Genomic DNA, 56,928 nt, shown 5'->3' with positions numbered 1-56,928 from the left:
GCGCGCGCCACCGAAAAGCCTTCCAATGCCGGTGGTCCGATCAGCGAACCCAGTGCGTGCGGCGAGTTCCACAGTTGCAGATTCTGTCCGGTGCGGGCGGGCGGATTGAAGTAGGCGATCTCGTGCACCTGGAACGGATCGCGCACATCGAACACCCGGATGCCGGACGATTCCCACCCGCAGGCCAGTGCCGTCGGATTCTCGGGACGGTCGGCCGCGCAGTAGTGCGGGTCGTAGGAGAACACCGAACCGCCCATCGAGGAGGCGAGCATGCTGTCCTGATTCTCCGGCAGATCGATCCGCAACTTGATCTTCTCGACCACCTTGGGGTTGTTCTCGTCGGAGATGTCGACCAGTTTCACCCCGCCGGCTCCCGCCTCGTCGACGGTGAACAGATACGGTGTGCCGTCGTAGCTCACCGGCACGCTGTGCTGGGTTGCCCAGCCGTCGGTCCAGAACACCCGGCCGATGTGGTTGACCTGCGGATTCGGATCGCGCCGCTGAACCGCGCTGATATCGAGCACCGTGAATCCGCCCAGCGCCGACAGATACATGCGGTTGCCGTCGGGACTGATGCCGAAGCCGTGCGCCTCGATGCCGGTGAGCCCCTGCCAGATCACGTGCGGATTCGCCGGATCGGTGAGGTCGACCGCGCTGACGAAGCCGGGTGCGATGCCCGAGGCCCAATAGGTCCGGCCGTCGGGGGAGAAGCCGCCCTCGTGGGTGGTGATGGGCAGGGGCATGGCCAGGTTGGTGCCCGGCCCCGGATTGAGCAGCCGCGGATGCGCGCAGTCGGAGATGTCGTAGACCGACAGGTAGCCGGTGCCCTCCAGGAACGGAACTCCGGTGCCCACCAGCAGTTTTCGCGCGGTGTTGACCTTCAGGCTCTCCCAGGTTCCGGCCATCATCGCCGGTTCGGTGAGGGTGGTGCTCAACACCGGATGCGCCGGATCGGAGGCGTCGATCACCTGCACGCCCTGGGCGGGACCGAGCAGATCGCCGGGGAAGAACGAGCCGGTGTAGGAGCAGTGGTCGTAGGTGGTCGAGGTGATGCCGGCGCCGTGGCCGGCATATCCGCCGACGAACGACATATTGCAGCTGTAGCCCTGTGTGCTGCGGCCGGAGGCGCGGTCGGCGGCCGGAACATCGCCCTGCATACCGGTTTCCGGTCGCGAGCCCGGGCCGCAGTCGGCCGGGGGCACCGCGACCTTGCCGATATCGAGGAATTGCTGCACCTGGGTGGCGATATCGGATTGCAGATCCGCCGACGCGCCGCCGACCGGCAGAATCGCGGCCGCGAGTAGGGCCGCGGCCGCGGCGATGAGTGGTTTGGGCGTGCGCCTGCTAGACCTCCGCGCCATTGCGGGACCCCCACCTTCCACAGTGAAACGGGTTAAGCGTCCCGCGCGCGGAGGTAGTCGGTACCGCCGGTTGCGGGCAATGCATCGAAACGGTAACCCACCCACCTTCTCATCGGGTCTGTTTTCGGGGAAAGCCGTCCGGGGCCACCGAGCTGTTGCGCCACAGCAACACGTGAGACAAACTCGGCGAATGGGAATGAAACACGTTGCAGTCATATCGGGTGCGGTGGCTGCCGCGTTGAACGCCGGAGTGGGAATGGCTGCGGCAGCACCGAATCCGGCCGATACGCCCCGGCAGGCCGTCGCCCGCGCGTATATCGATGCGCTGGTCTCACACGATGCGAGCGCGGTGCCGTTCGCGCCGGACGCCACCCGTGTCGAAGCCGGGTTGAAGACGGGCTATTCGGGCCCGCAATTGACACAGGAACTGAATCACGGCGTCCAGTATTCGGTGATTCAGGACATTCGCGATCTGCGGATGACCGAATGCGGTGATGTGGTGACCGCGCGCTATCTGCTCGACTCCGGTGTCGCCGGGGTGCGGTTGATGACCGTCGACATCACCGAAACCTTCGTCATTCCCGACGGCACCATTCACACCATCAACGCCACCATCGACCCGGTGGTGTAACCGCGCCCGGCGCGGGACCGGAAAGCAACCGGAAATCCGGAGAGCGAGGAAAAGGTATGTCCGACAACGATGATCCGCGCGCGGTCGTGCGGCGGCTGTGGGCGGCGCTGGCCCGGCGCGACTGGGACGCAGTGGCCGCATCGCTCACCGAGGACTGCATCTACCTCGACGTGCCGACCGGTCCCACGCTGGCCGCGAAGGGGCCGGCCGATACCGTCAAACGCCTGCGCATCGGACTGGCCGGGCTGTCCGAATACACCAATCACGACGGGCTGCTGGTCGCCGACGGCCCGGACGTGATCTACGAGCACTCCGAAACCTGGGTGTGGCCGACGGGCGAGCGCGCCGAGCTGCCGTTCGTCTCCGTGCACCGGGTCCGCGACGGGCGCGTCTCGCTGTGGAAGGACTACTGGAACTTCGAAACCCTTACCGCGGCAGCGCCGCCCACGTGGCTGGCGGATTTCGCGGCGGCGGATATGTCGTGGATCTACGACGCCACGGCGGAATTGAGTATCCGCCGCGCGAACTGAGCCGCTCGGCGCCGTCCGCTCAGGACGGCCCGAGCAGTGCCCGGCAACGGCCGAGCAGTTCGGTGCGCAACGGCTCCGCCCGCCGGGCCAGCTCGGACTGGGCGCGAACGTATTCGGCACGGCCGCCGGGGGTTTCGATGGCGATCGGCCGGTAGCCGTAGTCGGTGAGGTCGTACGGGCTGGCGCGCATATCGATTTCGCGGGCGGCGCAGGCCAGGGCGAAGCAGTCCAGCAGCAGATCCGAATCGATCAGCGGGACCAGCTTGAATGCCCACTTGTACAGATCCATTCCCGCGTGCAGGCAGCCGGGCTGTTCCCGGCGGATCTGGTCGTCGCGGGTGAGTTGTTCGATATTATGCGGCGCCGCCTCGGGGGTGAAGAAGCGGAAGGCGTCGAAGTGCGTGCAGCGCAACGACATCGAATCGACCACGGCGTCGGTGCCGGCACGGCCGAGCCGCAGCGGGACCTGCCGGTGGCGCACATCGTCGCTGCGGTAGACCATCGCCCATTCGTGTAATCCGAAGCAGGACAGTTGCGCCGGCCGTGCTGCGGTGGCTGCCAGCAGGGCCGCGACGAATTCGACGGTGTCGCGGCGGCGGTCGAGAAAGGCCGGGTCGGCGGTATGGACAGGGCCGGCGGCCGTCTCGACGCGGTGATAGCCGCGGCGCTGCGCGTACTCCTCGGCATCGGCCAGAGCCACGCCGAAACCCGGATGCCAGCGGCGCAACTGGGCCGGTTTGTGCCCGTAATAGGTGAACAGGAAGTCGATCACCGGATGTTTGCGGCCGTCGGCGCGTTGCCGCAGGTACGGGCCGACCATCTCGTCGACCCGGTCCCTGTGCGCCTGTGCCCGGTTCCGCCACTGCGTCGGCGGCAGCACCCGAAGGTCCTGCGCCGCAGCCGGTGTCGCGTCCACGGTCATTCCGCCACCCGGTGGGTGGCATCGCGCACGGTGCCCACGAACTCTTCCACCAGATCCTCGAGGGCGACGATGCCGACGGTATTGCCGCGGGTGTCGATGACCCGGCCCAGATGGCTGTTGGTGCGGCGCAACCGGGCCAGCGCCTCGTAGAGCGTGGTGCCCATGCTCAGCGTCGGCAGCGGCCGGATATCGGTGCGCGGGATCGGGGTCGACGGCCCGGCCGAATCGTCGGCCACCTTGTCCAGCACGTCCTTGACGTGCAGATAGCCCACCAGGGAGCCGTCGCCGGCGCGCACCGGATAGCGGGAGAAGCCGGTCTCGGCGACCGCGGATTCGATATCGCCCAGGGTGGTGCCGTCGCCGCGCAGCGGCACGCAGCGCGTCGTGGCCAGCGGCACCATCACATCGGCGACGATGCGGTCGGTGGTGCCCAGCGCCTGGGTGAGACGGCGATGCTCTTCCTCGTCGATGAGACCTTCCGAGCGGGATTCGCCGATCATCTCCGCCAGCTCCACCGACGACACGGTCGCGTCGAGCTCGTCCTTGGGCTCGATGCGCAGCGCGCGCAGGGTGAGATTGGCCGCCAGGTTGTACAGGCCGATCAGCGGACGGGCCAGGCGCAACCACCACAGCATGATCGGCACCAGCAGCAACGCCACCCGCTCCGGCCCGGCCAGGGCGATGTTCTTCGGAATCATCTCGCCCATCAGCATGTGCAAGATCACCACGAGGCCCAGGGCCAGCGCGAATCCCACCGGATGCAGCAGCTGATCCGGCACGCCGACCAGGTCGAACGGGCGCTCGAGCAGATGCGCGATCGCCGGTTCGCCGATGCGGCCCAGCAGCAGCGAACAGATGGTGATGCCCAGCTGGGCGGCGGCCAGCATCATCGACAGATGCTCGGCCGCGCCGATCACCGTGCCGGCTCCCCGTTTACCTTGGGCGGCAAGGGTTTCCAGCCGGTCACGGCGGGCGGAGATGAGCGCGAACTCCGCGCCGACGAAGAAGGCGTTGGCGCCGAGCAGAACGACGGTGAGCAACAGTCCGAACAGATCACCCATGGCTGAGCTCCCACGTCGTCACCGCATCGGCGTCCACCGGCTGCAGCAGCACCCGGTCGATGCGTCGTCCGTCCATGCGTTCCACCCGGGCCAGCCAGCCGCCGTGGGTGTGCGGCTGCATCGCGTGCCCGTTGGTCGCGCTCGGGGTGGGCAGCAGCACCTCGTCGCCGGCCAGCGGAATCCGGCCCAGGGTGGTCAGGACCAGTCCGCCGAGGGTGTCGTATTCGCCCTCGGGCGCGTCGTAGCCGGTGGCCCGGGACACCTCGTCGATGCGCAGCAGCCCGGAACAGTTCCAGCCCAGGGCGGTGCGGCGCACGTCGAGTTCCTCCTCGTCGTGCTCGTCGCGGACGTCGCCGAGGATCTCCTCGATGATGTCCTCCATGGTCACCAGGCCCGCGGTGCCGCCGTATTCGTCGACGACCAGCGCGAGCTGCATCCCGTCCGCGCGCACCCGTTCCAGCACGGTGTCGCCGTCGAGGCTGGCGGGCACGATCGGCACCGGCCGCGCGATCGAGGACAGCGCGATGGTGCCGCGCTGCGCGACCGGATACAGGAATGTCTGTTTGACGTGCACGATGCCGAGGGTGTTGTCCAGATCGCCGTCGATGACCGGGAAACGGGACAGGCCGGTGCGGCCGGCGGCGGCGATGAGGTCGCTGATGGTGTCGTTCTGATCCAGTGTTTCGATCTTCACCCGCGGCGTCATCAGATCCTCGGCGCTGCGCTCACCGAACAGCAGCGAGCGGTCCACCACGAGGGCGGTGCGCTGATCGAGCGAGCCCCGCATCGCGGAGGTGCGCACCAGCGAACCCAGCTCCTGCGGCGAGCGTGCCGACCGCAGTTCCTCGGCCGGTTCGATGCCCAGCCGGCGCACCGCCCAGTTCGCGGCGCCGTTGAGCAGTTTGATCAGCCAGGAGAAGACCGTGGTGAACACGATCATCGGACCGGCCGTCCAGCGCGCGGTCGTCAGCGGTTTGGCGATCGCGATGTTCTTGGGGACCAGCTCGCCGTAGGTCATCGACAGCGAGGTCGCCAGCACCAGCGCGATGAACAGGGAAACGCCCTGCGCGGTCCCGGGGCCCGCGCCGAGCGCGGTGCAGATCGGCTCGATGAGCCGGGCCAGCACCGGTTCGGCGATATAACCGGTGACCAGGGTGGTGATGGTGATGCCGAGCTGGGAGCCCGACAGCTGGAACGACAGGGTGCGGTGCGCGTGGCGAACCTGGCGCGCGCGACGGTCGCCCTCGCGGGCGTGCGCTTCGACGGTGCTGCGCTCGAGTGCGGTGAGCGAGAATTCGGCAGCGACGAAGATCGCCGTGCCCGCGGTGAGTGCGATGAATCCCAGCAGGCTGACGATGGTGAGCACTACGGACACGATCGGCACCGCCCACCGGGTAACGGAGGATCTGCGGAGACGGAGGCGCCGGGTTGGTCACCCGGCTCGGTAGAGGAGCCCTCCTGTGTGGCGCCCTCGGACGCGGGTGACAACTGGTTCCTTTCGCAAGTGGACGAGCCGAACTAAACGCAATGCCGGTCGGCGGAGGTCCGCCGGTCGGCACAGCCTATGTTACCGGGATCTTCGCGGCGACCGAGCGGCGCGGCGCGCCGCGACCCCTCCCGTGCGGCGGATCGGGCTCGCGGCGAACGCGGAGACGCCCGGTGTGTGCCGGATCCTGCCGGATCGCCCTCCGCGAGCCGCGCCGAGTGTGGTGAGCCTCACCACCCCGAGGGCAGCGGGCGTCCTTCCGCGAAACCGGCGGCCGACTGCACGCCGAGCACCGCCTTCTCGTGCAGTTCGGCGAGCGTGCGGGCCCCGGCGTAGGTGCAGGCGCTGCGCACACCCGAGCAGATGTGGTCGATGAGGTCCTCGACGCCGGGACGTTCCGGGTCCAGTCGCATCCGGGAGGACGAGATGCCCTCTTCGAACAGCGCCTTGCGGGCGCGATCGAATCCACTGTCGGCGGCGGTGCGGGCGGCCACGGCGCGCTTGGAGGCCATGCCGAAGCTCTCCTTGTAGGCGTTGCCGTCGCGGTCCATGCGCAGATCACCGGGCGATTCGTAGGTACCGGCGAACCAGGAGCCGATCATCACGTTCGACGCGCCCGCGGCCAGCGCCAGCGCCACGTCGCGGGGATGGCGGACTCCGCCGTCGGCCCAGATGTGCACGCCGAGATCCTTTGCGGCCGTGGCACATTCGGCGACCGCGGAAAACTGCGGGCGGCCGACACCGGTCATCATGCGGGTGGTGCACATGGCGCCCGGGCCCACGCCGACCTTGACGATGTCGGCCCCGGCCTCGGCCAGATCGCGGGTTCCGGCCGCGGAGACCACATTGCCCGCCACCAGCGGCACGCCCAGTTTCAGGTCCGCCACCGCGCGCAGGGACTCGAGCATCTTCTCCTGGTGACCGTGGGCGGTATCGATGACCAGGACGTCCGCGCCGGCGTCGACCAGAGCCTTCGCCTTGCCCGGGATATCGCCGTTCACACCGACCGCGGCCGCGATGCGCAGCGTGCCGTTCCGGTCCACGGCCGGGGTGTAGATGCCGTCGCGGACCGCGCCGGTGCGCGTCATGACACCGGCCAGGGTGCCGTCGTCGTGGACCAGCACCGCGAGGGTCGCGTGCGCGGCCTCGAGCAGGCCGAAGATCTCACGCGGGGAGGTGGTCGCGGCGGCGCTGACGAAATCGGCGTCGGCGACCGTGCGCAACCGCGCGAATCGGTCGACATCGGCACAGGCGGATTCGGTGACGACGCCGACCGGCTTGTCGTTCTCGACGATGACCACGGCGCGATGGGCGCGCTTGTGGATCAGGGCCAGCGCGTCCGACACCGAATGATCCGGCCCGAGGGTGACCGGGGTGTCGGCGGTGAGCGAACGGCTCTTGACGAAGGAAATGGTGTCGGAGGCCGCGCTGATCGGCAGATCCTGCGGCAGCACCACGATGCCGCCGCGGCGCGCGACCGTTTCGGCCATGCGGCGTCCGGCGACCGCGGTCATGTTCGCGACCACGATGGGGATGGTAGTGCCGGTTCCATCGCTGGTGGACAGGTCCACATCGAACCGCGACGACACATCGGTGCGATTGGGTACGAGGAACAGATCGTCGTAGGTGAGGTCGTACGGCGGCGTGTGTCCTGGGAGAAACTGCACTCCGGCCATTGTAGGGGAATCGATCATGGCAGGGTGGTTGCAAGAGGACCGTCGAGAAAGGATCGCCCATGCCACGGATCGCGACCGCCACGGAGGTCGACCGGACCGAACTGCTCGACTTCGCCCGCCAGCGTCATCGCGGTGTCCTGGTCACCACGCGCGCCGACGGCGCCCCGCAGATGTCGCCGGTGACCTGCGGCGTCGACGAGGCGGGCCGGATCGTGATCTCCACCTACCCCGGACGGGCCAAGACCCGCAACGCGCGCCGCGATCCGCAGGTGTCGATCTGTGTGCTGTCCGACGACTGGGACGGTCCGTACGTCCAGATCGACGGGCGTGCCGAGGTACTCGACATGCCGGAAGCGCTGGACGGACTGGTGGACTACTACCGCTGTATCGCGGGCGAGCATCCCGATTGGGAGGACTACCGCGCGGCGATGGCGCGGCAGAACAAATCGCTGATCCGCATCGAGGTCGAGCGGTGGGGGCCGGTCGCCACCGGTGGATTCCCGCCGTCTCAGGACTAGGCGGCGCCGGGGCGGTCGCGGCGGAGCAGTCGGCGCCACCACCGCGGGTGGCCGTCCCGGCGCCGCGTGGAAGTGGTTGCGAGAGAGTCTTTTCCGCTGGGGGCGGCCGTTCGTTGCCGGGTGTGCCGGTCGGCGCGCCAGCGCGCGACGACCTCGTCGGCTCGGGCGGGTGCGAGGCGGACGTGGGGGCCGTGCGGCATCCGGATCCATTCCACGATGCGGATGTTGAGATCGGACACATAGGCGCGGACCTCGGCCTCGGAATCCATCTCCGCGACCCGCTCGGGTAACCGCTCCAGATCGCGGCGCAGCACCAATGAGGTCGGCAGCAGCGCCTCGCCGCCCACACCTTCGCGGCGCAGGTAGTTGTTCAGCCACCAGTTCTCGTCGTAGGGCTCGCCCACGCCGGGCAGCGGTTTGCCGGTTCCGGCCAGATTGTCGAATTCACCGCGTTCGGTGGCCTCGCGGATCTGCTTGTCGATCCAGGATTCGAAACCCATGCCGGCCGGTTTGCGTTCGGTCAAGTGCGCCTCCTCGCAATGCCGGAGTGCTTACCCGATCGTAACGCGTTGGGACATAACGGACATCGAGGGGTGTGGGTGCGGCGGTACGCTGGCAGCCACCACCGGCGGTGAGGGTGGACAGGACGCCGATCCGGAGGAGACCGATGACGCGGTATCAGCAGACCCTCCACGGCCGGACCTACGCCTTCGACGGGCTGGCCGACCTGCTGGCCAAGGCGACACCGCTGCGCAGCGGTGACGAACTCGCCGGGTGCGCGGCGAGTTCGGACGCGGAGCGCGCCGCGGCGCAGTGGGCGCTGGCCGAGGTGCCGCTGCGCGACTTCCTGAACGACCCGGTGGTGCCCTACGAGACCGACGAGGTCACCCGGCTGATTCTCGACACACATGATCGCGCGACCTTCGCGCCGATCGCGCAGCTGTCGGTCGGCGGCCTGCGGGACTGGCTGCTCGCGGTGGCCGCCGGATCGGAGGCGGATCCACCGGCAGCGGCATTGCGTTCCGTGGCTTCGGGTTTGACGCCGGAGATGGTCGCGGCGGTGAGCAAACTGATGCGCAATCAGGATCTGATCGCGGTCGCGCGGGCCGCCGAGGTGCGCTCCGGTTTCCGCACCACCATCGGACTGCCGGGCCGGCTGGCCACCCGGCTGCAGCCGAATCACCCCACAGACGATCCGCGCGGTATCGCCGCGGCGGTGCTCGACGGATTGCTGCTCGGCTGCGGGGATGCGGTGATCGGCGTGAATCCGGCCACCGACTCGCCGCGGGCCGCCGCCGAGCTGCTGACGCTGCTCGACGAGGTGCGGACCCGATTCGACATTCCGGTCCAGTCCTGCGTGCTCGCCCATGTGACCACCACGCTGGGGTTGATCGAGGCGGGGGCGCCGGTGGATCTCGTCTTTCAGTCCGTCGCCGGGACGGAAGCGGCGAATGCGAGCTTCGGGGTGAATCTGTCGCTGCTGCGCGAGGCCAACGAGGCCGGACGATCGTTGGGGCGCGGAACCGTCGGGAACAACGTGATGTATCTGGAAACCGGGCAGGGCTCGGCGCTGTCGGCGGGCGCGCATTTCGGTACCGGCGGCAGACCCGTCGATCAGCAGACGCTCGAGGCGCGTGCGTACGCCGTCGCACGCGAACTGGAGCCGTTACTGGTCAACACGGTCGTCGGCTTCATCGGCCCGGAATATCTGTACGACGGCAAACAGATCGTCCGGGCGGGGCTGGAGGATCACTTCTGCGGCAAACTGCTCGGCCTGCCGATGGGCGTCGACGTCTGCTACACCAACCACGCCGAGGCCGATCAGGACGATATGGACACCCTGCTGACGCTGCTCGGCGCGGCCGGTGTCGCCTTCGTGATCGCGGTGCCGGGGGCCGACGACGTGATGCTCGGCTACCAGAGCCTCAGTTTCCACGACGCGCTGTACGTGCGCCGCCTGCTGGGCCTGGCGCCCGCGCCGGAGTTCGAGCAGTGGCTCGCGCGACTGGGCATGCTCGATGCCGCGGGCGGTATCGCCGCGGTGGAACCGCTGACCTCGCCGCTGCGGGAATTGGCGGGGCCGCGATGAGCGCCACCGGGACGAATCCGGCCGGAGCCGGACAGGTGCGCGATGCGCGTCGATCAGGTGCGGACAGCGAGTTGTTCTGGCGGGAATTGCGTGGGACGACGCAGGCGCGGATCGGGCTCGGGCGCACCGGTGACGCACTGCCCACCGCGCGCGTACTGGAATTCCGGGCCGCGCATGCGGCGGCGCGCGACGCGGTGCACACCTGCGTGGACGTGGATGCGCTGTGCGAACGGGTCGCCGCGCTGGACGTCGGGACGCCGATCCGGGTACGCAGCCGGGCCCGAGACCGTGCGGAGTATCTGCGCCGGCCCGATCTCGGACGAGAACCCGAGGACTCCTCGGCGGTACGAAAGCCTCTGTCGCCCAGTGCTTTCGATGTGGGATTCGTTCTGGCCGACGGTTTGTCCCCGAGTGCGCTCGCGACACACGGACCGGATCTGCTCGCGGCCCTGGTCGACGAACTCGCCCCGCACTACACGCTGGCCCCGCCGGTGATCGCGACGCAGGCGCGGGTGGCGATCGGTGATCATCTCGGCGCTGCGCTCGGCGTGCGCACCGTGCTGGTGCTGATCGGCGAACGCCCCGGTCTGTCGGTGGCCGACAGTCTCGGCATCTACCTCACCCACCGCCCCCGACCGGGCCGCACCGACGCCGAACGCAACTGCGTGTCGAATATTCACCCGCCCGAGGGTCTGGGGTATCGACAGGCGGCCACCGTCGTCGCGGGTCTGGTAGCGGGTGCGCGTGCACTGGGACGATCCGGCGTGGACCTGAAGGACGGGTCTGCCGCCGATGCGGTGAAAACCACTGTGGTGGAAGCCATTCCGGAGCGCTGACAGCGAAAGCGACGCTGCACGGTCGAAAGTGCGCCATACCGAGAGGTGCGGTAGGAGCGAACCGTGCCCTTCTCGCCGGTTCCGTCCGGTGCGGATGCGGGCGCGGGGGACGAGGGGCGTGGTCGGTGATGATGGCACGGTAGGCCGAATCAACGGTTCGCAGTCGGAAACCGGGACCGACGTCGGTCGCCGGCACGCTGCCGCGTCGACGGGGTTGGGTTGTCCCGGTAGGTGATTCAGTTGGCGCGGCGGTTGCGGGAGTGTGGCGGCCGGGTGTTTCGCCGGGGCCTTGCGCGTGTGTCGGCTTCTTGCGTGTCGACCGTCCGAGGCGGGGCGGCGGCCGGATCCGGGACCGGGCGTCCAGTCGGCGGGCGGGCCCCGGCCAAGACGGCGAGCCGGGGGTCGCCGGGGCGGATGCGCACGTGCTCGAATACCACCGCGGCGTCGCGGAGCACGGTGTCCGCGCTCGTATCGGTGCCGATCGTGACCACGGTGCCGCTCGCGCCCGCGCGGCCCGTGCGGCCGGAGCGGTGCAGATAGTCCTTGGCATCGGCGGCGGGATCGACGTGGACCACCAGCGTGACGTCGTCGACGTGGATGCCGCGTGCGGCCACGTCGGTGGCGACGAGAACCGGTGCCGCACCGGAGGAGAACGCGGCCAAGGTGCGCGTACGCTGCGCTTGGCTCAGCCCGCCGTGCAGCGCGACGGCGCCGACGCCCGCTTCCCGCAGCCGCCCGGCGAGTTTGTCCGCACCGTACTGGGTGCGCACGAACAGCAGAGTGCGCCCGTCGCGCGCTGCGATCTCCGCGACCACTGCGCGCTTGTCGGTCGCTCGCATCTGGAGGAGGTAGTGGGAGAGTTTCGCCGTACCGGAAGGGGAGAGCCCGCTGAAATCATTTCCGGTGGGCGGTCTGCCGATCCCATCGGCGGGAGTGGGTTCGACAGTCGACGTCGTCGGCGAGCTCGCCACTTGCGGCCGGGCTTCCCGGCCGGTCCCGGCAGCCGGGTGCGGTGAATTCTCTTGTCTTTCAGCGTATTTGCGGACCGCGGGAGTTCCGGCCGCAATGGCAGCTGGAGCATCGGCCCTCTCCGCAGCGACCACCGAATCGGTTGCCTGCGAGCCCGGGCGGGCCGCGGCGTGCCCGGGCGAAGGCGCCCGCGTTTCCGCGGTGGTCGTGACGTCGTGATGGACGGGGTCGTTCAGATAGGTGTGCACCAGCGTGTCGACGGCGGCATCCAAGGTCGCGGAGAAGAGCAGGTGCTGAGTGCCGGCGGGCAAGCGGTCGAGGATCGTGCGGATCTGGTCGACGAAGCCCAGTTCGGCCATGTGGTCGGCCTCGTCGATCGCGACCACGCGGATCGCGTCCAGGCCGACCTTGTCCTGGTCGATGAGGTCGGTGAGCCGGCCGGGGGTCGCTACCAGCAGGTCCACGCCGCGGCTCAGGCGATCGGCCTGCCGTTTGATCGGCACACCGCCGACGGCCGTCGCCACCCGCAGGCCCAGCGACAGCGCGGTCTCGTCGAGGGCCGTCTCGATCTGCAGGGCCAACTCGCGGGTCGGGGCGAGGACGAGCGCACGGGGGCGGCGCGGTGCGGACGCGCCGCGCCGCAGCCGGACCAGCATCGGCAGGCCGAAGGCCAGGGTCTTGCCGGAACCGGTGGCCGCGCGTCCCAGCACATCGCGACCGGCGAGCACATCCGGAATGGCCGCCGCCTGAATGGGAAATGCGGTCTCGAGGCGCTCCCGCCGCAACGCCTGCACCAGTTCGACCGGCAGGCCGAGTTCCGCGAATCCGGGCCCCGCGGCCGGACCGCGAGAAGCTTCGCCGCCCGGCGATGAGGTCGAGAGTTCGGAGCGCCCGGCTCGGCGACGGTCCTTCGGCGCCCGGTCTCCGGCATCCGGTGTGCGGTCCGATCGTCCCGTGCGCTCGCCCGCCGGCCGGCCGGACCCGGCCCGCCCGGAAGCTTCCGAGGATCGCGCGCCCCGGGGGCCGCCGCGTCCGAAAGGCTTGTCCCCGCGATTGTTCGCGTGCCGGCCGTGAGCTCCCGGGGAACGCCGCCGCTCAGGCACTCAGCAACCGGTTCAATTCGACCAGCCACGGAATCGCCACCGCGAGGGTCGGCACCACCAGGATCGCGGCGGCCGTCGCGTAGGCCGCGGTCGCGATGCGCAGATCGCCGAGCGGACCGGTCAGGCGCTGGATGCGGATGAGTGTGGTGGGCCCGCCGGCGGCCATGGCTCCCTGCGGGGCGGTGGAATTCGAGCACGTCACCAGCGCGCGGGCCAGCGGGGTGGGTCCGGTGACCTTGACGGCGGAATCGTCGGCGAGCAGTTCGATCAGCAGCTTCACCGAATCCAGCGCGGATTTGCTGCGTACCACCCGCGGGAATGCCTCGTGCGCGGCGGTGAACGCCTCCAGCACCAGGTCGTGGCGCGCCCGCAGATGCGAACGCTCGTGGCTGACGATCGCGGTCAGTTCGGATTTCGACAGGTTCGCGAACGTTCCCTGGCTGAGCACCACGCGCTGGCGCAGACCGGGCAGGCAATAGGCGATGGGCTCGGCGGCGGCGAGGACGCGGATATCCGCGGCACGGGTACCGGCCAGCGGCGAGGCCGCGATCAGATCGCCGTGCCCGATGTCGCCGCCCTGGTCGAGCAGGTCGACCAGCATCCGGTGCCGGGCCCGGCGGCGGCGGGTGTGCACGCCGACCCGGATCGCGGCGTAGATCAGGCGTGCGCCGACCAGCAGGGTCAGCGCGAAGACCACGACGTAGATCAGCCAGAGGCCCAGGCCGAGCGCGTCGATCTCCTTGGTCGGGGAGGTGGTGGGGCGACCGTCGGGTCCCGGGACCAGCAGCAGACTGGCGATGGCCAGCCCGGATCCGAACGCCGACAACACCGCTGCCAGCGCGACCGCCTGCCACAACACCAGCGCCGCGCGGGGAGTCCGGTACGGCCAGGTGGCTCGGCTGAGCAGAGCCGGGACCGGTCCCGCGAGAAGCAAGGCGAGACCGGCGAAGACCGGCGCTGTTGCGTTCATACTCAGCTCACTGCGTTGTGGGGCCAGGGGCCCGAGATCGCGGCGCCGGAGAGCACCACGCAGCTACTGCGGCGGGGCGACTCCGTTGTCGTCGGATGCGGTGTTCTCGTCCTCGGACGGGTTGCGCGCGGTCTCGGTTGCTTCGAGCTTAGCGAGTGCATCGCGGAGTGCGGCAGCCTCATCCTTTCCGACCTGTTCGACGAAGTGCACGAGCGCGGCGCGGCGGGACCCGACTTCGTCGGCCTGCTGTAGCGCGTCGACCATCAGACTGGCCACGAGTTCGTCGCGCGTGTGCACGGGCGCGTACCGATGTGCCCGGTCGTCGCGCTGTTGCACGACCAGATTCTTCTTCGCCAGTCGCTGTAGCACCGTCATCACCGTGGTGTACGCGAGCTCGCGGCGCGCGGCGAGGGCTTCATGGACCTGCCGTACCGTCTGCGGTTCATCGGCCGACCACAACTGGTCCATGACCGCTTTCTCGAGTTCACCAAGACCTGCCATCCCTCCAGCTTACGGAGGCAACGACACAAATGCGTACTACAGTTCGTCGTAACCGGTCGGTAGCTATGTGGGATTTTTCATAAACCGGTCGGGGAACTCGTTGCGGCATCGTCCGGGCGCGGTCCGCCGACGGCGCCGACGACGTGCCGCGCGCCGATGGGCACGATCATCGGGCGCTCCGACACCGGATCGGTGTGCACCTCGGCACGCAGGCCGAAGACCGTCCGCAACAGTTCGGTGTCGATCACCTCGCTCGGCGCGCCCTGGGCGACGATGCGGCCCTCACACATGACGATCAGCCGGTCGCTGTAGCGGATGGCCAGATTCAGATCGTGCAACACCATGACCACGGTCCGGCCCAGATCGTCGTGCAGCCGGTCGACGAGGTCGAGCACTTCCAGCGAGTGGGCCAGATCCAGATAGGTGGTGGGCTCGTCGAGCAGCAGGATATCGGTGCCCTGGGCCAGTGCCATGGAAATCCACGCCCGCTGGCGCTGCCCGCCCGACAGTTCGTCTAGGGTGCGGTCGGCCAGTTCCGACACGCCGGTCTGGGCGAGGGCGTGCGCGACCTCGGTTTCGTCGTCGGCCGACCATTGGCGCAGCCAGGACTGATGCGGGTGGCGGCCGCGCGCGACCAGATCGGCCACGGTCAGGCCCTCCGGCGCGACCGGTGTCTGCGGCAGCATGCCGACGATGCGGGCGACGTCGCGGGTTTTCATGGTGGCGATCGCCTTGCCGTCCAACAGGACTCGGCCCGCGTTCGGCCGCAGCAGCCGGCCCAGTCCGCGCAGCAGTGTGGATTTGCCGCAGCCGTTCGGGCCGATCACCGTGGTGATGAGGCCGGGTTCGATATCGACGCTGAGGCCGTCGACGATGACACGGCCGCCGTAGCCGAGGGTGATGTTCTCCGCGGCGAGGCGGTGGGCGTCGTCGTTGCCGGTGTTCCGGTGCGGGGTTCGGGTGCTCACAATGTCGCCTTCCGGTTCACGCGTATCAGCAGCAACAGCAGGAACGGTCCGCCGAACGCGGCGGTGACCAGGCCGACCGGCAAGTCGACCGGTACGACGGTTCGGGCCGCGACATCGGCGGCGATCACGATCAGCGCCCCGGTCAGCGCCGAGCCGATGACCGGCTCCCCGGGGGTGCGCAGCAGCCGGCGGGCGATCTGCGGCGCGGCCAGCCCGACGAAGGCCAGCGGGCCGACCGCCGCGGTGGCCAGGGCCGCCGCCGCCACCGCGGCGCCGATCAGCACCAACTGCTGGGTCTGTACGCGCACACCGAGCGCGCGAGTGGTGTCGGAGCCGAAGCGCAGTGCGGCGAGGGTGCGCGCCGAACCCGCCGCGATGAGAACCACGACGACGAGTCCGGCCGCCGCCGCACTCGTCCGGTTCCAGTCCGCGCCGTTGAGCGAGCCGGTGAGCCACAGTTGCGCCCGGGCGGCGTCGTCGAGGCTCGCCCGCGTGACGAGCCAGTTGATACCGGCCAGCAGCAGCGCGTTGACCCCGATCCCGATGAGGATGAACCGCATTCCGCTCAGTCCGGTGTCGCCGCCGCTGTTGCGGCCCAGCGCCAGGACGCCGATCAATGCGGCCGTGGCCAGTCCACCCGCGAGCGCCGCGAGCGGAACGCCCAGCGACGCGACGATTCCGGTGGCGGTGCCGCCCGCACCGGCCAGCACGGCGACCGCGGCGAAGCTCGCCCCGGAGGTGATGCCGAGGACGTCGGGGCTCGCGAGCGGATTGTGCAGGATCGACTGCGTGATCGCGCCCGCGATGCCGAGCGCCGCTCCGGCCACCAGCGCGGTCACCGCGCGTGGCAGCCGCGATTCCATGACGACGTAGCGTTGCGAACGGGTGCCGCCGCCGGTCAGCACGTCCAGCACCCGCGCGAGGGCGATGTGATAGTCGCCGACGGAGATGTCCACTACGAACAGCACCACGATCGCGGCGGCGAGGGCCAGCAACGTCAGCAGCATCGAAAGGCGAAGGACCGCAGACATTCCGGCGACCCGGACGGCCGGCCGGACCCGTGCCAGCGCCACGCCGGGTCGGTCCGCGCCGGGAGCGCTCGTCGAATCGCCGACCGAGCCGGCCGCCGCTTCGCTGCCGGCGTCCCCGGCCCGTCGGTCTCCGTCCCCTGGCTCGGTACCCGATTCCGTGCCGGCCCCGGAGGTGCGGATATCGCTGCGCGCGTTCACAATTCGGCCACCTTCCGGCGGCGCACCAGGGCGATGAAACAGGGTGCGCCGATCGCGGCCAGCACGATACCGGCCTGCAACTCGCCGGGCGGCGCGATCACCCGGCCGACGACATCGGCCAACAGCAGCACGATCGCCCCGAGCAGCGCCGAATACGGAATCAGCCAGCGGTGATCCGGGCCGGTGATCATGCGGCCCAGGTGCGGAACGACCAATCCGAGAAAGGCGATCGGGCCGACCGCGGCCGTCGCGGCGCCGGTCAGCAGCACCACCGCGGTGAGCCCGATCGCGCGGTTGCGCGCGATGTTCACCCCGAGCCCGCGCGCGACATCTTCGCCGAGTCCGATCGCGTTGAGCCCGGGCGCGGCCAGGATCGCCAGCACCGTTCCCGCCAGGATGAACGGCACCACCTGGGCCGCGACCGCGGGTTCGTGTCCGGCGGGAGTGCCGACCACCCAGAAGCGGTAGGTGTCCAGCGCGGCCGGATCGAGCAGGATCACCGCGTTGGTCAGCGCCTGCAGCAGCGCAGTGACCGCCGCACCGGCCAGGACCAGCGTCAACGGGGTGGATCGGCTGCCGCCGCTCGCCGATGCGCCGAACACCACCACCCCGGCCGCCAGTGCTCCGGCGAAGGCGAACCAGATGTACTGGCTCGGCTGGGTGAGCGCGAACAGATGGATGCCGAGCGCGGCCAGGAACGCCGCACCCGCGTTGAGACCCAGCAATCCCGCATCGGCGAGCGGATTGCGCGTGTAGCCCTGGATCAGCGCACCGGCGATACCGAGTGCGGCGCCGGTGAGCAGTGCGAGAACCGTTCGGGGCAGGCGCAATTCGCGCACGATCCGGTCGGCCTGCCCGTCCGCGGGGCAGGTGAACGGCACGCCGTCCGGACAGGAGACGGCGTGCCAGATCTCGGCCGGGGACAGGGATTTCGCGCCGACGGCGAGTCCGGCGACGACCGCGAGCAGCAGCACCCCGGCCAGGAGTGCCAGGCCGGTCGCACGGCGACGGGGGGTGATGACTGCGGCGGACACGGCGGCGAACGACTCCTGGGTGACGCGTTTCATGGCGATCGAACACTTGCGCAGCGACCTGTCGCCGTACAACTCTGGTAAGCCTAACCTATCTTTCGTTGCCGACCGCAATGCCGAACGTTGAGGGGGTTCGATGTCCGAACCAGTGACGATTTTCCCGGCTCGCCGTCCGGAGCTGGCGTTCGAACAGATCTGTGTCCGGCTGCGCGCGTTGCAGCCCGGGCATCCGCGCGTCTACGCCATGGCGGCGATGGCCGAACAGGGCCGTCGGCGGTGGTGGCGACTGGCCGACGGGGTGCGTGAAGGTCGCATCGAGCTGATGTATCGCCGGCATGCGGCGGAGATGGTCAGCGCCGAGATCGCCGCCGAGGTGGTCGCCACCGCGCTGATCCATGCCGTGGTCGGCCGGGTGGTCGCGCTGATGGTCTGCGACAACCGCGCCTGGGATCCGGGGCTCGAGAATCTGTGGGTGCACAGCGACAACGACGGCGGGCTGGACTGGGCGGGCCTGTCGGACACGACGATTCGCGTGGTGGCGGGTGATCCGCTGGCAGGGCGACCGGGTGTGGTGACGCTGCCGTGTGATCGGGCGCTGTCGGTGTGGCTGGCGCATCGCTGCGAGGCGGCGCTGACCTTGGTGTGTGAGAGCCTGCAGCGCTGCGCGGGGCTGAGCCGGGCGCGATTCTGGAATCTCGTGGGCGAAACCGTCGTGGGCGCGGCCACCTATGTTCCGGAACTGGCGCGGACCGGCGCGGATGCCGGGATCGAGCGGGGGCAGGCGTTGCTACTGGCATTGGCCGATCGCGGGTTGCCGGTGCGTCGCTCTTGCTTGGTTAGGTAAGCCTGACCTACACTCGACTCGGCGTCCGGATCGAGCGAGAGTCCCGAGGGCTGCGGTTGACTCCCCGGTCCACTGCCCGCGGCGGGCCCTTCGTCACGAAGGGCCCGCCGCGTCGTTTCCGAGCGACGCCCCCGAATCTCGAAGTGCCGGTGCCTGTTTCGCTGACACGACGATGCCCGGCCCACCGCCGGGGGCGGCGAACCGGGCATCGGCGAGAACTAGTGCGTGGCGGCGAAACCGGTCCGCAGGTCGGCGAGGATGTCCTCGATCCCCTCGATGCCCACCGCGAGCCGGACCAGGCCCGGCGTCACACCCGCGGCCAGCTGCTCCTCGGGCGTCAGCTGCGAATGCGTGGTCGAGGCCGGGTGAATGACCAGCGAACGCACATCGCCGATATTGGCGACATGGCTGTGCAGGGTCAGCGCGTCGACGAACCGCTTACCCGCGTCCACGCCGCCCGCCAGCTCGAAGCCGACGATCGCGCTGGTGCCCTTCGGGGCCAGTTCCCGGCCGCGCTCGTACCACGGCGACGACGGCAGGCCCGCGTAGAAGACGCTGGTCACCTCGGGCCGCTCGGTGAGGAACTCCGCCACCGCCTGCGCGTTGGCGACATGCCGTTCCACCCGCAGGCTCAGCGTCTCGAGGCCTTGGGCGATCAGGAACGCGTTGAACGGGGCCACCGCGGAGCCGAGGTCACGCAGCAACTGCACGCGTGCCTTCAGTGCGTAGGCCGGCGCACCCAGATCGGCGAACACCGCGCCGTGGTAGCTGGGATCCGGGGTGGTGAAGCCGGGGAAGCGCGAGTTGCCCTGCTCGTCGGTCACCGTCCAGTCGAAGGTGCCGCCGTCGACGATCACACCGGCGATCGCGGCGCCGTGGCCGCCGAGGTACTTCGTCGCCGAGTGCACGACGATGTCGGCGCCGTGCTTCAGCGGCTGGATCAGGTACGGGGTCGGCACCGTGTTGTCCACGATGAACGGCACACCGGCGGTGTGGGCGACCTCGGCCAGGCCCGGCAGGTCCAGGATGTGGTTCTGCGGGTTGGACACGGTCTCGCCGTAGATCGCTTTGGTGTTCGGGCGGATCGCGGCGCGCCACTGGTCCAGATCGTCGGGATCTTCGACGAACGACACCTCGATGCCCAGCTTCGGCAGCGTGTAGTGGAACAGGTTGTAGGTGCCGCCGTAGAGGCGCGGACTCGACACGATGTGGTCACCGGCGCCCGCGATGTTGAGGATCGCGAAGGTTTCGGCGGCCTGGCCCGAGGAGAGCAGCAGCGCCGCCACACCACCCTCGAGGGCGGCGATGCGCTGCTCGACCGCGTCCTGGGTGGGGTTCATGATGCGCGTGTAGATGTTGCCGGGCTCGGCCAGACCGAACAGCGCCGCCGCGTGATCGGTATCGCGGAAGGTGTAGGAGGTGGTCTGGTAGATCGGCAGCGCGCGAGCATTGGTGGTGCCGTCGGGAATCTGGCCGACGTGGACCTGCTTGGTCTCGAAGCTCCAGTTCTGCGCCGGATCGTTCGGCTCGACGGAGTCGGTCATGGGTTTCAGCTCCAAAATGTGTAGATGGGATGGATCGTCGCGCACGAGGCGGCGGTGCGCCGCCCCAGAATGCCCGATTCGTGAAGAATCAGGCGGGAACTGCGGAGTTTTCCAACTCCGGTGTGATCAGTGTGGTCAGCACGGGCGTCGGCCCGGTGGAGATATCGAGAACCGGGCAGTGAGCGTCCACGGCGGCCTGCAGTTCAGCGTAGCGCTGCGCCGGCTCCGGACCACGAATGTGCACATTCACCCGGACCTGCTGGAACCCGGCGCGCACGCTGTCGTCGAGTCCGAAGAAGCCGCGCACGTCGAGGTCGCCCTCGGCCTCGATGCGCAGATCGTCGACGACGATGCCGAGTCGTTGCGCCCAGAACCGGTAGGTCACCACCTGACACGAGATCAGCGCCGCCAGATAGAACTCGACCGGATTCGGCGCGGTGCCCGCGCCGCCCAGCGCGGCCGGCTCGTCCACCCGGACCGTATACGTGCCGGCCGTGACGGCGCTGCCGACGGCGCCCTCCGCGACTCCGGCAGCGGAAAACAGGACCTGCGCCTTCGCCGGATCGCCGGCCACGGCCTGTGCGGTGGCGTCGACGATGTCGTTGAGCGGAGTGTCCGATGCGGCTGTCATGGCCGCCACGGTAGGGCGGCGCGGGGGCCGGAGCGAGGGTTGCGCTCGCCGTGATCGCAACCGTAGCCGGATCGCCGTGAGTGCGTATGCCGCTGCGGTACAACGATTTTCACATTGTGCCGCCGGTGTGCTGCTCGATTACCCGGCACCTGGGTGGCCGGGCGCGCGCGGCACCGCCGTACCGGCCGGTACTCAGGTGGTGTAAGTGTTTTTCTATGACACAGCACGACCGATTCGAGGCTCGCTCCCTGGCGGATGTCACGCCCGAGCAGATGACCCGCTACAGCGAGGGGACCTTCACCGACCTCATCGGTCTGAAGTACACCGAGGTCGGGCCCGATCGTGTGGTCGGGGAGTGGGTGGTCTCGCCGCAGCTGCATCAGCCCGCGGGCATCGTCAACGGCGGGGTGTACTGCACGATCATCGAAACGCTGGCCAGTGTCGGCGGCGGCGTGTGGTTCGGTGACCGCGGTCATGTGGTCGGCGTCAACAACAACACCGACTTCCTGCGCGCGGTCCGAGAGGGCAGCCTGCGCGGTGTCGCCACCCCGATTCACCAGGGCCGCTCGCAGCAGCTGTGGCAGGTGCAGATCACCGACGAGCAGGACCGGGTGGTCGCGCGCGGCCAGGTGCGGCTGCAGAACCTCACCGCGGACGGGGCGGCCAAGGCCTGATCGCCGGCGAGGCGAGCGCCCGTCCCGGCGAGCGCACTCGGTACGGCCGTGCCAAGATATCGAGCACCGTACGCCCGAGCAGCCGAGGAGTCGATGTGCGTCTGTCACCGCACGAGCAGGAACGGCTGATGCTCAGCTACGCGGCCGAACTGGCGCGCCGGCGGCAGGCTCGGGGGCTGAAACTCAACCATCCCGAGGCGGTCGCGATCATCACCGACCACGTCCTCGAGGGCGCCCGGGACGGCCGCACCGTCGCCGAACTGATGTCCTCGGGCCGCACCGTGCTCACCCGCGACGACGTCATGGCGGGTGTTCCCGAGATGATCGCCGACGTGCAGGTCGAGGCCACCTTTCCCGACGGCACGAAACTGGTGACCGTGCATCACCCGATCGGCTGAGGGGCACCGATGAGCGCGATATCCGCCGAGAGCGGCTCCGGCCCGGTGCCGGGCGAGTATCTGCTCGCCGCCGGCCTCATCGAGATCAATGCCGGCGCCGACCGGATCGAACTCGAGGTGGTCAATACCGGCGACCGGCCGGTGCAGGTGGGCAGTCACGTGCACTTCCCACAGGCCAACACGGCCCTCGACTTCGACCGGGCCGTGGCGCACGGCCGCCGCCTCGACATCCCGGCCGGTACCGCCGTGCGCTTCGAACCCGGCCTGGCGCAGCGTGTTTCGCTGGTGCCGCTGGGCGGTAGCCGCGAGGTCTACGGGATCGGCCCGGACGCGCCGGGACCGCTCGGCCCGGTGGCGAACCGGTCCGATGAGACAGACGGAAGGCCGGTCGACTGATGGCGGAACTGTCCCGCGCCCGCTACGCCACGCTGTTCGGCCCCACGGTCGGCGATCGAATTCGCCTCGCCGACACCGATCTTCTGATCGAGATCACCGAAGACCGCTGCGGCGGACCCGGCCTGGCCGGTGACGAGGCCGTCTTCGGTGGCGGCAAGGTGCTGCGCGAATCGATGGGCCAGGCCCGCGCCACCCGCGCCGAGGGCACCCCGGACACCGTGATCACCGGGGCCGTGATCGTCGACTACTGGGGAATCGTCAAGGCCGACATCGGCATTCGCGACGGCCGCATCTGCGCGATCGGCAAGGCCGGCAATCCGGAGACCATGGACGGTGTGCATCCGGATCTGGTGGTGGGCCCGTCGACGGAGATCATCGCCGGCAACGGCCGCATCCTCACCGCCGGCGCGATCGACTGCCACGTGCATTTCATCTGCCCGCAGTTGCTCGACGAGGCGCTCGGCGGCGGTATCACCACCCTGATCGGGGGCGGAACCGGACCGGCCGAGGGCTCCAAGGCCACCACCGTCACTCCCGGCGCCTGGCATCTGGGCCGCATGCTCGAGGCCACCGACGGCTGGCCGGTCAACATCCTGCTGCTGAGCAAGGGCAACACCGTGCGCCCCGAGGCGATGTGGGAGCAATTGCGCGGTGGCGCGGGCGGATTCAAGCTGCACGAGGACTGGGGGACCACCCCGGCGGCGATCGACGCCTGCCTGCGGGTGGCCGACGCCGCGGGGGTTCAGGTCGCGCTGCATTCGGATACGCTCAACGAGGCGGGATTCGTCGAGGACACCCTCGCCGCGATCGCCGGGCGGGCCATCCACTCGTATCACACCGAGGGCGCCGGCGGCGGGCACGCGCCGGACATCATCACCGTCGCCTCGCACCCGAATGTGATGCCCAGCTCCACCAATCCGACTCGCCCGCATACGGTCAACACCCTCGACGAGCATTTGGACATGTTGATGGTGTGCCACCACCTCAATCCGGCCGTGCCCGAGGATCTCGCCTTCGCCGAGAGCCGGATCCGGCCCTCGACCATCGCGGCCGAGGATCTGCTGCACGATCTGGGCGCGATCTCCATGATCGGCTCGGATTCGCAGGCGATGGGCCGCATCGGGGAGGTGGTGATGCGGACCTGGCAGACCGCGCACATGATGAAGCGCCGCCGCGGCGCGCTGCCCGGTGACGGGGCCGCCGACAACCACCGGGTGCGCCGCTACATCGCGAAATACACGATCTGCCCGGCGGTGACGCACGGCCTGGACCACGAGATCGGGTCGGTGGAAGTCGGCAAACTGGCCGATCTGGTGCTGTGGGAGCCGGCCTTCTTCGGTGTCCGCCCGCATGCGGTGCTCAAGGGCGGCGCGATCGCCTGGGCGGCGATGGGCGATGCCAACGCCTCGATTCCGACACCGCAGCCGGTGCTGCCGCGGCCCATGTTCGGCGCCGCACCCGTGGTGGCGGCGGGCGCGTCGCTGCATTTCGTCTCCCCGCAGGCGGTCGAGGACGGGCTGGCCGAGCGGCTGCGGGTGCGGCGGAAACTGGTGCCGGTGGCCGATGTACGCCGCCGCACCAAGAGCGATCTGCCGCTCAACGACGCGATGCCGCGTATCGAGGTGGAACCCGACACCTTCACTGTGCGCATCGACGGCGAGGTGTGGGACCAGCAGCCCGCCACCGAGTTGCCGATGGCACAGCGCTACTTCCTGTTCTGAACCTCGCCTCGCCGCCGGCCCCGTCGGCGGCGCTGCGCCGGTGCGGTCGCGGTGGCACACTGGCCGATATGACGAATGCCGCATGGGGCGAGGTCGACCGCTACGTCGTGGACACGTTGATCGGTGACGCCGATTCCGATGTGGCGCAGGCGAATTCCGAGGCGGGCCTGCCGCCCATCGACGTCTCGCCGGCGCAGGGCAAATTCCTGTATCTGCTCGCGCTCTCGGCCGGGGCGCGGCGTGTGCTCGAGATCGGGACGCTCGGCGGGTTCAGCACGCTGTGGCTGGCGCGTGCGGTGGGCTCTCAGGGGCGCGTCGTGACGCTGGAATACGATCCGCACCACGCCGAGGTGGCCCGCGCCAACCTCGATCGCAAGGGGGTGGGGGAACGAGTGGAGATCCGGGTCGGCGCCGCGCTGGACACCCTGCCCGGAGTCGCCGAGGACCACGGCGAGCCCTTCGACCTGGTCTTCATCGACGCCGACAAGGTCAACAACGCCAACTATGTGCAGTGGGCGCTGCGGCTGACCCGCCCCGGTTCGGTGATCATCGTCGACAATGTCGTGCGCCGCGGCGCCCTGGCCGACGGCGACCCCGGCGACCCCGCGGTCCGCGGGGCCCGGGAAGCGCTGCGACTGCTCGCCGACGAGCCGCGGCTCGAGGCCACCGTGCTGCAGACCGTGGGCAGCAAAGGCTGGGACGGCTTCGCCTACGCCGTGGTCACCGGTTGACCGATGCCGAATCGCCGTGCCCGATCCGGTCGGGGTGGTCGGCGAGTTCGGTCCAGAAGTCCACGTACGCCTGTTCGTGGCCGATCCCCAGTTCCAAGATGCGGGAACGGGATTGGGCGCGCACCGTATCGGCCGGATCGATCTCGGCGTGCATGGCGCGGTAGCGGTCGAGCCAGCGGCGGTGCTCGGCTGCCTGGCGGCGGGCGAGGGCGACCACGTCCTCGGGTGCGCCGAGGTCGGCGAAGAACAATTTCACCTGCGCCGGATCGCGTGTCTCCGGCGGCGCGCACTGCGGGTCGGCCAGCCACGCGCGTAACGCCTCGCGTCCGGCGTCGGTGAGCTGGAAAACCCGGCGCCGGCGGCCGGTCTCCTCGGCGTCCTCGTGCAGCAGGCCGCGCTCGGCCAGCCGGGCCGGAATGCGGTAGAGCTGCGCATGCGGCACCGGCCAGAAGTAGTCGACGCTCTCCTCCATGCGCGCTTTGAGTTCGTAGGGGGTGAGCGGTCCGTGCCGGGCGATGAGCCCGAGCACGATATGGTCCTGCGCTCCCAGATCCGGCATGGTCGTCAGCTTTCGGTTCGGCACGTCTCGGTTCGGCACGGCATTTGACACGGTCTCACTGAGACTATAGCTTCATATCCGTCATACCGTATCAATGATACTATTGGAGTGGACATGCGCGCATACGGCATCGAACTGTTCGACCGATGGACGGCGATGTGGAACGGGGAGGTGGAACTCGCGAACCGAATCATGGCCCCGCACTTCACACTTCGCTACGCCCAGCCGGGCGCCGAGGCCTACGACAGCATTCACGACCCGGAGACGTTCGCGCGGCAGATCGCGGCCTTCCGCGCGGCCGCGCCCGGGCAGCGATTCGAAACCCAGGGCGAGGCGGTCGTCGAGATCGACGACCGCCGTACCGGGATCGTGGCGCGGCCCTACGGTTCGCGTCGTCCGGTGGCGGACGGCGAGATCGCGGTGAGCGGCACCGATATCCTGCGCGTCGGGGAGGGGTTGATCGTGGAGGTGTGGTCGGTCTCCGGTGGCACGCAGGGCCGTTCGTACTACTGACCGCCGATCAGCCGTGGCGTGCGGCGAAACCGTCGCACAGCGCCGACAGGCCCGAATGCAATTGCCGCACCGGATCGAGCAGATCGCCGAGTCCGGTGCCTTCGAGGGGCGCCAGCGCGGGCGGGCTCGGCCAGCGCGGGGTGCCCTCCAGAAGTGCTGTCAGCCCGGAGGATTCGTCGTGCTCGTCCTCGCGGGCGGCCAGGATGGTGGCGCTGACCTGCTGGAGGGCGATGCCGGCGATGTAACTCCAGACCTCGAGCGCCATCGCGGTGGCCTCGCGGCGATCATCGGTCAGCTCGAGGAAACCTTCGGTCAGCCAGCCCAGGCACGCCAGGCTGTGCGGGCCGAAGTTGTAGCGCGGCACCGCGAAGGTGAACAGCACCCACGGATGCAGCCGGTAGAGCTGCCAGTCGATATCGGCGGCCGCGCGGACCCGGTCGCGCCAGGTCCAGTCCGCTTCCGGCGCCGGATACGGGTAGCGCCGCGCGACCTCGTCGGTCATATCGGCCAGCAGTGCGTCCTTGTTCGGCACGTGCCGATACAGCGACATCGCGCCCACGCCCATCCGCTCGGCGATGCGGCGCATGGACAATCCGTCGATGCCGTCCGCGTCCGCCAGCGCGATGGCGGTGTCGACGATCGCCGCTCGCGTCAGCCGCTCGGGCTGCGACCGGCTCGAAGAGCCTGGCGTCGCAGGTGAGGGTGGGTGGGAAGGTTTCGGCATCGAAACTCGCTTTCCTTTCTGCGGCCGGATGCGTACGCTGTACCCCGGTCGCGTACGACGTACGCACGAGATGAAGGATAGGTGATGGTCGGCATTGAGACCTCGGCGGCGGCCCATACCGCGCCGAGCGCAACCCCCCGGCGGGCGTGGCTGGGTCTGGCCGTGTTGATCCTGCCGGTGCTGCTGGTGTCGATGGATATGTCGGTGCTGTATCTGGCGATGCCGACGCTGACCGAGCATCTGGACCCCTCGGCCGAACAGCAGCTGTGGATTCTCGACATCTACGGATTCATGATCGCCGGACTGCTGATCACCATGGGCAATCTCGGTGACCGCATCGGCCGGCGCAACATATTGCTCGCCGGCGCAACGGTTTTCGGCATCGCCTCTCTGCTGGCGGCCTTCGCGCCCAGCGCCGGCGTGCTGATCGCGGCGCGCGCGCTGATGGGTGTCGGCGGTGCGACGCTGCTGCCGTCGAGCCTGGCGCTGATCTCGAGTCTGTTCCCCGACGCCCGGGCCCGCGGCACCGCCATCGGCGTCTGGACGGCGTTCTTCGCGGGTGGTTCCGCGGTGGGGCCGGTGATCGGCGGCTTGCTGCTGCACAAGTTCTGGTGGGGCTCGATCTTCCTGATCAACACGCCGGTGTTACTGGTGCTGCTGGCGCTGGGACCGCTGCTGCTGCCCGAACACCGCTCCGCCGGTCGCGGACCGCTGGATCCGGTGAGCGTGATCATGTCCATCGGCGGCATCCTGCCGCTGGTGTACGCGGTGAAACGGGCCGCGGCCGAGGGCGTCGACGCGATCTCGGTGGTGCTCGGCCTCGCCGGTGTCGCGGTGCTGGTGGCATTCGTGCGGCGCCAGCGCACCCTGGCCGAACCGCTGCTGGATCTGAGCCTGTTCCGGCGCGGCCTGTTCCGGGTGGCGATCGGGTCGTCCACCGTGGGCATGATGTCGCTGGCCGGCATGAGCTATCTGACCAGCATGTATCTGCAGTCGGTGGCCGGGCGCGACGTCCTGGGCGCGGCGCTGCTGGGTATTCCGGCGGCGATCGCGGTGTTCATCTGCTCGATGGGTGGCGCCCGGGTGGCGCGCCGGCTCGGCACCCGCGGATCGTTCGTGCTGGCGCTGAGCGCCGCCGCGGTCGGCAATCTGCTGCTGCTCGGCATCGGCGTCGACGGCGGAATCGGCTGGTACATCGCGGGTTCCACGATCGCGGGCCTCGGCTACGGCATCGTGTTCACCCTGGTGTCGGAGGTCGCGGTCTCCTCGGTTCCGGCCGAGCGGGCGGGATCGGCGGTCGGCATCTCCGAGACGAGTTTCGAACTCGGTAACGCCCTCGGGTTGTCGATGCTGGGTTCGCTGGCGGCACTGGTGTTCCGGTCCGGTGGCGATTTCGCCGACACGCTAGGCGAGACGCTCGTGCTCCATCGCGGCGATGCGGCGGTGGTCCATGCCGCGCAGAGCTCGTTCGTCACCGGCATGCACACCGCGCTGGTGGTCGGTGCGGCACTGCTGATCATGATGGCGGTGGCGGCCGCGGCGACCGCGGGTCGCCGGCGCCGGCGCGCGACCGCGGTGGATGCCGCGTCCGCCGCGGCGGGAACGCGCTGACCGGTTCCCGGTCGACGGTGACGATTCCGGCCCGCCGGTGGAGGCGGCCCAATACAGTTTCGGCTGTGACAGATACCGCTTCACCGGGCCGCCCGCTGGCCGAACGGGTCGCGACGCGTTTGTTGTATCCCACGTCGCGGCCCCAGGACGCGGCGCTGCGCGAGGCCGTCTCGGGCCGGGTCGTGCTCGTGACCGGCGCCTCGCACGGCATCGGAAAGGTCACCGCCGCCAAATTCGCCGCCGCCGGAGCCGTCGTGGTCATGGTCGCGCGCTCGGCGGCGGATCTCGACGCTGCGGCCGACGACATCACCGCGGCCGGCGGCATCGCGCACACGTACAGCACCGACCTGACCGATATGGAGGCGGTGGACGCATTGGCCCGCGACATCCTCGCCACGCACGGGCGGGTGGATGTGGTGATCAACAACGCGGGCCGATCGATTCGCCGCTCGATCGACGAGTCCTACGATCGCTTTCACGACTTCACCCGGACCATCGATATCAACTACCTCGGCCCGGTGCGATTGCTGCTGGCCCTGCTCCCGGCGATGCGGGAACGCGGTCGCGGACATATCGTCAACATCTCCACCTGGGGCCTGCGCATGCCGCCGGCGCCGCGATGGGCCGCCTACGGTGCGTCGAAGGCGGCGTTCGACCAGTGGTTGCGCACGGTGGCGACCGAGGTGGCGGCCGACGGCGTCACCACCACCTCGATCTACATGCCGCTGGTGCACACCCGCATGAGCGCGCCCACCGATTTCGGTTCCATGCCGGGACTCACCGCCTCGGAGGCCGCCGATCTGGTGTGTCATGCCGTCGTCGCGAAACCGGTGGAGATCTCACCGTGGTGGAGCGGTCCCCTGCAGGCGTGGACGGATCTGACCCGCGGCCCGATGCAGCGGCTGATGGCCCGCAGCATCCGATTCACCTGAACCGCGTGCGTGGACAGTCGCCGATGGCCGTGCGCGACAACCGGATTCGCGCGAGCACTCGGGATTGTGTCAGCTCTGCAGGAACGCCAGCAGATCGGCGTTGAAACGTTCCTTGTCGCCGGGGACCAGCGCGATACCGTGCGAACCGCCCTCGTAGACGGTGAGCGTGGCGTTCGGGATGATCTTCGCCGCCTTGCGGGCCGTCGCGTCGATCGGCACGATCTGATCGTCGTCGCCGTGCACGATGAGAGTCGGCACGTCGAACTTCTCCAGGTCGGCGGTGAAGTCGGTGTATCCGAAGGCGTCGACACAGCGCACCCCGGCCTCGATCGACTCGTGCATCGCCATGAACCAGAACGCGTCGCGATTGCCCTGGGTGGCCTTGGTGCCCGGCCGGTTGGCGCCGAAGAAGCCCTCGGAGGTGTCGCGCCAGAATTGCGAGCGCTCGGTCAGAATGCCCATCTTGATCTGATCGAACACCTCGTCGGGCACGCCTTCCGGGTTGCCCTCGGTGCGCACCATCAGTGGCGGGATAGCCGACAGCAACACCGCCGAGCGCACCCGGCCGTTGCCGTGGCGGCCGATGTAGCGGGCCAGTTCGCCACCGCCCATGGAATGTGCCACCAGCGTGACATCGCGCAGGTCGAGCCGGGTGAGCAGATCGTTCAGATCGTCGGCGAAGGTGTCGAAGTCGTATCCGCCCCACGGCTGTGCCGAGCGCCCGTGACCGCGGCGGTCGTGTGCGATACCGCGAAAGCCGTTGTCCGCCACGTGTTTCAGCTGATCGTCCCAGGCGTCGGCGTTGAGCGGCCAGCCGTGGATGAAGACCACGGGGCGGCCCGAACCCCAGTCTTTGTAGTAGATGTCGACCTCGTCACGCGTTGTGCACACAGGCATGGACGAACCTCCTCCGCGTGCGCCCGCCGGCCTCGGTCGCGGGCCGTGAGAACGAGACGCGACCTCCAGCGTAGGGTCCGCGACCGAGGCGAGGGGCTACGAATCGGTTACGTCAGCAATCGATCAGCTATCGAATGCTCACGGCTCGAGGACGACTTTGCCGACGGTCGCGCGGTCCTTGAGGGCCCGGTGTGCGGCCGCGGCGTCGCCGAGGGCGAAACGGTGCACCGCCGGGCGCAGCCGCCCTGATCCGGCCGCGGCCAGCGCGCGCGTCTCCAGGGCCGCGATTCCGCCGCCGCGTGCGAGCATGTCCGGGCCCAGAACCGACCGTGAGGTGATACCGCGGGCGGCGAGTTCATCGGGGTCGAATTCCAGCGCGCTATCGCTCCAGCCGAAGACGAGATGGGCGCCGCCGGGCGCGAGCAGTTCGACCGCCGCGCGGCCCGCTGCGCCGCCGACGCCGTCGAAGATCCAGTGCGCGGGCCGTTCGCCGAAGCGTGCGCGCACCGCGTCGGGCCAGCTCGGGTCGGTGTAGTCGAGGGCGAGCTCGGCGCCGTTGGCCGCCACCGTGGCGACCTTGGCCGGACCACCGGCCAGTCCGACGACGGTGAGCCCGGCGCCGCGCAGATATTGCACGAGCAGCGTGCCGATCCCGCCCGCCGCCGCCGGCACCACCGCGAGCTGTTCCGGCTCGAGCTCGGCGAATCCCAGAATGCCCAGGGTGGTTCGTCCCGTGCCGATCATCGCCACCGCCGCGCCCGGATCCAGTGCGTCCGGAATCCGGTGCAGCCGTTGGGTATCCGCGACCGCCAGTTCGGCATAACCGCCCGGCGCTGCGCCGAGGTGGGTGACGACCCGAGCGCCCAGCAGATCCGCGTCGACACCTGAGCCCACCGAGTCGACGACGCCCGCGACCTCCCGGCCGGGGATCGTCGGCAACGGCGGCACCGGATAAGGCCCCGGCAGGCCTCGGCGCAGATGCGTGTCGACCAGGTGAATTCCCGCCGCGGCCACGGTAATTCGAACTTGTCCGGCCGCCGGCCGCGGATCGGGGACGGTCTCGTAGCGCAGGTTCTCGGCCGGGCCGAATTCGTGCAGGCGTATCGCTTTCATGAGCCCAGCCTGCAACCTCGACCATTGTTGAGGTCAAGTGCGCGCGGAACTGTCCGGTCCGGAGCCCACGCCGTGCAGGAGTGTGTCGACCACGATGTCGGCCGCGCGGGCGGGATCGAACTGGGGGAGGTTCTCGGCGGCGTCGACCATCAGCTGTGCCAGCAGCGTCGACACCCAGCCCGCGGGGAGGCCGGGCCGGAGCAGGCCTTCGTCGGTGGCTCGGCGCAGGAAGGTGTCGACCTCGGCGATCAGCGGTTCGCGCCGATCGCGAATGGTCTCGTCGGCCACCAATCTCGCCGTCTGCACCGGCCAGCGGCGGTTGACGCCGATGATCGCTTCGACGTACCGGTGCAGGGCGACCGCCACCGGCGCCTCCCGGAGCCGGGCGCTCGCGATGGCTTCCTCGACCGCGTCGTATCGAGCCTGATAGACGGCCGCGAGGAGGTCGTCGCGGGAGGCGAAGCGGCGGTAGACGGTGCGTCTGTCGACGCCGGCGGCGGCGGCGATGGCCGACAGGCTCGCCGACGGATCGTCGGCGAGCAGCCGGGCTCCGGTGGTCAGCACCAGTTCGATATTGCGGGCGGCGTCAGCTCTCACGGTTTCAATGTACCCATGCAAGCAGCAGATAAAAGAATAATCGCTTCAATGCAGTAGCCTAAACAGAAGTAAGTGCTACATTGATGTAGCAGTTGAAGAAAGTCGGGTCGCTTCGAGGGCGACCGGACGAGGGACGGAGGAACGACTATGGCCGGAACATGGCTGATCACCGGTGCGTCGCGGGGCCTGGGACGGGAGCTGACCGAGGCCGCCCTGGCCGCCGGGCATCGGGTCGTCGCCGGTGCGCGACGCCCCGAACAGCTCGACGATGTGGTGCGGCGCTACGGTTCGCACATCCTGCCGGTGCCGCTGGACGTCACCGACCCGGAGGCGGCCGAGGCGGCTGTACGCGCGGCCGTGGAGACCTTCGGTTCGCTCGACGTCGTGGTCAACAACGCCGGATACGCCGACAGTGCACCGATCGAGGAGATGGCCGCCGACGATTTCCGGGCGCAGGTCGAGACCAACCTGTTCGGCGTCGTGCACGTCACCCGCGCGGCGCTCCCGGTGCTGCGGACCCAGCGGTCGGGAACCTTCGTCCAGATCTCCTCGATCGGCGGACGAGTCGGTGGTTCGCCCGGGCTGGGCGCCTATCAGACGGCGAAATTCGCGGTCGAGGGATTCTCCGAAGTGCTCGCGAGCGAGGTCGCCCCGTTCGGGGTGCGGGTGGTGATCGTCGAGCCGGGCGCCTTCCGCACCGACTGGCAGGGCGCCTCGATGACCATCCATCCGGTGGGTGCCGATTACGAGGCGACGGTGGGCGCCGTCCACCGCTTCCGCCGCGACAACGACGGATCCCAGCCGGGCGACCCCGCGCGCGCCGCCCGCATCATCGTCGAGGTGGCCGACTCCGAGGAGCCGCCTCGCCGCCTTCTCCTGGGCAGCGACGCCTTGGCCGCGGCGCGGGCGGCCGGGCAGGCCCGGGCCGACGAAACCGAGAAGTGGGCCGCGATGAGCGCCGCCGCGGACTTCGCGGCGGCCGGCTGACCGCGCGGTTCTAGGATCGGAGATCGTGCCCGGCCGCAGGAGATGCCCATGAGTCTCGCGATGGTGATGTCGCTCGCCGATTCGCGGCTGCCCATCGGCGGGCATGTGCATTCCGGCGGTGTCGAGGAGGCGATCGCCTCCGGGCTCGTGCGCGACCTCGACACGGTGGCGGCCTATCTGCGCCGGCGGATCCGCACGACGGGCCTGGTCTCGGCCTCGCTGTCGGCGGCCGTCTGTGCGGGAACCCTGACTCCCTCGTCGGCCGAGGCGGAGGCCGACGCCCGCACCCCGGCGCCGGCGGCGCGCACGGCCTCGCGGGCGCAGGGGCGCGGACTGCTTCGGCTCGCGAAACAGGTATGGCCGCACCATGATTGGTCGAGCTCGGGCGTGCGGCCACATCTGTCGACGGTCTTCGGCGTGGTGGGGCAGGCCGCGGCGGTGCGACCGGTGGAGATCGCCGGGGTCGTGGTCTATACGACGATGACCGGAGCCGCCACCGCGGCGCAACGGCTGCTCGCACTCGATCCGGCGGCCGTCGCGGCGATCACGCTGGAGCTGGCCGCACTGTGCGACGAGACCGCGCGCGCGGCCACGATCGGCCCGGCCGCCCTCTCCGACCCGCTCGGTGACGTGCTCGCTCAGCGCCACCTCGACCGCGAGATGCCGCTGTTCGCGTCCTAGCCCACGCGGTGGCTGCGACCGGCCCGTCGAAGACGATCAGGCGGGAGACAGCCGGATGGGCAGGCCGTCACCGGGTTTCGGCAGCGGGCGCAGCAGTACGGGCATGCGGTAGTCCGGATCGACGCTCCATCGTTGCCGGAGCAGCAGTTGATGCATCGCTGCCTTGACCTCCATCCCGCCGAAGTACATGCCGATGCATTTGTGCACTCCGTGCCCGAAGGGCAGATAGGCGTAGCGATGTGATTTGTCTTCGCGCCGCGGTTCGGCGAAACGCTCCGGATCGAACCGGTCGGGCTCGGGCCACAGTTCCGGCATGTGGTGCAGATGCCAGAGCATGACCCCGACCAGGGTGTCGGCGGGAATGCGGTAGCCCAGCAATTCGGTCTCTCGCACGGTTTTGCGGATCACGGTGGGTACGGGGGTGATGATGCGCATCGCCTCCTTCATCACCAGGTCGAGGGATTCCAGCCGGTCCAGATCCGCGTAGTCGATCGCGTCCACCCCGAGGGCGCGAGACTCCTCCCGGCACCGCTCCTGCCACTCCGGGTGGCGAGCCAGGTAGTAGGCCATCGTGGTCATTGTCGCCGTCGCGGTGTCGTGCGCGGCCATCAGCAGGAAGACCATGTGGTCGACGATCTCGCTGTCGGTGAACCGCTCCCCGTCCGGGCCGACCGCATGACACAACGCGCTGAACAGATCGTTGCCGTCGCCGGCGCGTTTGCCCGCGAGCCTCGGGGCCAGATACCGCTCCAGCACCCGCCGCCCGCTCAGTCCCCGTGACCAGCGTGTTCCGGGCACGGGAAGCCGGAGCGCCGCGGTGGTGGCGGCGACGGTATCGGTGAACGCGGTATTGACCCGGTCGGTCTCGGGACCCAGCGGCGTCCCGGTGAACGTGCGGGTCGCAACGTCGAGGGTGAGCTGCTTGATCAGCGGATGGAAGCGCAGGGTGCCGGAGCTGGGCCAGCGCCGCAGCCCGGCCGCGATGGTCTCGTTCATCGGACCGAGATAGCCCGCCAGGCGCTGGGGTGTGAACGCCGACTGCATGATGCGGCGGTGGCGATGATGCTCATCGAAATCCATGAGCATCAGACCGCCGTGGAAGAACGGGCCGATCAACGTCGACCAGCCGGGACCGTTCGCATACGCCTGGTCCCGATTGCGCAGCACCTCGCCGCAGGCGTCGGGGCCCATCGCCTGCACCGATGTCATGCCGAGGGCGCGCGACCACGACACCGGACCGTGCCGCCGGTAGCGGCTTTCGCCGGTCAGGATCGTGCCCTGTGCCAGCTGCAAGGTGTAGCCGATCAGCGGCAGTCCGGAATCGCCCGGCATGCCGGGCACGCCGGCGCGGTCGTGCATCAGCAGAGTCATCGTCGTCTCCCAGGTGTGTGTGTCCCGTGTCACCGGGTAGTCTGATAACGGTCGTTGTCGTTGTCAATATGTGGAGGCGATTGTGGCAGGTACCTACCGGGGCGTTCCCGGGCATGTCCGGCGTGAACAGCGGCGGCAGGTGCTGATCGAGACCGGTTTGGACTGCCTGCACGAGGACGGTCTGGCCGGGATCAGCGTCCGATCCGTATGCAGCCGTGCCCAATTGACCCCGCGTTACTTCTACGAGAGCTTCACCGATCTCGATGCGCTGCTGTGCGCGGTCGTGGACACGGTCGCGGAGGAGATCGTGGCGCGCGGCGTGGCGGCTGTGGCAGCGGGGGAGAGCATCGAACAACGGGTGCGGGGCGCGATCGCCGCCGGTTACGGTGTCGTGGCCGAGGATCGGCGAAAGGCCACCGCGATCCTGATCTGCGCGGCCGGACACGGCCCGCTGCGCGATCGACGACATACGCTGCTGGTCGAATTCGCCCAGATCATCACCGATACCCTGCCGCTGCCGAGGTCGTCACAACCGTCCACGCACGCACTGGCCCTGTTCCTGCTCGGCGGCGCGTTCGACGTGATAGAGGCGGTGCTGTCCGAGCGGCTGGTGCTGACCGGTGAGGAACTCGTCGACGAGCTCACCGTGATATGGATGGCGGCACTGCGGTCCATACAGCCCGCCGGTGCCGACGAGTCGGCCGAGTCGCGGAGCTAGGCGGGGGGCGCCCGGATGTCGGCGCACCCGTGCGCATGTCGGGCGCGGTAACACCGGGTTCACATGAATCGGCCACGATGATCGTCGAGAATCGAGGCCCGAAGGAGAGCTCATGCCGCCGCATCTGATCGATGGCGAACCGCACGATCACGCCCATGACCGCCCCAGGCGGGTGCGGACGCCGGGGGAGCCGGTGCGCATCGGGATCGGCGGGCCGGTCGGATCGGGGAAGACGGCGCTGGTCGCGGCGCTGTGCCGGCAGTTGCGCGCGGAACTGTCGCTGGCGGTGCTGACCAACGACATCTACACCACCGAGGACGCCGACTTCCTGCGCCGGCACGCGGTTCTGCCCGACGAACGGATCAGCGCGGTGCAGACCGGTGGTTGTCCGCACACCGCGATTCGCGACGACATCACCGCCAACCTCGACGCCATCGACGATCTGATCGAGGCGAATCCACCGCTGGATCTGATTCTGGTCGAATCCGGCGGCGACAACCTCACCGCCACCTTCTCCGCGGGCCTGATCGATGTGCAGATCTTCGTCGTCGACGTGGCCGGGGGCGACAAGGTGCCGCGCAAAGGTGGTCCGGGCGTGACGTTCTCGGATCTGCTGGTGATCAACAAGACCGATCTGGCGCCGATGGTCGGCGCCGACCTCGAGGTGATGCGGCGCGATTCCGCGGCGGTGCGCGCGGGTCGCCCGTTCGTCTTCAGTTCGCTGACCGAGGATCCGGCCGCGACACCGGTGCTGGCGTGGGTGCGCGATCGGCTGCGCGCGGCGGCGGCCGCCGATGCCGCTGGGGAAAGCGCTGTTGCGCACTGAGATCCGCATCGTCGCCCGCGCCGGGGCCCGGCCGCGAACGGCGGCGACCGGCGCGCTGGCGGTCCGCTCGACCGGGCCGGATACGCTGCATCTGATCGGTGCTGCGGCCACACCGCTCGGCGGGGACCAACTCGACATCCACATCGTGGTCGAGCCCGGTGCACGCCTGACGGTGCGCTCCGTGGCCGCCACGATCGTGCTCCCCGGCCGCACGACTCCGATATCGACGGCATCATGGACCATCGACATCGGCGCGGGCGGTGAACTGGACTTCGATCCGGAACCGACGGTCGTCGCCGGGGGAGCCGACCATCGTGCGGTCACCACCGTTCGGCTGGCCGCCGATGCCCGGATCCGCCTCCGCGAACGCGTGCAGATCGGCCGCACCGGCGAGGATCACGGCCGCTGGCGTGGCGACCTCGTCGCCGACACGTCCGCCCTGCCGTTGCTGCGCCATCGCCTCGAACTCGGTGCCGGCACCGCGGCCGACGATTTACTGTCGGCCCACCGCGCGCTGTCCAGCGAGCTGCGCTACCCCGACGACAGCCCCGCCTCGACCATCGGTATGGCCGCCGCGGTGCTGCCGCTGGCCGCCGGGGGTTCGCTCTCGACATGGACGGGTGCGCGGCTGTCCGAAACCCCCGCGAACCTTCGCCGTCGAGCCGCCGCAGCGGGGTGAGCGGAGACGTCGGGCTCGGCCCTCGGGCAGGGCAGTCGAGCGTGCTCTGCGGCCGGCGTGAATACACAAGGGCCGCAAGCGCATCGGCTTGCAGCCCTCGGTAGTGCTGTGGTGATCAGGCCGAGTCGTCAGCCCGCCTTCGGCTGCGACGAGCCGGAGGCAGTCGACTCGCTCGTGGCGGAGGACTCGCTCGGACCGGCGGATTCGCTTGTGCCCGAGGCCTTTTCGCCGTCCGGAGTCGGGGCCGCCGACTTCGCCGGCGGTTCGCCCGGTGCGGCGGGAGGCGTCGTGTTGCCGACCTCGGCCTCCACCTCCCGGGCGTCGGTCTCGTTGCCGTTCATGGCCTCGAGCGCGAGCCGGGCGAAGACCCACTGTTCGGTGGCCGCCATCTGCCCGCGGTTGCGGCCGAGGAAGGCGACGAACCACTGGAACACCGTGACGGTCCGGCTGCGGTAGCCGATCAGGTAGTACAGGTGCAGTACCAGCCAGATGAGCCATGCGAAGAAGCCGGAGAACTCCAGCTTGCCGATCTGGCAGACGGCGTTGAACCGCGAGACCGTCGCCATACTGCCCTTGTTGAAGTACTTGAACGGCTTGCGCTGATCGGGGGTCTGCTTCCCGGCGACCTCGGCCTTGATCTGCTTGGCGGCGTAGGTGGCGCCCTGAATGGCGCCCTGCGCCTGACCGGGCACACCGGGCACGGCCATCAGGTCGCCGACGACGAAGACGTTCGGATAGCCCTTGATCGTCAGATCCGGTTCGACCACGACCCGCCCGGCCCGGTCGGTTTCGGTGCCCTTGGACCGTTCGGCCAGCATCTTGCCCAGTTCGCTGGCCTGCACGCCGGCCGACCACACCTTGCACGCCGATTCGATGCGCCGCTCGGTGCCGTCCTTGTCCTTGACCGTCACACCGCGGGCGTCGACATCGGTGACCATCGCGTTGAGCTGGATCTCCACGCCCATTTTCTCGAGGCGGCGCTGGGCCTTGCCGCCGAGCTTGGGGCCCATCGGCGCGAGCACCGCGCCGGCGCCTTCGACCAGCAGCACGCGGGCGTCGCGCGGATCGATGTTGCGGAAGGTGCCGACCAGGGTGCGGTCGGCGAGTTCGGCGATCTGGCCGGCCAGTTCGACGCCGGTGGGGCCCGCCCCGACCACGACGAACGTCAGGAAGCGGTCGCGTTCCTCCTGGGTCTTGGCCAGTTCGGCCTCCTCGAACGAGCCGAGGATGCGGGCGCGCAGTTCCAGCGCGTCGTCGATGGTCTTCATCCCCGGCGCGTAGGTGGCGAACCGATCGTTGCCGAAATAGGACTGCTGAGCGCCGGTCGCGACGATCAGGCTGTCGAAGGAGGTGACGGTGTCCTGGTTGAGCAGTTTCGACGTCACGGTCTTGTTCACCAGGTCGATATCGTGGACCTCGCCCAGGATCACCCGCGTGTTGTGGTGCTTACGCAGCACGATGCGGGTGGCGGGAGCGATCTCGCCGGTGGACAGGATGCCGGTGGCGACCTGGTAGAGCAGCGGTTGGAACAGGTGCGTGGAGGTCTTGGAGATCAGTACGACATCGACGTTGTCGTGCTCGAGATGTTTGCACGCGAACAAGCCGCCGAAGCCGGATCCGATCACCACCACGCGGTGGCGTCGGTTCTCGACAGTTTCGGTTCCCATCAGCGCTCCTCGCCGGACGTTCGGTCTACGACAGGCTCAACGGTAGTCGGCTGCCCGGAGGCAGTCACGACGAGCACCGAATGTCGGCGCGTCCGCACCCCGAGCCCGAGTTTCGGCCCCCGGAGGGCGGGTATGCGATCACTTCGGCACCGGCTCCGCGGCGACCGTCAGCGGCCCGACGAGGCGGTCGCCGCCGATGCTCTCCACGGTCGGCCACAGAAAGGCCGCGAGCTGGTCGACGAATTCCGCGCGCGAGCGCGTCGGCTGCTGCATCCAGGCCTCGGCCGACATCAGAATGGCGCCGACGGTGGCGGTCGCCCAGATCCGCGCCAGCGCCGGGTCGGCGTCGAGGCGGCGCAGGATGATGTCGAAAATCGATGTCGCCCAGTCGGATACGCGGGTGAAGAACGGCCGGTGCTCGGCGTCGCCGCGCTCCAGCCGCTGCATCATGACGTGGTGCAGATTGGGGTTGGCGTCGACGAAATCGCAGATCAGGGTCACCACCGCGCGGAGTAGTTGCCGGGCGGGCAGCGGCTGGGCCAGCAGATCGTCGGCGGCGGCGATGATGGCGTTCATATGCCGCTCGGCAAGGGCGTCGATCAGCGCCGACAGATCCGGGAACACCGCGTATACCGCGGTGCGCGCGTATCCGGCCTCGGCGGCGACCTGCGCGATCGTCATCCGAGCTCCGGAGCCGGCCACCACCCGCTCGGCCGCGTCGAGGATTTCCGCGCGCCGGCGGTCCGGATCCCGGGGCGGCCCGGGCGGCCGGCCCGGACGCCGAATTTCTGTGTCCCTTGTCACAGCGCGATCCTACCTCTAATGTACGAGGTGTACTTTTTTTGCGGCCGGGCGGCGTTGCGCGGCTGCTGTGTTCGGGAGGCATCAGTCATGGTCAGCGTCGACCCGCGTCCCTCCGAAGCCGAACGGGAGAACATCGGCTTCATCGAAATTCCGGACAGTCATCCGATCGACCGGCTGCTGCACCGATTACCGGCCCGGGAGCAGGTGCTGGCGACACCGCCGCGAGCCAGCGCGGCGGCGGCCGTGCGCGGTGACGCCGGACTGCCGGTACTGGGCCGCTCGCTGCAGTATCTGCGCTGGGGCCCCGCCGAGATGTACGACCGATACCGCCGCTACGGCCCGGTGAGCTACAACAAATCCTTCGGCGTCGACCGCGTCCTGATCGCCGGTCCGCAGGCCGTCGACGAGGTACTCGGCAAGCGCCGCAACGATTTCGGGCAGGGCTGGGACTTCCTGATCGGCTCGTTCTTCCGCCGCGGACTACTGCTGCTGGAATTCTCCGAGCACATGTTCCACCGGCGCATCATGCAGCAGGCGTTCACCCGCGAACGGCTGGAATCGCATCTGGCGCAATTGAGCCCGGTGGTCCAGGCCGCGGTCGAACGCTGGAACCCGGCCGGTGCGCGCACCCTGCGGCTGTATCCGACGGTGAAAGATCTCACCCTCGAGATCGCCACCGAAACCTTCATGGGGGTCGACGCCGGACCGCAACGCCACCGGCTCGGACAGGCCTTCCTCGATTGCACCCACGCGCCGCTGGCGCTGGTGCGCTATCCGGTGCCCGGCGGTGCGTGGCGCGCCGGCCTGCGCGGGCGCAAGACGCTCGAGGAGTACTTCACCGCGATGGTGCCGCAGAAGCGCAGCGAAGAGGGTGCGGACTTCTTCTCCGCGCTGTGTCACGCCCGCGCCGACGACGGGGCGACCTTCTCCGACGCCGACGTGGTCAACCACATGATCTTCCTGATCATGGCCGCCCACGACACGACCACCACCACCGCGACCTCGGTCGCCTACTACCTGGGCCGCCACCCGGACTGGCAGCAGCGAGTGCGCGCCGAGGCGCAGGCGTTGTTCGACGAGCTCGACGGTGCGCCGCCGACGATCGCCGATCTGGACCGCCTGCGCGATCTGGACCTGGTGATCAAGGAGAGCCTGCGGCTGGTGCCGCCCGTGCCGGGCCTGGTGCGCCGCGCCGTGCGCGACACCGAGGTGGCCGGTCACTACATTCCGGCCGGCACCCACGTCGACGTCGCCTACGGGGTCAATCATCTGCTGCCCGAATTGTGGTCGCAGCCGGCACGTTTCGATCCGGAACGGTTCGCCGAGGACCGGCGCGAGGACAAATCGCACCGGCTGGCGTGGATGCCGTTCGGCGCGGGGGCGCACAAATGCATCGGCATGCATTTCGGCACTCTGGAGGTGAAGGTCGTCATCGCGGCGATGGTGCGTGCCTACCGCTGGCACATCCCCGACGACTATCTGATGCCGTGGGGTTTCAACACCATCCCGTTCCCGCGCGACGGGGCGCCGATGCGGCTGTCGCGGCTGTAACCGATCGGCGCGCTGCCGCATCGGAACCGATCAGCGCGCTGTCGCGGTGGTGACCGCCCTGCTCACCGTCCGGCGAACAGCAGCTGCGCGACATGCGTGGTGGTCTCCTCGCCGTCGGTGTAGCCGCCTTGGTCGCCGAGGGAATTCATCACCGCGAGGGTGTAGCGCTCACCGGGCCCGGCGAAGCCGACCGAGTTGACCACCCAGCCGCCGTTCTCGTCGGACCAGCCGTTCTTCAGGCCGGGGTGCAGGGCATCGCCCGCGCCCCACACGCCCCAGTGCTGATTGGTGTCGACCTTGCGCATCCGGTCGAGCAGGTAGCCGCGGTCGTCCGGGTGCATGTGGTCGAGCACGTTGTTCATCAGCCGGTCCAGATCGGCCGGCGCGCACTGCTGAAAACCCCAGTCCGGGAACAGATGTCCGTTGCCGTTGGTCGGGCGCGGCACCAGGCCGGTCATCCCGTTGGCCCGGAAGGCGTTGTTGAACGCCTGCCGGTCCGGGCCCGCGTACTTGTTCCACAGGAAGTCCGCCGCGGCGTCGTTGGAGGTCGCCAGCATGGACTCCATCTGGGTGCGGTCCTCGGGCGTCAGCGTGATCGCGCCGACGCGTGCCCGGTTGAGCAGATCCTCGGCGATGGCCAGCTTGATCGTGGAGGCGGTCCAGAACAGCGTGTCGGCACTGCCGTTGGCATAGGTGCCGCCGGTGACCCGGTCGCGCACCACGTAGCCGGTGACACCGGGCCGGGAGGCCAGGTAGTTGTCGACCGCCGCGATCCGGCTGCTCATATCGCAGTCGAAGCCGTCGCGGCAGCCCTGCATACGCAGCGGGACGGCGGCGGCCGGAGCGGGATCCAGTACGGGGGTGCCCGCGATCAGCGCGGCGGCGACGACGCAGGCACCGGCGGCCAGGCGGGTGGTTCGAATGCCGCGGGACGCGGTCCGGGGATAACGCACGGTGAGCCACAATAGCCACAAATCCGCCGATCACGCACGTCTTGAGCTCGACCTGCGGATGTGGTAGCTCCACGGAGATCGTTGCAGGCCAGCGCATTTCGGCCATGTCGAGCGCAACGGCGCAGGTCAGCGGAATGCCGCGAGCAATTCCTCGACGCTGCGGCCGTTGAGCCGATAGCAGTGCTCGAAGGCCTCGGAATGCCGGTCGCGGGCCCAGCTGTGCAGCACCACGCCGCGGCCGTAGTGCCGGGAGTTGATCAGTTCCCACGTCTCGCCCGATCGCCGTACCGTGAACCCGGATCTGGGTACGAGAGGGACCACCGTCGCAGACATGAATCGAACCAGCCTTTCGATACCGCTTCTCCCGAAAACCTCCCCGCAGAGCACTGTGGCACACGACGGACCCGGTGTGCGGGTGACACGCGGTGGCGAATTGCGTTCGCAATAGCCGAATGGTCATGATGGCCGGATTCGATTGTGTTGCCGAATGTTTGGTGGGATGCTGCGAAGGGCGGCAAACCGGTGGTAACGGGCGTTGCCCGGTCGGTTGCGGAGGGCTCGTCCCACGGCGTTCGCCGGGCGCGGCGCACCGAGACGGGTCGGTGCCGCCGGGTGCGGTGGCCGGGTTTGTAGGATCGGGCGCGCCGCATCACCGCGACAACGGATCGCGCGCGAGGGACAGAGAGGCGGTGCGCAGGTGCTGCACATCCATCGGGCCGAGTCGGCGCGCACGCTGGCCGACGCGCTCGCCGCGATGCTGTCGCACCCGCTGCCGGACCCTTTCGCCGCCGAGGTCGTCGCGGTCGGCGCGCACGGCGTGCAACGCTGGCTCAACCAGCGGCTCGCGGTGACGCTGGGCGCGGGGGCGGGCGACGGCGTGGCCGCCAACATCGACTATCCGAGCCCGGCGGCGCTGGTCGCCGACATCTCGGCCGCGGCCTCCGATATCGCCGCCGACGCCGACCCGTGGGCACCCGACCGGCTGGTGTGGCCGGTGCTGGCGGCGATGGACGCCGCGATCGGCGAACCCTGGGCGGCGGTCCTGGCCCGGCATCTGGGGGTGGGCGCCGGCCCGGCCGAGGCGTACCGGGCGGGCCGGCGGCTGGGCACCGCGACCCATATCGCGACCCTGTTCGACACCTACGGCGCCACCCGCCCGACCCTGATCACCGACTGGGGCGACGGCGCCGATACCGACGGCCGCGGCGCCGACCTGCCGGAGGACCTACTGTGGCAGCCGCGCCTGTGGCGGCGGGTGCGCGAGGCGATCGGCGTCCCCGCACCGGCACAGCGGCTCGACACCGTCTGCCGCCGGTTGCGCACCGATCCCGCGAGTATCGATCTGCCGCAGCGGCTTTCGATCTTCGGGCTGCCCCGGATTCCGGCCGCGCAACTCGCGGTGCTGGAGGCGGTGGCAGAACACCGGGATGTGCACATCTGGCTCGTCCATCCCAGCCCGGCGCTGTGGGAGCGGCTGCGCGCGTCCGACCCCGAGGGTGCCGAACTCGCCCGTCCGGCCGGACCCGCCGCGATCGAGGAAGGTAGTGCGGGGCCCGCGGGTGCGGCGACGATCGTGCGAACCCGTCCCGCCGCTCCCCGGCGCGTGGTCGCCGAACCGATCGCCCGCCACCCGCTGCTGGGAGCGCTGGGCCGCGACGTCCGGGAAGTCCAGAACCGGCTGGCGACCGTCGACTTCGCCGATCGGCATCATGCGCCCGAACCCGATCGCATCGACGCCGGGAATCGTTCGGGCACAGTGCTTTCCGAGCTGCAGGACGCCCTCCGCGCGGACCGCTGGCCGCCGGTGCCGGTGACTCGCACAGGTGACGACAGCGTGCAGATCCACGCCTGCCACGGCCCGGCCCGGCAGGTGGAGGTGTTGCGTGACGTCCTGCTCGGGCTCTTCCAGCGCGATGCCACCCTGGAACCGCGCGACGTGATCGTGCTGTGCCCCGATCCCGACGGCTATGCGCCGCTGGTGCGGGCCGCCTTCGGCCAGGGGCCCGCCGCTCTCGACGATCCCGACGCGAATCCCGCGCACGGATTGCGGGTGCGGCCCGCCGAGCGCAGTGCGGGCGCGGCGAATTCGGTGCTCGCGGTGCTGGAGGATCTGCTCGCTCTGGCCGAGGGACGCGTCGGTGTCACCCAGGTGCTCGACCTCGCCGCGACCGAGCCCGTCCGATACCGCTGCGGATTCGACGACGACGATATCGAGCGGCTGCGCGAATGGGCCGCCGAAACCGGCGCCCGCTGGGGGATCGGGCAACGGCAGCGGCAGGCCTTCGGCCTCGCCGAATTCGGCCAGAACACCCTCAACGCGGCCGTCGACCGGATTCTGCTCGGCGTCGCGGCCGGGGAATCGGGCGAGGACTGGCTGGATCTGGCATTGCCGCTGGAGGACGTCGACTCCGGCGATGTGGACCTGGCGGGGCGGTTCGCCGAATTCGTCGACCGGCTCGCGGTCTGCGTGCGCGATCTGAGCGGACCCACCCCGGCCGAACCCGCCGGCACACCGCGACCCGCGCGGCAGTGGTTGCAGATCCTGCACCGCGCGCTCGATCTGCTCACCGATCTTCCGGTTGCCGCGGCCTGGCAGGGCGTGCAGGCGCGGCGCGAACTCGCCGCCGCCTTCGAACACGCGGACGCGGCCGAATTGCGGCTGCCCGATGTGATCGCGGCCCTGCGGGCGCGATCGCGGGCCCGGGCGCCGCGCTCGAACTACCGCACCGGCGAGCTCACCGTGTGCGGCCTGGCGCCGATGCGGTCGGTCCCGCACCGGGTGGTGGTGCTGCTCGGGCTCGACGACGAGGTGTTCCCGCGCACTGGCGGCATCGACGGCGACGACGTCACCGCGCGGGAACCGCTTGTCGGCGAACGCGATTCGCGCAGCGAGGACCGCGGACTGCTACTCGATGCCGTCCTCGCCGCCGAAGACCGTCTCGTCGTGCTCTACACCGGCGCCGATCCGGTGACCGGAACGCCCCGGCCGCCGGTCACGCCGCTCGCGGAACTGATCGATGTGGTGCGCGCCCACCGCGGCACCGGTGACGTGGTGCGCCGTCATCCGCTGCAGGCCTACGACGGCAGCAACTTCGACGCGCGCGACCCGTTCGGTTTCGACACTCTCGCGCTGGCCGCCGCCCGCGCCGCGGCGCGCCCCGCGCAACCGAGTCCGCCGTGGCTGCCCGGCCCGCTGCCCGCCGTGGCGCGCACGGATGTCGAACTGGCGGAACTGGTCTCGTTCGCCGAACATCCGATCCGGGCCTTCCTGTGGCAGCGCCTGGGCATCCGGGTGCCGGAGGAGGACGAGGACATCGACGAACGCCTGCCCATCGAACTGACCGGGCTGGCCACCTGGAATATCGGTGAACGCATGCTGGCGGCCCGGCTCACCGGCGCGGATCCGGCTGCCCTGCGCGCCGCGGAATGGCGGCGCGGAACCCTGCCGCCCTTCGGCCTCGGCGCGGCGGTGCTGGCCGAGGTGGAATCCACGGTCGACCGGCTGGTGCAGGTCGCAGCGCCACTGCAGCAGGCGCCGGCACGCACCATCGATATCGCGGTGGATCTGGGATCGGGGCGGCGGCTCACCGGGACGGTCGCCGATGTGCACGACGACGCGGTCGTGCGCGCCACCTATTCCCGCCTCGCGCCCAAACATCGGATGGCGGCGTGGGTGCGGCTGCTGGCGCTGGCCGCCACCGAACGCCATCAGAGCTGGCAGGCCGTGAGCATCGGGCGCGGTAAATTCGGCCGCCCGGCCTGGCGTTCGTCGCTGACCGCACCGGCCCCCGCGCTCGCGGCGGACCTGCTGCGCGAGCTGGCCGATCTGCGCGAGGAGGGCCTGGCCGAACCGCTGTCGTTCGCGCCGTCGGCATCGGCGGTCTATGCCGAACGCCGCTGCCGCGGAGCCGATCTCGACTCTGCCCGCGCCGCCGCGGAGGAGGAGTTCTACGGCGGACCGAAGGGGCCGCGCCCGTTCGGCGACCACACCGACCGCTACCTGACCTACATCCGGGGACCCGAACCGGCCTTCGAGCAACTGGAAACCCCGCTGCCCGAACCGGACCGGTACGGCGAAACCACCACATTCGGCTCGGTGGCCCGGCGACTGTGGAATCCGCTGCTGGCCAACGAATCCCAGGGGCAGCCATGACCGAGGAACTGTTCCCCGTCGCCGATCTGCGCACCCCGGAAGCGGCGGCGCACGCCACCACTCACCGCCGGCACACTCGTACCACGAACGAAACAGTCGACGCCGGAGAGCTTTTCGCCGTGGATGAGGTGCAGTCCGGCGACGGGGCGGAGAATCACAGTCCTGCGCCTCAGGCGGATGAGGCCCGACATGCGGACGGACGTGTGGCCGCGCGCTTCGCCGGCGTGGAATCCGAACCGGCGCCCGTCCACGCGTCGTTCAACCGCAGAGACGGTGCACCCTCCGATCCCGGGCGCATCGGCGACGCTCTGCGTTCGAGGGGCGTCCGTCCAGGTGGCTCCGCACCGTTCGGCCAATTCGACCTGTGCGGTGACCTGCCCACGGGGACAACCGTTCTCGAGGCGAGCGCGGGGACCGGGAAGACCTACGCCATCGTCGGGCTGGCGGTGCGGTTCGTCGCCGAGGGGCTGGTCGACATCTCGCAGTTGCTGCTGGTGACCTTCAGCCGGGCGGCGACCCAGGAGTTGCGGGAACGCACGCGGGAGCGGTTCGTCACGGTCGCGGCGGCCCTCGACGATCCGGCGGCCGCGCGCGCCGGAGCCGACGAGCTGATCGCGCATCTGGCCGATGCCGACCCGGCCGAGGTGGCGCGGCGGCGCCGGCGGCTGGTCGCCGCGCTGTCGGATTTCGATGCCGGCACCATCTCCACCACCCACGGGTTCTGTCAGCGCATGCTCGACGAACTCGGCATCGCAGGCGAACACGATCCGCGGGTGCGGCTGGTCGAGGGCATCGAGGAACTGGTGAGCACGGTCGCCGAGGATCTGTATCTGGCCCGCTACGCCCGTGGCGGTGCCCCGATGCCGGTGCGGCAGGCGCTGTCGCTGGCGGCGGCCGCGGTGGCGGACCGGCGCGCGCGGCTGGTTCCAGGAGAGGAGCTCGGCGATCACCCCGCGGCCGAGGCGGCGGCGTTCGCGGCCGCGGTGCGCGCGGAAGTCGATCGGCGCAAACGGCTTTCGGGCATCCGCGACTTCGACGATCAGCTGGTGTTGCTGCACGACGTGCTCGCCGACCCGGTCCACGGCGAGCGTGCCTGCCGCCGCATCCGCGACCGCTTCCGGGTGACGCTGGTCGACGAATTCCAGGACACCGACCCACTGCAGTGGGACATTCTGCGGCGCGTCTTCCACGACCACACCACCCTGGTGCTGGTCGGCGATCCGAAACAGGCGATCTACGCCTTCCGCGGCGCCGAGGTCCTCAGTTATCTGGACGCGGTCGCCCACGCCGAGACCCGTCGCGAACTGGACACCAACCGCCGCAGCGATGCCGGCCTGCTGGCGGCGCTGCATCACCTGCTGGGCGGCGCGGCCCTGGGACATGCGCAGATCACGGTGCCGCCGGTCACGGCGGTCCGGCCGCAGAGCCGGCTCACCGGGCCCGAGGGGGCGGCGGTTCCGTTGCGGCTCAGGTGTTTTCCCCGCCAGGGCGCCGGAGCGTTGAACGGCAGCGGATTCCCGGTGGTGGGCCGCCAGCGCGATCGCGTGGCCACCGACCTCGCCGCCGATATCGTCCGCACCCTCGAATCCGGGGCGCGGATCGGCGACCGCGCACTCGGCCCTGGTGATATCGCCGTGCTGGTCCGCACCCGCGCGCAAATCGACCTGGTGCGCGCGGAACTGGACCGCGCCGGTGTCGCCTCCGTCCTCGCCGGCGGCGCCAGCGTTTTCGCCACCCGCAGCGCCACCGACTGGCTGTGGGTGCTGCGGGCGCTGGAACAACCGCATCGCGGCGACCGGGTGCGGCTGGCGGCCACCACCCCGCTGCTCGGCATGTCCGCGGCCGATATCGACGCCGGCGGCGCGGATCTGGTGGGCCGGCTCAGCACCCAGCTGCGCGACGCGGCCCGGCTGTTCGCACGCTCCGGTTTCGCGGCCGTGTTCGACCGGCTGTCCGCCCAGGCCCAGCCCGCGCCGCGACTGCTGGCCCAGAGCGGCGGCGAACGGCGCCTGACCGATCTGCGGCATATCGCGCAACTGCTCGACGAGGTCGCCGCGCGGGAATCGCTCGGGCTCACCGCGCTCACCCGCTGGCTGGCCGACCGGGTGCGCGATCCGGCCTCGGGCGCGGTCGCGGGACGCAGCCGCCGCCTCGACCGCGACGCGGCCGCGGTGCAGATCGCCACGGTGCACGCCAGCAAGGGCCTGGAATTCCCTGTCGTCTACTTGCCTTTCGCGTGGGACGGCGCGAAGAACCCCAATCCGTCGACGCTGTTGTTCCACGACGGCGACGAACGGGTCCTGGACGTCGGCGGCCCCGAAGCGCCGGGCTACGCCGAGCACCGCCGCCGCTGCGAGGCCGAGGAGGCGGGGGAGGAGTTGCGGCTGCTGTATGTCGCGGTGACTCGGGCGCAGTGCCAGGTGGTGGCCTGGTGGGCGCCGGCCTACGGTACGGCCGCCGCACCGCTGCATCGGATGATCCTGGGCCGCGCCCCCGGCAGCGCCGACGTGCCGGCGCGCAGTGAGGTGCCCGCGGATCCGATCGTGCTGCAGCAGTTGCGCGAATGGGCCGCGGCCGCCGGTCCGGGCCTGATCGAGATCGAACCCGTCCGCGCGGCGGTCGAGGCGCAGCTGCGCACCGAACGTGATCACACCGGTGACAAGACACTCGAGGCCGCGCGATTCACCCGCTCCGTGGACCACGAATGGCGCCGTACCTCGTACTCGGCGCTCACCGCGTCGGCGCATGAAACAGCGCATGGCACAACGGATTTCGCAGCTACGGAGGCAGTTGAGGGCGGCGCCGACGAGCCGCTGACGCCCACGCCGGAACTCGGTCCCGGCCTCGGGTCCGACGACGAGTTCGCCGGCGCGGCACCGTCGTTGATGAACGATCTGCCCTACGGCGCCGAATTCGGCACCCTCGTGCACGGTGTGCTCGAGTTGGTCGATACCGACGCGCCGGATCTGGCCGCCGAGGTCCGGATGCGCTGCGAACAGGCCGTCGAGCAACTCATGGCCGACATCGATCCCGGCGCACTCGCCCACGCGCTTGTCGCGGTGCTGCGCACCCCGTGCGATCCGGTCGCGCTGGCCGATATCCGCTCCCGGGATCGGTTGAACGAACTGGAATTCGAACTGCCGCTCGCGGGTGGTGACGACCCGGTGGCGCAGCGGGTGACCGTCCGGCGCATCGGAGCTCTCCTGCGGGAACATCTGCGGTCCGACGATCCGTTCGCCACCTACGCCGATGCCCTCGACCTGCTCGACGACGTTCCGCTGCGCGGGTATCTGACCGGAAGTATCGACGCCGTGTTGCGGACCGACGGCCCCCGCTTCCTCGTCGTCGACTACAAGACCAACCGGCTCGGCACCGGTGAACTGACCGTCGCGCACTATCGGCGCGACCGGATGGCCGAAGAGATGATGCGCTCGCACTATCCGCTGCAGGCCCTGCTGTATTCGGCGGCGCTGCACCGCTATCTGCGCTGGCGGTTGCCCGGTTACGATCCGGCTCGCCACCTCGGAGGAGTGCGCTATCTGTTCGTGCGCGCCATGATCGGCCCGGCGACCCCGCCCGGCCATGGCGTCTTCGACTGGGACCCACCGGCGGAGCTGATCGTGGCGCTGTCGGATCTGCTGGCCGGAAAGGACAGCAGGTGACGGCGATCGCTGTGGCGCAGCGCGCCACCGGACTGCTGCGGACCTTCAACACCGCCGGGGTGTTGTCGGCGGCCGACGTGCACGTGGCACTGCGGCTGGGCCGGCTCGGCGGTGAATCCGGGGAGCAGGTCCTGCTGGCCGCCGCGCTCGCGGTGCGTGCGGTGCGGTCGGGATCGGTGTGCCTGGAATTGCGGCGCATGCACGAAATCGGTGTCGACGGCGAGGGTTTCGATCTCGGCGAGGCGGAACCGGTCGATCCCGCTCTGCTGCCCTGGCCGGACGTCGACAGCCTGTGCGGTCAGTTGCGCGCGAGCCCGCTGGTGTGCGGGAGTCCCGCCGGCCCGTTGTGCCCCCTGCGGCTGGTCGAATCCGAGGGCGGGCCGCTGCTGTATCTGGACCGCTACTACCGGCAGGAGCAGACGATCCGCGAGGTACTGGCGGACCGTGCGCACGGGCATCCGCTCGTCGACCCGGACACCGTGCGCCGCGAACTGGACCGGCTGTTCCCGGGGACGGGCGGACCCGGCGCCGCCCCGGACCGCCAGCGCATCGCCGCCGCCGTCGCCGCCACCAGCTGGACCACGGTCGTCGCCGGTGGTCCCGGCACCGGTAAGACCCACACCATCGCCCGAATCCTGGCCCTGCTGGTCGCGCACCAGCGCGCGGTCGCCGACACCGCGCCCCTGCGCATCGCGCTGGCCGCCCCGACCGGCAAAGCCGCTGCGCGCCTGCAGGAATCGGTGCGCGAACAGGCCGGCGACCTCGACCTCCCGGAACTGACCGCGGCGACCGTGCACCGGCTGCTGGGCTGGCAGCGCGGCGGCACCACCCGCTTCCGTCACCACGCCCACAACCGGCTGCCCTACGACGTCATCGTCGTCGACGAAACCTCCATGGTGTCGCTGACCATGATGAGCAGGCTGCTGCCCGCCGTGCGCCCGGACGCGCGGCTGGTGCTCGTCGGCGACCCGGACCAGCTGGCCTCGGTCGACGCCGGTGCCGTCCTCGCCGATCTGGTCGCCGGACCGGTGGCCGGCCCGCCGAATCCGATCCTCGAGCAGATCCTGGACACCGGTTCCGGTCCGGTGACCGGCGCCGAAGATCTCAGTGAACGGGAACGAAGCCGCTTGCGCGGCGGCATGATCCGTCTCACCCGTGGCCGCCGGTTCGGTGGCCGGATCGCCGATCTGGCGGTGGCGGTGCGCGCCGGGGACGCAGAGACGGCGCTGGCGCTGCTGCACGACGGCGGTACCGAACTGTCCCTGCACGAACCCGACGACATCGCCGAGGTGCGTGCCGACGTGGTGCGCGCCGCCCGCGAATCCACCACCGCCGCCGAGGCGGGCGACGCCGCGGCCGCGCTGCAAGCGATGGAATCGCATCGCCTGCTGTGCGCGCACCGGCAGGGGCCGTTCGGTGTCGAACGGTGGGACCGGATGGCCGGCGGCTGGGTCGCCGCGGCCGGAATCGGGACGGAATCCGCTGCCGGACAATGGTTTCCCGGCCAGCCTTTGCTGGTGACCGCCAACGACCACGAGGCCCGCATCTACAACGGCGACACCGGTGTCATCGTGCGGTCCGCCGACGGTGGCCTGCGCGCCGCGCTGCAGCGCGGCAGCGAACCGTATCTGGTGCATCCCACCCAATTCCCGGGTGTGACCACGGTGTACGCGATGACCATCCACCGCAGCCAGGGCAGCCAGTACGGTGCGGTGACGATCGTGCTGCCGGGCCCGGAGTCGACGCTGCTGACCCGTGAACTGCTCTATACCGCGATCACTCGCGCCCGGCAGCGGGTGCGCATCATCGGCACGGCGGAGGCACTGGAGGCCGGGATCTCGCGGCGGGTGCTGCGGGCGAGCGGGTTGCGCGGCTGATCTGTCCTGCCGGTGTCAGCCCTGCACGGGGAGGAAGATTCCCGGAATCGTCAGGGCGAGTTCGACATCCTCGCGCCGCCCCAGGGTGACCAGAACGGTGCGAATCATCGTCAGCCGGGCCTCGGCGACCGCATCGGGATCCGGGTCCGCGCCCGGCGCGGTGGCCAGCGACACCTGGTAGACCACGAATGCGCAGACCTGCAGCGCGGTGTCGAGGTCCAGCGGCGCCGGCAGTTGCCGGTCCAGCACGGCGAACTTCTCTCGCACCAGCGCGCGGATGTCGTCGAAGGCCTGCTCCCGGTATGTCGAGACCGGTGAGGCCGGATCGTGCAGTTCCGCGAACACCGGCCGCAGCATCGGCCCGTGCCCGCGGGCCCAGTCCAGGTACGCGTCGATGATGCCGATGCCGAGCGCCACCGGCTCGTCGGACTCTTCCAACGCCTTACGGATGCCACCCACGAGGCCCTCGTTGGACTGCGTGAGTACCACATCGAGCGGCGCGGTGGCGTTGGCGAAATAGCGGTAGAAGGTGGGCCGCGAGATTCCGGCCTGGTCGATGATCCGCGCGACACTCAGTCCGCGCGAACCGAATTCGGTGAACACCGCTGCGGTGGCGGTGACGATGCGGGAGCGGACCTCGTCGGCCTGCGCGCGCGTCTGTGGCGGCCGGCCCCGGCGAGCGGCGCCGTTGTGAGTGGTGACCACCCCGTCCTGCGACATCCCGTGGTACCTCCCTGATCGGTCGTGCGGACTTGACATGGCCCGGCATCGCCCCATTAATCTAACATCGGTGTTAATCTAACACTGGTGTTCAACAAATTGTTGAGCGCCTGCCGACCGAGAGGGCCGACAATGACGACCGCCCCAGACCTCGCCGCCGCCCCGGCCCTGCCGCAGGAGCTGGTGGACCGCCTGCTCGCGCACGCCACCGCGGGTGGCGCCCCCTCGGTGGCGGTCTTCGCCCCGGCCACCGGCGCGAAGATCGCCGATCTGCCGCAGTCGTCGAGCGCCGATATCGACGCCGCCTTCGCGACCGCCCGCAGCGCCCAGCAGCAGTGGGCGCGGGTTCCGGTGCGCGAACGCGCCGCGGTGCTGCGCCGGTTCCACGACCTGGTCCTGGCCGAACAGGACACCATCCTCGACATCGTCCAGACCGAGGCCGGCAAGTCCCGCGTGCACGCCTTCGACGAGGTGGGTGACGTGGCGGTCAACGCCCGCTACTACGCCGCCGCGGCCGAACGGCTGCTGGCCTCGCGCACCCCGCGCGGTGTGCTGCCGGTGCTGACCAAGGTCGAGGTCCGCAACCGGCCCAAGGGTGTGGTCGCGGTGATCTCGCCGTGGAACTACCCGCTGGCTCTCGCAGCCTCCGACGCACTGCCCGCGCTGATGGCCGGTAACGCGGTCGTCGCGCGCCCGGACAACCAGACCGCGCTCACCGCCCTGTGGGCGATCGACGCCGCCGAACGCGCCGGACTGCCCGCGGGCCTGTGGCAGGCGGTGCTCGGCCGCGGTTCGGTGATCGGCGGCGAGGTGATCGCGCGCGCCGACTACGTCGACTACACCGGTTCCAGCGCCACCGGCCGCACCATCGCCCGGCAGGCGGGGGAGCGGCTGATCGGCTACTCGCTCGAACTGGGCGGTAAGAATCCGCTGCTGGTGCTCGCCGACGCCGACGTGAGCGCGGCCGCCAAGATCGCGGTGCGCGCCTGTTTCGCCTCGGCCGGGCAGCTGTGCGAATCCATCGAGCGCATCTATGTGCACGACCGTGTCTACGACCGGTTCGTCAGCGAATTCACCTCCGCCACGCAGTCTTTGCGGCTGGGTTCGGCGCTGGACTACTCCTACGAGATGGGGTCGCTGACCTTCGCGCGCCAGCTCGACACGGTCACCGAACACGTGCAGGACGGCGTCGCCAAGGGGGCGACCGTGCTGGCCGGCGGCCGCGCGCGCCCGGACCTCGGCCCGTACTTCTACGAGCCGACGGTGCTGGCCGGGGTGCGCCCGGGTATGACGGTCTACCGCGAGGAGACCTTCGGCCCGGTCGTCTCGATCTACCGCGTGCACAGCGACGACGAGGCCGTCGACCAGGCCAACGACACCGCCTACGGCCTCAATGCCAGTGTGTGGAGCCGCGATACCGGACGCGCCCGCGAGATCGCCGCCCGCATCCACGCCGGGTCGGTCAACGTGAACGAAGGCTTCATCGCGGCGTGGGGCAGTGTCGCGGCCCCCTCCGGCGGGCTCGGCATCTCCGGCAGCGGCCGCCGCCACGGTCCCGAAGGGCTGCTCAAATACGTCGACACCCAAACCATCGCGGTCCAGCGCGCGCTGCCGCTCGCGCCGCTGCCGGGCATGTCGGAAGCGCTGTGGGCGAAGACCATGACGCTCTACTTCGGCGTGATGAAGGCGTTGCGGCAGAAATGATCTCGCCCGCTCGGGCACAGGGGACTTCGGGCACGAGGGACTCGGGTACGCAGGAAGAGGAACGGATATGGATACGGTCGCGGGCAAGCGGGTACTGATCACCGGCGCGGCGATGGGCCTGGGCAAATCCTTCGCCCAGCGCGCGGTGCGCGAACAGGCCGCCGACGTGGTGCTGTGGGATGTCAACGAGACCGCGCTGAAGCAGACCGCGGCCGAACTGTCCTCCGGATCGGTGAGCCGGGTGCACCACTACGTGGTCGACGTCTCCGACCAGCAGTCGATCATCGACGCCGCGGCCGCGGTGCGCTCGGAGGTCGGCGATATCGACGTGCTGGTCAACAACGCCGGCATCGTGCGCGGCAACGGCTACTTCTGGGAAACCGAGAACCGCGCCGACATCGACAAGACGATGGCGATCAATTCGCTGGCGCCGATGTACATCGCGCTGGAATTCCTGCCCGCGATGGTGCAGCGTAAAACCCCGGCGCGGGTGTTGAACATCGCCTCCTCGGCGGCGCTGGTGTCCAATCCGCGCATGAGCGTCTACGCCGCGTCCAAGTGGGCGGCGCTGGGCTGGTCGGATTCGGTGCGCCTGGAACTCGAGCAGTCCGGCAACGAGCACGTGAAGGTCACCACGGTGTGCCCGACCTACATCAACACCGGAATGTTCAACGGCGCCAAGGGTTTCTGGTTCACGCCGATCCTGGAGCAGGAAGAGGTCGTCGACACCGCGTGGCGTGAGATGAAGAACGGTGCGGCGCTGGTCGTGCTGCCGTGGACCTCGCGGCTCAACCGCGCCATCTCCGGTCTGCTGCCGCTGAAGGTGCGCGACTTCTACCTGAACAAGGTGGGCGTCTACCACTCGATGGACGAATTCACCGGTCGCAAGTCCTGAGACGCGGCCGATTCACGAGGCTTCGTCGCGCCGGTCACGCCACGGCAGCGTGACCGGCTCGGGCGGAACCCGCCCCGCCAGCAGCTCGCCGAGGAGCCCGGCGAGACCCAGCGGATACACCTGCTGGTCGGTGCTCGCGAGCTCGCCGACACTCCACCAGCGGAATTCGTCGATGGCGGTGCTTTCGTAGCTCAGCAGCCCGCTCGTGTCCGGATCGGTGCCGCTGGTGGGCAGCCGGTAGAAGAAATAGTCCTCACGGAACAAACCCGACAGCCATCCCGGGATGTCCAGATGCCCGGTGGCCACCGCCACCTGCGGCCCGAGATCGGCTGCGCTGATTCGCAATCCGGTCTCCTCACCCAGTTCCCGGGCCGCCGCCTCGGCCGGCGATTCCGCCGCGTCGATGCCGCCGCCGGGCGTGATCCAGTACAGCGGATCCAGCGTGCCGCGATAGGCGATGAGCAGGATCCGGTCGTCGGCGTCCGCGAGGATCACCCGTCCCGACCTGCGCACGTATCGCTGCTCCACAACGCCCATGCTAGCGGCCGAAGCGAATCCGTTTGTGCCATACTCTGCGCGGCGGAATGCGCCGAGGGAGGACGGAAGTACGCATGGGCCTGATGGACAAGATCCGTGGCGAATTCGTCGACATCATCGAATGGCTCGACGATACGAATTCCACGCTGGCGTGGCGGTTCCCGCGCTACGACAACGAGATCAAGAACGGCGCCGAACTGATCGTGCGCGAGGGCCAGCAGGCCGTCTTCGTCTACCGGGGGCAGCTCGCCGACCGCTACGAGCCCGGCCATTACGCGCTGACCACGGAGAACATGCCGATCATGTCCACCCTGCAGGGGTGGAAACACGGCTTCAACAGCCCGTTCCGGTCGGAGGTGTACTTCGTCAACACCCGGCCGGTCACCGATTTCCGCTGGGGCACACCGCAACCGGTGACCGTCCGTGATCCCGACTTCCGCATGGTGCAGGTCCGCGCCAACGGCACCACCATCGTGAAGGTGGTCGACCCGGCCGTCTTCCTGCGCCAGGTGATCGGCACCGAGAGCGTGGTCGACATGGAGCAGATCACCGATCTGCTGCGGCGCACCGTCGCGCTGGCCTTCTCCGACATGGTGCTCGCCACCGGGCTCGGCGCGATCGATCTGCAGGGGCGTCAGGTCGAATTGTCCGACAAGCTGCGCGAATTCGTGGCGCAGCGGGTGGCGTCGTTCGGACTGGGGGTCGACGCGGTCACCATGACGATCTCGCTGCCGGAGGAGATCCAGCAGGCGATGACCCGCGGCGTGGCCCGCGGTGTCGAGGCCGGCGGTTTCGCCGACAACGTGCGCGATCCGAACCGGTATCAGCAGGTCCAGGCGGCCGACGCCATGCTCGCCGCCGCGCAGAATCCCGGCGGCGGGGCGATGGGCGCGGCGATGCAGGCCGGGATGGGCGTGGCCCTCGGCGGGCAGATGGCAGGGGCGATGCAGGGCGCCTTCGCCCAGCCCGCCGCCGGTTATGCCCAGCAGGGTTACGGGCAGCAGCCGCCGCCGCTTCCGGTGCAGCAGCAGTTCCACATCGATCTGGACGGGCAGGCGGCGGGTCCGTTCCCGGTGGATCAGCTGCGTCAGTTCGTCGCCGCCGGGCGCCTCACACCGCAGACGAACGTCTGGACCACCGGCATGTCCGCGTGGGCCGCGGCCTCGACCGTCCCCGCGCTGCAGTCGTTGTTCGGTGGTCCGCCGCCGCTGCCCGGCACCGGCGGCACCGGATACGAGTTCGGTTGTGGGCGTGGGTCGTTCATCGGTCCCCCGGTTCGGCTGAGGTGGGGCTAGCCGGCGGCAGGCGGCGGGTCCGTTCCCGGTGGATCAGCTGCGTCAGTTCGTCGCCGCCGGGCGCCTCACACCGCAGACGAAC

General features: G+C 69.8%; 52 protein-coding genes and 1 pseudogene (1 of these 53 only partly in view). 27 read left to right on the top strand and 26 right to left on the bottom strand.

Going from position 1 to position 56,928, the window contains the following annotated elements:
• Positions 1-1,361: the 5' portion of an LVIVD repeat-containing protein gene (locus A5789_RS13990; protein ID WP_030517711.1), read on the bottom strand. The gene continues 217 nt to the left of window position 1, outside the view; the window shows 1,361 of its 1,578 coding nt (coding positions 1-1,361); it begins with the start codon at positions 1,359-1,361; its stop codon lies off the left edge, out of view.
• A 256-nt stretch (positions 1,362-1,617) separates the two neighbouring features.
• Between A5789_RS13990 and A5789_RS13985 the strand changes: the two genes are divergently transcribed.
• On the top strand, positions 1,618-1,992 hold the full coding sequence (locus A5789_RS13985; RefSeq protein ID WP_227463122.1) for a hypothetical protein: 375 nt from the start codon (positions 1,618-1,620) through the stop codon (positions 1,990-1,992).
• 56 nt (positions 1,993-2,048) lie between these two features.
• The gene (locus A5789_RS13980) at positions 2,049-2,522 is read left to right on the top strand and encodes a nuclear transport factor 2 family protein (protein ID WP_030517709.1); all 474 of its coding nucleotides are present in this window, start codon (positions 2,049-2,051) and stop codon (positions 2,520-2,522) included.
• A gap of 19 nt (positions 2,523-2,541) precedes the next feature.
• Here the strand turns inward: A5789_RS13980 and A5789_RS13975 are convergent, their stop codons facing one another.
• The 4 genes from A5789_RS13975 to A5789_RS13960 form a co-directional block, all read right to left on the bottom strand.
• Positions 2,542-3,444, bottom strand: coding sequence for a hypothetical protein (locus tag A5789_RS13975; RefSeq protein ID WP_064906800.1), 903 nt, complete (start codon positions 3,442-3,444; stop codon positions 2,542-2,544).
• Entirely contained in the window at positions 3,441-4,505 is a 1,065-nt protein-coding gene (locus A5789_RS13970; RefSeq protein WP_030517707.1) for a hemolysin family protein, read from the bottom strand. The genes A5789_RS13975 and A5789_RS13970 overlap by 4 nt, the downstream gene beginning before the upstream one ends.
• Complete coding sequence (locus A5789_RS13965; protein ID WP_064906822.1) at positions 4,498-5,880, bottom strand: hemolysin family protein; 1,383 nt, start codon at positions 5,878-5,880, stop codon at positions 4,498-4,500. Before A5789_RS13965 ends, A5789_RS13970 begins: the two co-directional genes overlap by 8 nt.
• Before the next feature lie 341 nt (positions 5,881-6,221).
• Positions 6,222-7,658 carry a GuaB1 family IMP dehydrogenase-related protein gene (locus A5789_RS13960; protein ID WP_063013256.1) on the bottom strand — a complete coding sequence of 479 codons (1,437 nt, stop codon included), beginning with the start codon at positions 7,656-7,658 and terminating at the stop codon, positions 6,222-6,224.
• 68 nt (positions 7,659-7,726) lie between these two features.
• Between A5789_RS13960 and A5789_RS13955 the strand changes: the two genes are divergently transcribed.
• A complete protein-coding gene (locus tag A5789_RS13955; RefSeq protein ID WP_030517704.1) occupies positions 7,727-8,185 on the top strand; it encodes a PPOX class F420-dependent oxidoreductase in 459 nt (152 codons plus the stop codon).
• Here the strand turns inward: A5789_RS13955 and A5789_RS13950 are convergent.
• Entirely contained in the window at positions 8,182-8,709 is a 528-nt protein-coding gene (locus A5789_RS13950; protein WP_063013107.1) for a DUF1992 domain-containing protein, read from the bottom strand. The two genes, A5789_RS13955 and A5789_RS13950, sit on opposite strands and share 4 nt — an antisense overlap.
• A gap of 143 nt (positions 8,710-8,852) precedes the next feature.
• Here A5789_RS13950 and A5789_RS13945 point away from each other — a divergent pair, with 143 nt between their 5' ends.
• Both A5789_RS13945 and eutC read left to right on the top strand, forming a co-directional pair.
• On the top strand, positions 8,853-10,274 hold the full coding sequence (locus tag A5789_RS13945; RefSeq protein WP_064906801.1) for an ethanolamine ammonia-lyase subunit EutB: 1,422 nt from the start codon (positions 8,853-8,855) through the stop codon (positions 10,272-10,274).
• Complete coding sequence (gene eutC, locus A5789_RS13940) at positions 10,271-11,110, top strand: ethanolamine ammonia-lyase subunit EutC (RefSeq protein WP_082940702.1); 840 nt, start codon at positions 10,271-10,273, stop codon at positions 11,108-11,110. The genes A5789_RS13945 and eutC overlap by 4 nt, the downstream gene beginning before the upstream one ends.
• 236 nt (positions 11,111-11,346) lie before the next feature.
• On the opposite strand, the gene A5789_RS37825 is transcribed toward eutC, so the two are convergent.
• From A5789_RS37825 to A5789_RS13910, 6 genes are all read right to left on the bottom strand, one after another.
• Positions 11,347-12,888: a DEAD/DEAH box helicase gene (locus tag A5789_RS37825; protein WP_369828778.1), complete on the bottom strand. Its 1,542-nt coding sequence runs from the start codon at positions 12,886-12,888 to the stop codon at positions 11,347-11,349.
• A 286-nt stretch (positions 12,889-13,174) separates the two neighbouring features.
• Positions 13,175-14,152: a M56 family metallopeptidase gene (locus tag A5789_RS13930; RefSeq protein WP_063013103.1), complete on the bottom strand. Its 978-nt coding sequence runs from the start codon at positions 14,150-14,152 to the stop codon at positions 13,175-13,177.
• A 63-nt stretch (positions 14,153-14,215) separates the two neighbouring features.
• Entirely contained in the window at positions 14,216-14,653 is a 438-nt protein-coding gene (locus A5789_RS13925) for a BlaI/MecI/CopY family transcriptional regulator (protein ID WP_051024559.1), read from the bottom strand.
• A 77-nt stretch (positions 14,654-14,730) separates the two neighbouring features.
• Positions 14,731-15,621: an ABC transporter ATP-binding protein gene (locus A5789_RS13920; RefSeq protein ID WP_064906802.1), complete on the bottom strand. Its 891-nt coding sequence runs from the start codon at positions 15,619-15,621 to the stop codon at positions 14,731-14,733.
• Complete coding sequence (locus A5789_RS13915) at positions 15,618-16,652, bottom strand: iron chelate uptake ABC transporter family permease subunit (protein WP_082940706.1); 1,035 nt, start codon at positions 16,650-16,652, stop codon at positions 15,618-15,620. The genes A5789_RS13920 and A5789_RS13915 overlap by 4 nt, the downstream gene beginning before the upstream one ends.
• A 194-nt stretch (positions 16,653-16,846) precedes the next feature.
• Positions 16,847-17,917, bottom strand: a complete 1,071-nt coding sequence (locus A5789_RS13910; protein ID WP_064906825.1) for an iron ABC transporter permease — start codon at positions 17,915-17,917, stop codon at positions 16,847-16,849.
• A gap of 100 nt (positions 17,918-18,017) precedes the next feature.
• On the opposite strand from A5789_RS13910, the gene A5789_RS13905 reads away from it, so the two are divergent.
• Entirely contained in the window at positions 18,018-18,725 is a 708-nt protein-coding gene (locus A5789_RS13905) for a hypothetical protein (protein WP_064906803.1), read from the top strand.
• A gap of 218 nt (positions 18,726-18,943) precedes the next feature.
• On the opposite strand, the gene A5789_RS13900 is transcribed toward A5789_RS13905, so the two are convergent.
• Together A5789_RS13900 and A5789_RS13895 are read right to left on the bottom strand one after the other, a co-directional pair.
• Positions 18,944-20,269, bottom strand: coding sequence for a bifunctional o-acetylhomoserine/o-acetylserine sulfhydrylase (locus A5789_RS13900; RefSeq protein ID WP_063018859.1), 1,326 nt, complete (start codon positions 20,267-20,269; stop codon positions 18,944-18,946).
• An 88-nt stretch (positions 20,270-20,357) separates the two neighbouring features.
• Positions 20,358-20,900: an OsmC family protein gene (locus A5789_RS13895; RefSeq protein WP_063018837.1), complete on the bottom strand. Its 543-nt coding sequence runs from the start codon at positions 20,898-20,900 to the stop codon at positions 20,358-20,360.
• A gap of 215 nt (positions 20,901-21,115) precedes the next feature.
• On the opposite strand from A5789_RS13895, the gene A5789_RS13890 reads away from it, so the two are divergent.
• From A5789_RS13890 to A5789_RS13870, 5 genes are all read left to right on the top strand, one after another.
• Positions 21,116-21,574 (top strand): PaaI family thioesterase, encoded by a 459-nt coding sequence (locus A5789_RS13890; protein ID WP_197039928.1) that lies wholly within the window; start codon positions 21,116-21,118, stop codon positions 21,572-21,574.
• A gap of 95 nt (positions 21,575-21,669) precedes the next feature.
• Positions 21,670-21,972, top strand: coding sequence for an urease subunit gamma (locus tag A5789_RS13885; protein ID WP_030517690.1), 303 nt, complete (start codon positions 21,670-21,672; stop codon positions 21,970-21,972).
• 9 nt (positions 21,973-21,981) lie between these two features.
• Positions 21,982-22,368 (top strand): urease subunit beta, encoded by a 387-nt coding sequence (locus A5789_RS13880; RefSeq protein WP_064906804.1) that lies wholly within the window; start codon positions 21,982-21,984, stop codon positions 22,366-22,368.
• Positions 22,368-24,089: an urease subunit alpha gene (locus tag A5789_RS13875; protein ID WP_064906805.1), complete on the top strand. Its 1,722-nt coding sequence runs from the start codon at positions 22,368-22,370 to the stop codon at positions 24,087-24,089. Before A5789_RS13880 ends, A5789_RS13875 begins: the two co-directional genes overlap by 1 nt.
• A 68-nt stretch (positions 24,090-24,157) precedes the next feature.
• On the top strand, positions 24,158-24,820 hold the full coding sequence (locus A5789_RS13870) for an O-methyltransferase (protein WP_063018831.1): 663 nt from the start codon (positions 24,158-24,160) through the stop codon (positions 24,818-24,820).
• On the opposite strand, the gene A5789_RS13865 is transcribed toward A5789_RS13870, so the two are convergent.
• The gene (locus A5789_RS13865) at positions 24,810-25,379 is read right to left on the bottom strand and encodes a PadR family transcriptional regulator (protein WP_063910939.1); all 570 of its coding nucleotides are present in this window, start codon (positions 25,377-25,379) and stop codon (positions 24,810-24,812) included. The two genes, A5789_RS13870 and A5789_RS13865, sit on opposite strands and share 11 nt — an antisense overlap.
• A 108-nt stretch (positions 25,380-25,487) precedes the next feature.
• On the opposite strand from A5789_RS13865, the gene A5789_RS13860 reads away from it, so the two are divergent.
• A complete protein-coding gene (locus A5789_RS13860; RefSeq protein WP_197516608.1) occupies positions 25,488-25,892 on the top strand; it encodes a nuclear transport factor 2 family protein in 405 nt (134 codons plus the stop codon).
• A gap of 7 nt (positions 25,893-25,899) precedes the next feature.
• Here A5789_RS13860 and A5789_RS13855 read toward each other — a convergent pair whose 3' ends face one another.
• Complete coding sequence (locus A5789_RS13855; protein ID WP_082940701.1) at positions 25,900-26,616, bottom strand: TetR/AcrR family transcriptional regulator; 717 nt, start codon at positions 26,614-26,616, stop codon at positions 25,900-25,902.
• An 84-nt stretch (positions 26,617-26,700) separates the two neighbouring features.
• On the opposite strand from A5789_RS13855, the gene A5789_RS13850 reads away from it, so the two are divergent.
• Both A5789_RS13850 and A5789_RS13845 read left to right on the top strand, forming a co-directional pair.
• A complete protein-coding gene (locus A5789_RS13850) occupies positions 26,701-28,227 on the top strand; it encodes an MFS transporter (RefSeq protein WP_064906807.1) in 1,527 nt (508 codons plus the stop codon).
• 65 nt (positions 28,228-28,292) lie between these two features.
• Positions 28,293-29,159, top strand: coding sequence for an SDR family NAD(P)-dependent oxidoreductase (locus A5789_RS13845; protein WP_231953377.1), 867 nt, complete (start codon positions 28,293-28,295; stop codon positions 29,157-29,159).
• A gap of 69 nt (positions 29,160-29,228) precedes the next feature.
• Here A5789_RS13845 and A5789_RS13840 read toward each other — a convergent pair whose 3' ends face one another.
• The 3 genes from A5789_RS13840 to A5789_RS13830 form a co-directional block, all read right to left on the bottom strand.
• On the bottom strand, positions 29,229-30,056 hold the full coding sequence (locus A5789_RS13840; protein ID WP_064906808.1) for an alpha/beta fold hydrolase: 828 nt from the start codon (positions 30,054-30,056) through the stop codon (positions 29,229-29,231).
• Positions 30,057-30,194: 138 nt separating this feature from the next.
• Positions 30,195-31,169, bottom strand: coding sequence for a zinc-binding dehydrogenase (locus A5789_RS13835; protein WP_064906809.1), 975 nt, complete (start codon positions 31,167-31,169; stop codon positions 30,195-30,197).
• A gap of 33 nt (positions 31,170-31,202) precedes the next feature.
• Positions 31,203-31,766, bottom strand: a complete 564-nt coding sequence (locus A5789_RS13830) for a TetR/AcrR family transcriptional regulator (protein WP_064906810.1) — start codon at positions 31,764-31,766, stop codon at positions 31,203-31,205.
• A 147-nt stretch (positions 31,767-31,913) separates the two neighbouring features.
• Between A5789_RS13830 and A5789_RS13825 the strand changes: the two genes are divergently transcribed.
• Both A5789_RS13825 and A5789_RS13820 read left to right on the top strand, forming a co-directional pair.
• A complete protein-coding gene (locus A5789_RS13825; RefSeq protein WP_063018817.1) occupies positions 31,914-32,753 on the top strand; it encodes an oxidoreductase in 840 nt (279 codons plus the stop codon).
• 48 nt (positions 32,754-32,801) lie between these two features.
• Entirely contained in the window at positions 32,802-33,434 is a 633-nt protein-coding gene (locus A5789_RS13820) for an urease accessory protein UreF (RefSeq protein ID WP_064906811.1), read from the top strand.
• Between the two features lie 36 nt (positions 33,435-33,470).
• Here the strand turns inward: A5789_RS13820 and A5789_RS13815 are convergent, their stop codons facing one another.
• Positions 33,471-34,838, bottom strand: a complete 1,368-nt coding sequence (locus A5789_RS13815; RefSeq protein WP_308248126.1) for a cytochrome P450 — start codon at positions 34,836-34,838, stop codon at positions 33,471-33,473.
• Between the two features lie 49 nt (positions 34,839-34,887).
• Here A5789_RS13815 and A5789_RS13810 point away from each other — a divergent pair, with 49 nt between their 5' ends.
• The 3 genes from A5789_RS13810 (at position 34,888) to A5789_RS13800 (ending at position 37,028) form a co-directional block, all read left to right on the top strand.
• Positions 34,888-35,523: a TetR/AcrR family transcriptional regulator gene (locus A5789_RS13810; protein WP_146098587.1), complete on the top strand. Its 636-nt coding sequence runs from the start codon at positions 34,888-34,890 to the stop codon at positions 35,521-35,523.
• A gap of 112 nt (positions 35,524-35,635) precedes the next feature.
• Entirely contained in the window at positions 35,636-36,349 is a 714-nt protein-coding gene (ureG, locus tag A5789_RS13805; RefSeq protein WP_064906812.1) for an urease accessory protein UreG, read from the top strand.
• Entirely contained in the window at positions 36,339-37,028 is a 690-nt protein-coding gene (locus A5789_RS13800) for an urease accessory protein UreD (protein ID WP_064906828.1), read from the top strand. Before ureG ends, A5789_RS13800 begins: the two co-directional genes overlap by 11 nt.
• 128 nt (positions 37,029-37,156) lie before the next feature.
• Here A5789_RS13800 and A5789_RS13795 read toward each other — a convergent pair whose 3' ends face one another.
• The gene (locus tag A5789_RS13795) at positions 37,157-38,695 is read right to left on the bottom strand and encodes an NAD(P)/FAD-dependent oxidoreductase (protein ID WP_082940700.1); all 1,539 of its coding nucleotides are present in this window, start codon (positions 38,693-38,695) and stop codon (positions 37,157-37,159) included.
• A gap of 138 nt (positions 38,696-38,833) precedes the next feature.
• Positions 38,834-39,499, bottom strand: coding sequence for a TetR/AcrR family transcriptional regulator (locus A5789_RS13790; protein ID WP_146098586.1), 666 nt, complete (start codon positions 39,497-39,499; stop codon positions 38,834-38,836).
• An 87-nt stretch (positions 39,500-39,586) separates the two neighbouring features.
• On the opposite strand from A5789_RS13790, the gene A5789_RS13785 reads away from it, so the two are divergent.
• Positions 39,587-41,050, top strand: a complete 1,464-nt coding sequence (locus A5789_RS13785; RefSeq protein WP_064906813.1) for a cytochrome P450 — start codon at positions 39,587-39,589, stop codon at positions 41,048-41,050.
• A gap of 62 nt (positions 41,051-41,112) precedes the next feature.
• On the opposite strand, the gene A5789_RS13780 is transcribed toward A5789_RS13785, so the two are convergent.
• Together A5789_RS13780 and A5789_RS13775 are read right to left on the bottom strand one after the other, a co-directional pair.
• Positions 41,113-42,003, bottom strand: coding sequence for a tat pathway signal sequence (locus tag A5789_RS13780; RefSeq protein WP_082857486.1), 891 nt, complete (start codon positions 42,001-42,003; stop codon positions 41,113-41,115).
• A 126-nt stretch (positions 42,004-42,129) separates the two neighbouring features.
• Positions 42,130-42,336: a hypothetical protein gene (locus tag A5789_RS13775; protein ID WP_062965071.1), complete on the bottom strand. Its 207-nt coding sequence runs from the start codon at positions 42,334-42,336 to the stop codon at positions 42,130-42,132.
• A gap of 364 nt (positions 42,337-42,700) precedes the next feature.
• Between A5789_RS13775 and recC the strand changes: the two genes are divergently transcribed.
• From recC to recD, 3 genes are all read left to right on the top strand, one after another.
• Positions 42,701-46,156 (top strand): exodeoxyribonuclease V subunit gamma, encoded by a 3,456-nt coding sequence (gene recC / locus A5789_RS13770; protein ID WP_064906814.1) that lies wholly within the window; start codon positions 42,701-42,703, stop codon positions 46,154-46,156.
• A gap of 296 nt (positions 46,157-46,452) precedes the next feature.
• Positions 46,453-49,818: a UvrD-helicase domain-containing protein gene (locus tag A5789_RS13765; protein ID WP_064906829.1), complete on the top strand. Its 3,366-nt coding sequence runs from the start codon at positions 46,453-46,455 to the stop codon at positions 49,816-49,818.
• Entirely contained in the window at positions 49,815-51,695 is a 1,881-nt protein-coding gene (gene recD, locus A5789_RS13760; protein WP_064906815.1) for an exodeoxyribonuclease V subunit alpha, read from the top strand. Before A5789_RS13765 ends, recD begins: the two co-directional genes overlap by 4 nt.
• A 15-nt stretch (positions 51,696-51,710) precedes the next feature.
• Here recD and A5789_RS13755 read toward each other — a convergent pair whose 3' ends face one another.
• Positions 51,711-52,415, bottom strand: coding sequence for a TetR/AcrR family transcriptional regulator (locus tag A5789_RS13755; protein ID WP_064906816.1), 705 nt, complete (start codon positions 52,413-52,415; stop codon positions 51,711-51,713).
• Positions 52,416-52,547: 132 nt separating this feature from the next.
• On the opposite strand from A5789_RS13755, the gene A5789_RS13750 reads away from it, so the two are divergent.
• Together A5789_RS13750 and A5789_RS13745 are read left to right on the top strand one after the other, a co-directional pair.
• Positions 52,548-54,119 (top strand): succinic semialdehyde dehydrogenase, encoded by a 1,572-nt coding sequence (locus tag A5789_RS13750; protein WP_064906817.1) that lies wholly within the window; start codon positions 52,548-52,550, stop codon positions 54,117-54,119.
• Positions 54,120-54,186: 67 nt separating this feature from the next.
• Positions 54,187-55,014 (top strand): SDR family NAD(P)-dependent oxidoreductase, encoded by an 828-nt coding sequence (locus A5789_RS13745; RefSeq protein WP_064906818.1) that lies wholly within the window; start codon positions 54,187-54,189, stop codon positions 55,012-55,014.
• A gap of 12 nt (positions 55,015-55,026) precedes the next feature.
• On the opposite strand, the gene A5789_RS13740 is transcribed toward A5789_RS13745, so the two are convergent.
• Positions 55,027-55,542: an NUDIX domain-containing protein gene (locus A5789_RS13740; RefSeq protein WP_197516607.1), complete on the bottom strand. Its 516-nt coding sequence runs from the start codon at positions 55,540-55,542 to the stop codon at positions 55,027-55,029.
• Between the two features lie 83 nt (positions 55,543-55,625).
• Here A5789_RS13740 and A5789_RS13735 point away from each other — a divergent pair, with 83 nt between their 5' ends.
• Both A5789_RS13735 and A5789_RS38555 read left to right on the top strand, forming a co-directional pair.
• On the top strand, positions 55,626-56,846 hold the full coding sequence (locus A5789_RS13735; RefSeq protein WP_082940698.1) for an SPFH domain-containing protein: 1,221 nt from the start codon (positions 55,626-55,628) through the stop codon (positions 56,844-56,846).
• A gap of 13 nt (positions 56,847-56,859) precedes the next feature.
• A pseudogene (locus A5789_RS38555) lies at positions 56,860-56,928 on the top strand (hypothetical protein); the annotation flags it as partial.

Source organism: Nocardia sp. 852002-51101_SCH5132738 (assembly GCF_001665695.1).
Lineage (GTDB): Bacteria > Actinomycetota > Actinomycetes > Mycobacteriales > Mycobacteriaceae > Nocardia > Nocardia nova.
The sequence above is the reverse complement of the archived record's forward strand: the minus strand, read 5'-3'. Positions and strand labels throughout refer to the sequence as shown.

What these genes read in the sequence shown, in the direction of transcription:
- A5789_RS13865 (WP_063910939.1), bottom strand. Translation starts at nt 25,379, where the DNA reads ATGCCGGATCTGGGAGCGCAGGACCATATCGTGCTCGGGCTCATCGCC.
- A5789_RS13900 (WP_063018859.1), bottom strand. Translation starts at nt 20,269, where the DNA reads ATGACCGACTCCGTCGAGCCGAACGATCCGGCGCAGAACTGGAGCTTC.
- A5789_RS13825 (WP_063018817.1), top strand. Translation starts at nt 31,914, where the DNA reads ATGGCCGGAACATGGCTGATCACCGGTGCGTCGCGGGGCCTGGGACGG.
- A5789_RS13985 (WP_227463122.1), top strand. Translation starts at nt 1,618, where the DNA reads ATGGCTGCGGCAGCACCGAATCCGGCCGATACGCCCCGGCAGGCCGTC.
- A5789_RS13745 (WP_064906818.1), top strand. Translation starts at nt 54,187, where the DNA reads ATGGATACGGTCGCGGGCAAGCGGGTACTGATCACCGGCGCGGCGATG.
- A5789_RS13915 (WP_082940706.1), bottom strand. Translation starts at nt 16,652, where the DNA reads ATGTCTGCGGTCCTTCGCCTTTCGATGCTGCTGACGTTGCTGGCCCTC.
- A5789_RS13910 (WP_064906825.1), bottom strand. Translation starts at nt 17,917, where the DNA reads ATGAAACGCGTCACCCAGGAGTCGTTCGCCGCCGTGTCCGCCGCAGTC.
- A5789_RS13880 (WP_064906804.1), top strand. Translation starts at nt 21,982, where the DNA reads ATGAGCGCGATATCCGCCGAGAGCGGCTCCGGCCCGGTGCCGGGCGAG.
- A5789_RS13850 (WP_064906807.1), top strand. Translation starts at nt 26,701, where the DNA reads ATGGTCGGCATTGAGACCTCGGCGGCGGCCCATACCGCGCCGAGCGCA.
- A5789_RS13820 (WP_064906811.1), top strand. Translation starts at nt 32,802, where the DNA reads ATGAGTCTCGCGATGGTGATGTCGCTCGCCGATTCGCGGCTGCCCATC.
- A5789_RS13970 (WP_030517707.1), bottom strand. Translation starts at nt 4,505, where the DNA reads ATGGGTGATCTGTTCGGACTGTTGCTCACCGTCGTTCTGCTCGGCGCC.
- A5789_RS13755 (WP_064906816.1), bottom strand. Translation starts at nt 52,415, where the DNA reads ATGTCGCAGGACGGGGTGGTCACCACTCACAACGGCGCCGCTCGCCGG.
- A5789_RS13955 (WP_030517704.1), top strand. Translation starts at nt 7,727, where the DNA reads ATGCCACGGATCGCGACCGCCACGGAGGTCGACCGGACCGAACTGCTC.
- A5789_RS13870 (WP_063018831.1), top strand. Translation starts at nt 24,158, where the DNA reads ATGACGAATGCCGCATGGGGCGAGGTCGACCGCTACGTCGTGGACACG.
- eutC (WP_082940702.1), top strand. Translation starts at nt 10,271, where the DNA reads ATGAGCGCCACCGGGACGAATCCGGCCGGAGCCGGACAGGTGCGCGAT.
- ureG (WP_064906812.1), top strand. Translation starts at nt 35,636, where the DNA reads ATGCCGCCGCATCTGATCGATGGCGAACCGCACGATCACGCCCATGAC.
- A5789_RS13930 (WP_063013103.1), bottom strand. Translation starts at nt 14,152, where the DNA reads ATGAACGCAACAGCGCCGGTCTTCGCCGGTCTCGCCTTGCTTCTCGCG.
- A5789_RS13875 (WP_064906805.1), top strand. Translation starts at nt 22,368, where the DNA reads ATGGCGGAACTGTCCCGCGCCCGCTACGCCACGCTGTTCGGCCCCACG.
- A5789_RS13775 (WP_062965071.1), bottom strand. Translation starts at nt 42,336, where the DNA reads ATGTCTGCGACGGTGGTCCCTCTCGTACCCAGATCCGGGTTCACGGTA.
- A5789_RS13975 (WP_064906800.1), bottom strand. Translation starts at nt 3,444, where the DNA reads ATGACCGTGGACGCGACACCGGCTGCGGCGCAGGACCTTCGGGTGCTG.
- A5789_RS13835 (WP_064906809.1), bottom strand. Translation starts at nt 31,169, where the DNA reads ATGAAAGCGATACGCCTGCACGAATTCGGCCCGGCCGAGAACCTGCGC.
- A5789_RS13840 (WP_064906808.1), bottom strand. Translation starts at nt 30,056, where the DNA reads ATGCCTGTGTGCACAACGCGTGACGAGGTCGACATCTACTACAAAGAC.
- A5789_RS13890 (WP_197039928.1), top strand. Translation starts at nt 21,116, where the DNA reads ATGACACAGCACGACCGATTCGAGGCTCGCTCCCTGGCGGATGTCACG.
- A5789_RS13980 (WP_030517709.1), top strand. Translation starts at nt 2,049, where the DNA reads ATGTCCGACAACGATGATCCGCGCGCGGTCGTGCGGCGGCTGTGGGCG.
- A5789_RS13855 (WP_082940701.1), bottom strand. Translation starts at nt 26,616, where the DNA reads ATGCCGAAACCTTCCCACCCACCCTCACCTGCGACGCCAGGCTCTTCG.
- A5789_RS13905 (WP_064906803.1), top strand. Translation starts at nt 18,018, where the DNA reads ATGTCCGAACCAGTGACGATTTTCCCGGCTCGCCGTCCGGAGCTGGCG.
- A5789_RS13750 (WP_064906817.1), top strand. Translation starts at nt 52,548, where the DNA reads ATGACGACCGCCCCAGACCTCGCCGCCGCCCCGGCCCTGCCGCAGGAG.
- A5789_RS13795 (WP_082940700.1), bottom strand. Translation starts at nt 38,695, where the DNA reads ATGGGAACCGAAACTGTCGAGAACCGACGCCACCGCGTGGTGGTGATC.
- A5789_RS13735 (WP_082940698.1), top strand. Translation starts at nt 55,626, where the DNA reads ATGGGCCTGATGGACAAGATCCGTGGCGAATTCGTCGACATCATCGAA.
- A5789_RS13895 (WP_063018837.1), bottom strand. Translation starts at nt 20,900, where the DNA reads ATGACAGCCGCATCGGACACTCCGCTCAACGACATCGTCGACGCCACC.
- A5789_RS13925 (WP_051024559.1), bottom strand. Translation starts at nt 14,653, where the DNA reads ATGGCAGGTCTTGGTGAACTCGAGAAAGCGGTCATGGACCAGTTGTGG.
- A5789_RS13945 (WP_064906801.1), top strand. Translation starts at nt 8,853, where the DNA reads ATGACGCGGTATCAGCAGACCCTCCACGGCCGGACCTACGCCTTCGAC.
- A5789_RS13785 (WP_064906813.1), top strand. Translation starts at nt 39,587, where the DNA reads ATGGTCAGCGTCGACCCGCGTCCCTCCGAAGCCGAACGGGAGAACATC.